We start from the raw sequence: 57671 nt of genomic DNA, 5'->3' as shown, positions 1-57671 counted from the left end.
GAGCGGCGGCGGCGGCCCACACCTCGTCCGGTACGAGCCGCATGCTCTGCAGCAGCAGGACCGGCTCGGCGTCGATCGTGCCGACGGCGGCGACCAGACGGGCCGGGGCATCACCCAGGAGGGCCTCGTGCCGGTGCGCGGAGTCGGCGCTGACCGGCCGGACCCCGTGGATCGCCCCGGTCGCGAAGGCCACCGGACCGTGTTCGGTCCGTACCGCGATGAACCGCTCGACGTCGGCCCCGGCGCCGCCGAGGAGCCGGGCCACGTCGATCACCAGGGTCGGGATGCCCCGCATGATGCAGATACCGGTGACGAACGCGGGCGTACCGGCCAGGGGATGGGTAACCAGCGGCCGCATGGTCTCGACCACCTCACCGAGGCGCAGTGCGCAGAGCAGGGTGCCGGCCCGGAAAACCAGCGAGCTGTCACCGGTGGGTGCTCCCACCGGTGGCGCCATTTGTCCGGGCTGCACCATTCGCTCAGGCTAGCGGGCATTTCGACCCAATTAGCGAGAATGTTTCAGTCCGGCCTGCCGTCCTCCTTGAGTAGTACGCGCGGACGGTACTTGACGACGACGCGGGCGGCCCCCGGCCGCTCCTAGATTGCCTCCGACCACAGAAACAGGAGGCCGAAATGACGACCACCCACGCGGTGCGGGCGGACGACCTTGTCAAGATCTACGGCGAGGGTGACACGGCGGTGACCGCCGTCGACCGGGTGAGCGTGACGTTCCCCGCCGGCGAGTTCACCGCCATCGTCGGACCCTCCGGCTCCGGCAAGTCCACCCTGATGCACCTGCTGGCCGGGCTCGACACGGCCAGTTCGGGCTCGATCCGCATCGGCGGCACCGAGCTGGCCGGCCTGAAGGACCGCGAGCTGACGACGCTCCGCCGTGACCGCATCGGATTCATCTTCCAGGCTTTCAACCTGCTGCCGACCCTGACGGCGGAGCAGAACATCGTGCTGCCCACCGAGCTCGCCGGCCGGCGGCCCGACCGCGAGCGGCTGGCCCAGGTGGTGGCCGATCTCGGCCTGAGCGACCGCCTGGGGCACTACCCGGCCCAGCTCTCGGGCGGTCAGCAGCAACGGGTGGCCTGCGCCCGCGCGCTCATGAGCCGTCCCCATGTCGTCTTCGCCGACGAGCCGACCGGCAGCCTGGACACCCGTACCGGCGCCGGGGTGCTCTCGCTGCTCCGGCGCAGCGTCCGCGAGTGGGGTCAGACCATCGTCATGGTCACCCACGATCCCGTCGCGGCGGGTTATGCCGACCGGGTGGTGGTGCTCGCCGACGGCCGGATCGCGGACGACTTCCGGGCACCCACTCCCGATGGTGTCGCCGACCGGCTCCAGTGGCTGGCGACCCGATGAGGGGGATCGGACTGCGGCCCCGTCGCCTGGTGCCGACCGCGCTGGCCGTCGTGCTGGCGGTCGGTTTTGTCGCCGGGACCATGATCTTCAGCGACAGCGCCGAGGAGGCGCTGGTCGGCCAGTACGCACGCTCAGCCCGGAATGTCGACGTGGCGGTCACAGCGGGCGCCGGGTCGCACCTCGGCGCATCCACATTGGAGGAGGTCCGTCGCGCTGACGGCGTCGCGGCTGCCGCCGGGCGCATGCGCGAGCGGCTGCCGTTGCTCGACCGTCAGGGTCGTCTCGTCACGGCCTTCGGCGAGACCGGCTACGGCGTCGACGCCGGTGACCGGCCGGAGCTCCGCGCGTTCGAGCTGGTCGACGGCGTGGTGCCCACCACCGGCGATGAGATGGCCATCGACTCGGCAACGGCGACGGCGACCGGCTATCGCATCGGCGACACCGCCCTGGTCCTCGACACCCGGGAGCGCCGCCGTCCTCTGCGGGTCGTGGGCGTGGTCGCCGTGAGCGGTGGCGTGTCCACCACGGTGCTGACCAGGGGTGAGCTGACCCGGCTGACGGGTTCCACCGGCTTTCGCGAGATCGTGGCGACACTGCGGCCGGGCGCCGATCCGGCAACCGTGCGCGACGCGCTGCCGGCGCCCGCCGGGGCCAGGGTCCGCACCGGCGATCAGCTGCGACACGACCTGGCAGAGCAAGCCTTCGCCCAGCTCAGTGGGCTGAGCATCGGACTGGCGCTGTTCGCCGCGGTCGCTGTGCTGGTGGCCGGATTTGTCATCGCGAACACGTTCACCATCCTGGTGGCGCAACGGCAGCGCGAGATCGCACTCCTGCGGTGTGTCGGCGCGGGACGCGGGCACATCTTCCGCTCCGTGCTCACCGAGTCGGCCCTCGTCGGCGTGGCCGGCGCCCTCGCCGGCCTCGCGGTGGGCGGCGGGGTCGGCTGGGGGCTGATGAAGGGTTCGGCATCACTCGGCACCGACATCCCGGCCGGCGGCCTGGTCCTGACACCGTGGCCGATCGTGGCGTCCCTGCTGGTGGGCGTTCTCGGGACAGTGGTCTCCGCGGCTGTTCCGGCGTTCCGCGCGACCCGGGTGCCGCCGATCGCCGCCCTGCGCCTGGTGGTGCCCGTGAGTGGACGCCGCAGCCGGCGGGTGCAGGTGCTGGTCGCGGTTCTGATCTGCGTCGCAGGCACCCTGACCACGGTCGCCGGCCTGCGGACGGATCAGCCCGAGCCCGCGATGCTCCTGGTCGTGGCGGGTGGCATCGGCAACTTCCTGGCCCTGCTGCTGATCTCCCCGCTGGTGATCGGGCGTCTCGTGGCCGCCCTGGGCTGGCTGCCCGGCAGGCTCCTCGGGGTGCCCGCACGCCTCGCCGTCGCCAACGCCCGTCGTAACCCGGGACGCACCGCGGCAACCACGGCGGCGCTGCTCGTCGGCGTCGCGCTGATGGCCGGTGGCAGCACCATCGCCGCGACCGTCGACCGGACCGCGGAGGTTCAGCTCGACGAGGCCTATCCGGTCGACTACCTGCTGACCGGGGCCGGTGGACGGAAGGGTGTTCCGGCGGCAGTCGGGGCAGGACTCCGCCGGGACCCGTCCTTCGATCTTGTCGCCGCGGTCAGGCAGACCGAGGGCAAGCTCTCCGGCCGCAAGATCACCGTGGGAAGTCTGGACCCGGGGGCGATCGGGTCGGCGTACCGGCCGGTGGTGACGAGCGGGCGGCTCGCGGACTTCGGTCCGGGCACCGCGCTCGTGGCAGCCGGTCGCGGCACGGTCGGCAAACGGTTGTCGGTGACCGCGGACGGACGCACCGCCACCGTGGAGGTCGCCGCAGTGGTGCAGGCCTCTCCGCTGGTGGGGGACGTGGTGCTCTGGCCGGGCGACTTCACCACACTCGGTCCGGCCGCCCGGGACGACTCACTGGTCATGGTCCGGACGGCACCCGGTGTGAGCCCCTCGGACGGCCGGGCCAGGCTCGACTCCGCCCTGCAGGCCCACCCGCTGGTCCAGGTCGACGACCTGGCGAGCGTCCGCGCCGAGCGTGGCGACGCGATCCGGCAGATCGTCGGGATCATCGCGGTCCTCCTGGGCTTCGCCCTGGTCATCGCCCTGGTCGGCATCACGAACACCCTGTCGCTCTCGGTCCTCGAACGCACCCGTGAATCGGCGCTGGTCCGGGCGCTGGGTCTCACCCGCGCCCAGCTCAGCGCGACGCTGATGCTCGAAGCGCTGCTGATGGCGGCCGCAGGAGCCCTGGCCGGAGTGCTCTTCGGGGTGCTCTACGGCTGGCTGACAGCCGAAGCGGCCTTCGGCGCGACAAGCGCCCTCCTGGCCGTCCCGGCCGGACAGCTCGCGGCATTCGTAGGCATCGCCGCACTCGCCGGCGCGGCAGCAGCCGTGCTGCCGTCCCGACGGGCAGGACGGGCCTCGGTCGTGGGCGCATGAAGCCTTCTATCGTGGTGTTCGTGCGGCGCCTCGGCAAGGACATTCGCCCCTGGCTCTTCGACGGAGCGGTGGCGGCGCTGGTCGCGGTCCTGGTGTCGATCGAGCACGGGCTGCCCTGGCCCATCAAGACCTGCGGCTACCTCATGGCGCTCGTCCTGATCTGGCGCCGGCAATTCCCGCTGGCCGTGCTGACGGCAGTTTTTGTGCTCGCTCCGGCGCACCTGCTGTTCAACAGCTACGTCCGCCTGTTCGACCTGGCGGTCCTGATCGCCATGTACTCGGTCGTCCTCTACCACGCCCAGCTCAGATGGGGCGTGACAGCCGGCGCCGGCGCGGGCGGGGCAGTGCTCGTCGCCGCCTTCGTCGAAAACGCCCGCTCGGGCAACTTCTGGGTAGTCCTCTGGGTCGTCGGCGCGGTGACGGTCGCAACCTGGGTCACGGCCTACGGCGTCCGCACGCGAAAGCTCTACGTGGAAAGCCTCGAGGAACGCACCGCCACCCTGGAAAGAGAACGCGACCACCTGTCACTGCTCGCCGTCGCCGAGGAACGCGCCGCCATCGCCCGCGAGGTGCACGACGTCGTGGCCCACAGCCTCAGCGTGATGATCGTCCAAGCCGACGCGGCGAGCTACACCCTGCAGGGCCCACAACAACCGGCCCGCGACGCGCTGGCGACGATCGCAGCCACCGGCCGCGAAGCCCTGGAGGACATGGGCCGCGTGGTCAAGCTTCTCCGCGGGCCGGCCCCAGTGCAGGCTGCGCCACCCACGCCGAACGGGCCCGAAAGCCTCAGCCGCCGCCGGGTCGGTCTGGCGGAGGTGGACAGCCTCGTCGAACGCTCAGGCCTCCAGGTCACCCGAGAAACCATCGGGTCCGGCGACGGCCTGACCGCCGCCCAGGAGCTGACCACCTACCGGGTCGTACAGGAGTCACTCACCAACGCCCTCCGCCACGCGGGCGCTGACGCCGCCGTGCGGCTGAGACTGCACTTCAGCCCGTGTGCGGTCACGGTCGAGGTCGACGACGACGGCGGTGGCGGGTCGACGCCGGCAGCTTCCCGCTCGTCCGGCCACGGTCTTCTCGGCATGCGCGAACGAGTCGCCATGCACGGCGGCGCTCTGGTCGCCGGGCCGCGCCCCGGCGGTGGCTGGCAGGTGACTGCAACGATTCCCCGCAGCCCGGGCGGCTCCCCATGACCCAGGTCGTTCGGCGCCAAGGGCCTGCGCCCGACCAGCTGAAGGACGGTCGGCCTGCCTCTCGGCGGGCCTGGACCCGCGGCGACCACCGCGACCGTGCGCCGACCGCGCGCCGGCCGGCGGTCCGACCTGCTCGGTCGCGGTGGGGTCAGGTCCGGACGGTTGTTCCGGTGGTCTGGCCCGGTGGGTCGCGGTGGGCTGCGGCCGGTTGTGGTGCAGCCAGGTCCGGGCCGGTGATTCAGTGGTCTGGCGTGGTCGGTTGTGGGGCGCCGACGTTGTTGCGGCTGAGCCGGCGCGGTCGGGCCTTGGCGAGATCTGTTGGCCCGACATCCTTGAAGTTGGGTCTACGCGGACCTGGCAATGCCGGCGGAGCTGCGTCGGACCCTCCCGCGGTGGGCTGGCGCTCGGTTGTGTGGTCAGCGCTGGACGAGTGCTTCGGCGGTCCGGCCGGGTCAGTTGCGGTGGGTGGCGAATTGGTGTGCGGTCACGGCCGGACACCCGCACGACCGGGCCGAGCCACTCCGGCCCGACCTCGGCCGGCGGGGGTGTCGGCTGTGGAGTCGGGCGGGGGGCTGGGGGTCGGCGCGGGCATCGAGGATTCTGCGGCGGGGGTGCGGTGAAAACGGTGCGACGGGGCGGTGGCGGGTGATCCGGGTTGTTGTCGTTGACGATCAGGAGCTGGTCCGGGCGGGCTTCCGGGTCATCATGTCCGCGCAGCCGGACATGACCGTGGTGGGGGAGGCGGCTGACGGGGCCGAGGCGTTGCGGCTTCTGCGAGACACCGTGGCCGACGTGGTGGTCATGGACATCCGGATGCCGGTGATGGACGGTGTTGCCGCCACGCGGCAGCTCACCGCCGACGGGAACAGTGCACGAGTGCTGGCGCTGACCACGTTCGACACCGACCAGGATGCGTTTGCGGCCCTGCAGGCGGGGGCCGGTGGGTTCCTGCTCAAGAACGCGCCGCCGGGGGAGTTGCTGGCGGCGATCCGGGCGATCGCCGGAGGGGACGCCGTGGTGGCGCCGCGGGTGACGCGGAGGCTGCTGGACCGGTTCGCCGGGCAGCTGGTGCCGGTGGTGCCCACCGCGCACAAGGACGCCGAGCGGCTGGGTCAACTGACCGAGCGCGAGCTCGAGGTGTTGTTGCTGGTCGCGGAAGGGTGGTCCAACGCCGAGATCGGGGAGCGGTTGCACGTGGCGGAGACGACGGTGAAGACCCATGTGGGGAGGATCCTGGCGAAACTCGAGTTGCGGGACCGGCTGCAGGCGGCTGTGCTGGCCTACAAGACCGGATTGGTGGCGCCCGACTCATAGATCGGCTTGGATGTAGGTTGGATCTTCATCCCCGAGATCCAGGAGGCGCCCGTGATGCGAATCCGAAGCCGCAGGACGGCTCTGATGGCGGCAGCTGCCGCGGTCACCGTCGTCGTCTACGGGCTGGTGCAGTTGCCGGCTTCCGCCGACACGCGGACCGAGGTGCGGGAGGTGTTCTCGCCCGACGGCTCGATCCGCCAGGAAAGTGTCAAGGTCGCGGACCTGCCGCGCACCAGCGCCGCACCCGCCGTGGCGGCCGACGTCGTCACCATCCAGCAGACAGGGACGCCGGCCACACGGTACGACCTGGTTTTTGTCGGTGACGGGTACACCGCCGGTGAGCAGGAACTGTTCCACCAGCAGGTGCTCGCGCGGTGGGATCAGCTGACCGCGATCGAGCCGTTCCGGACGCTGAAGGACAAGTTCAACGTGTGGCAGGTCAACGCCGTCTCGAACCAGTCCGGGTCGGACAACGATCCGACCCTCGGCGTCGAGAAGGACACCGCGCTCGACGGCGAGTTCTTCTGCGCGGGCCTCGACCGGCTCGTGTGCGTAGACGAGACCGCGGCGACGGGGTACGCGAGCCTCGCCCCCGGTGCCGACCAGGCCCTCATCCTGGTCAACAGCAGCACCTACGGCGGTTCCGGTGGGAGCGTGACCGTCTCCAGCGGCGGCAACGCGCTCTCCGGCGACATCGTCGTGCACGAGCTCGGCCACTCGATCGGCGGCCTCGCCGACGAGTACGGCGGCGAAGGCACCTACGAGGGCGGCGAACTCCCCGAGCCGAACACCTCCGTCGCCGACGAGGCCACGATGCGCGCCGAGCAGCTGAAATGGTTCAGCTACCTCGGGAAGCCGACCCCCGACGGCGGCGTGATCGGCACCTTCGAAGGCGGGTCGTACTTCGACCGGGGCGTCTACCGGCCGAGCGAGGACTCGATGATGCGGTCGCTGGGCAACGAGTTCAACCTCCTCGGCATCGACCAGCTCACCGCAGCGATCCTCGCCGAAACAGCCTGAGGCGCATCTGATCGGGGTCCCGCGGCCCGAACGGCAGGACCCCGATCAGATCAGGCTCACCTACGGTCGCTCCTCGGCCTTCCTGCCGAACCAGGCGGCCGTGGCGGTTGCTTCGTCCTGCTCCTGATCAGGCGTGGGCCCGTCGGTGTGCGCAGGGAGCCCGAACGAGACCTCGGCCTCGGGAAACGGCACGACTTGGCCGTCGGGGCCGTAGCTTTTCCGGTCCGGACCCGCCCACGGTGCGACACGATCGTCGTCGGCAAAACCCTCGATCCGGCGCGATGAGCGACGCACCATCTCGTCGGCGGGCACGGGTTCCGTGACGCCGCCGACCGGTCCGCCGAAGCTGACCGCAGGCGGCCCGGAAGGGCCCCTACCGAGGTCCGGAGCGGGGCTCCCGGGCTCCCCGAAGGCCACTGTCACACGATCCGTCCCGGCCCCACCGAACCCGGCCCCACCAAGACCGGCTGTCGGGCGGCCGGGCGCCGAAGGATCCGGCACTGAGGGATCGAGTGCCGAGGGGCCGGGCGCCGAAGGGCCGGGCGCCGAAGGGCCGGGCGCCGAAGGACCGGGTGGCAACCCGCCATCACCGGGCTTGCCGGAGGTCGGACCCCGGCCCGCCCCGGCCGGCCACAACCTCGGCCGCCGCCGCGCCGCCACGTCCTCGACCCACCCGAAGGCCACCACCGCCAGCAACGTCAGCGCCAGCGACGCGGCGAGATCCACCGGACCGTCCAGAATGTCGAGGTCGTCGAGGGCCAGGAAGGTCAGCACCGGCCAGATGGCTGCGATCGCGATGTTGTGCCACAGGTAGATCGTCACGGCGCGGGCGTTGAGGAAGTTCACCGCGCCGTCGGCGAGACGGTTGCGGGACAGCCAGGACATGTCCGGTTGCCAGCGCAGCGCCAGCAGGACGAACGCCAGGGACCACAGCGCCTGCGATTCCGACACGTCGTTCAGGTCGTAGCCGTCCTCGCCGGGGTGGCCGCGGAGCCAGTACAGCGCCGCGCAGCCGATGACGGTCGCCGCCGCGAGGACGATGCGGGGGTGGAGGCGGGCGAGGCGGCCGTCGTGGTGGGCGAAGCCGGCGATCCAGCAGGCGCCGTAGGTGGCGAAGTCCCACATGGCCGCGTCGGCGCGGCCGAAGGGCAGTGTCAGGTCGGTCTTGTCGAGGACCGCGATCAGGATGATGGGCGCGGCCACCGCCACCCAGCCGATCTTCTTGTACGCGAGGTACAGCAGCGGCGACAGCACCACGAACCACAGGTACGCCCGGATGTACCAGAGGGGTTCCCACACGTCGATGCCGCGTTCGCTGCCGGGCGGGTCGCCGACGGGGAGGATCCACAGGGCGAGTTTCCAGCTCAGGGGTTTGTCGCCGCCGTCCTCGTCCGTCCAGCCGAGGTAGAGCATCGCGGGGACGGCGATCGCGGCGAGCAGCCACAGCGGTGGCAGCAGGCGGCGCAGCCGGGAGGTGATCACGCTGCCGGCGGACCGCTTGTCGAGGGAGGCGGCGGTCAGTGAGCCGGCCAGCGCGAACATGATGCCCATGGCGGGCAGCAGGATCGACAGCCAGGGCCAGCCGAACAGGTGGTAGACGATGACCCGGACGATGGCGGCGGCCCGGAGCAGATCCAGGTAACGGTTACGCACCGACGAACGCTAGCCATGCGGGCACCTGCTCAATAACCTTCGTCCGGTCCTCAAGTGGACCCGGGCGGGTTACCCCGTACGAGTGAAGTGTCCTGTTTGTCTGTGCGGTTGTGCGACGCGTATGAGGCATAACCCCAGCTCAGAGGCGATCTTGGTGTGACGGGCGCCGGAGCCCGCCCGAGCCGTCCAGTCACCCGTGGGCGGTTGTGACGTTGAGCCACCTCGGAGGGCGACGTGCACGGGCGCGACGCCGCGAGCAGAGGAGACAACGGGATGCGCAAGCCTGCTGTCGTAGTGACCGCCGCGGTCTCGGCGGTACTGGCCGGCGGGATCATGGTGGCCACCACCGCGGGTGCGGAGGAGACTCCGGACGCCGTGACGGCCCCCTCGGTCCAGTGGCCCGACCTGCCGGCGATCCCGCAACTTCCCGGTGGTGCGGACCTTCCGGCCGTACCCGCCGTACCGGGGAATCCTGGTCCTGCCGCCGGTCACGCCGCGCCGGCCCACCAGGCCCGGCCGGACGATCAGGCGGGGACGGCCGATCAGGCCGAGCCCGCGGACGACCAGGCGCAGCCGAACGACCAGCGGCCGGCCGTGATCAGGCCGGCGCGCCCGGCGGCGGCGACAACACCGGCGACCGCGGATGCCGGTGAGGACAAGCGGAACAAGGCCACCCAGCCCGACAAGCCGAAGACGCTCGCCGCGCAGCCCGGCAACGCCAAGCGGGACGTGACCGCGAGTCAGGCGCTGTCGACCGATCCGCGCAGCTCCGTGCAGCAGCAGGCGCTGGAACTGGTCAACGAGAACCGCCGGCGTGGTGGCTGCGAGAACCTCAGTGTCGACCGCCGGCTGATCGTGGCCGCGAACAAGCACGCCGCCGACATGGCGCGGCGCGGCTACTTCGCCCACGAGGACTCGCAGGGCGACCGGGCCGGTGAGCGTGTCGAGGACGCGGGTTACCGCTGGAAGCGGTTCGGCGAGAACATCGCCCGCGGTCAGGACAGCGTCTACGAGGTCGTCAACGGCTGGATGAACAGCCCGGAGCACCGCGAGAACATCATGGACTGCGACCTTCACCAGGTCGGCGTGGGTCTGGCCTTCTCCGGTGACCGGACCCCGTACTGGGTGCAGGATTTCGCCACCCCGCAATAAACCTCCCGGATCCGTGCCACGGACGTCCGGGGGACCTTCCCAGGTGCACAGGTGTGCTTCGATGTGCGGACACATCTCCTGGGGAGGACGATTTGGCAGTGCAGCGGGTTTCCGCACGCCTCGCCGCAGCCTTCGTGGCCGTGGCGGTCGGCGGTGGACTCGGGGCTGTCGCTCTGGGCCCGGCCGCGGCAGGCGCCGCGGGCCGGACGGTCAGCGCGACACCGATCACCGCCGTCGTCGTCACGAAGGCCGCCGCGGCTTCGTGTTCGACGGGCAAATATCAGAAGCAGGTCGAGGGTTACCTCAAGAAGATCGGCGGCTACGGCACGGTCACGGTGGACGGCAAGCAGTCCGCCGCCGACTGCAAGGCGATCAAGAAGTTCCAGACCCGGTTCGGCATCAAGCCGGCGGCCGGGCTGGCCGGCCCGACGACCAACGGGGTGGCCAAGCGTCTCGCCGCCACCAAGACGTCGAAGTGCAAGGCCAAGAGCTCGGGTTACACGTTCTGCGTCGACCTGACGCACCAGACGACCTGGGTGATGAAGAACAAGAAGGTCTACCTCAAGCCGACCGTCACGCGGACCGGCATGAAGGGCTACCGGACCCCGTCCGGTACCTACAAGATCAACAAGCGCACCAAGAAGGAATGGTCCGACCCGTACGAGGTCTGGCTGCCGTACTGGCAGCGGTTCATCGGCGGCCGGGGCTTCCACCAGACGACCACGTACATCCACGACGCGTGGCGTGGCTCGCACGGGTGCGTCAACCTGCTCCCTGCCGATGCGAAGGCGTATTACAAGATCGGCAAGATCGGTATGCGGGTCAGTGTGATCGGGCGCCGCTCCGGCACCTGATCCACCAGCGGTTCCTGGTACGGCCCGTCGGCTCCAGCCGGCGGGCCGTCGCCCGTTCGGAGCGGCGCCGGCCTCAGGCGGCGAGGGGCGTGTGGGCGAAATGCGCGTGAGTGGTCAGGATGTCGTGCGCCATGATGATCTTCTCGTCGCCGGTCAGGGTCAGGATGCGCAGGCCGTCGCGGGTCAGCGTGTAGATCACGTCGGTGAAGTGGCTGACCGTGTCGTCGTGGTGCACCACCGTCAGGTCGTCGGCGCGCAGCATGGCGGCCGAGCGGGGCAGGAAATGCAGCGACATGGTCCCGTCCTTCGTCTTCGCGGATGCGGCACGTGACCTGGATTACGGGCGCCGTGGGGCGCTCGGTTCAACCGGCGGCCGATTGTGCCTCGCGGACGGCCCGCTGTCGAGGGCCTGAACTCACCCTCGCACCCGCCCGTGAGCTGCGCAGTCGCCCTCCGGTCGGCCGACGGGCGGATAACCGACACCGGGGCGGTATCTGGGGCCACCCGACCGATATAGATCAGCCGCCCGTTCGGCCCGCATTTTTCGTCGGTGCCCCGGCATAGAGTGGCGCTCGTGTCCCACCCCCCACGCCGTCGCACCGTGACCCTGCTCGTCGCCTGCGCTCTCCTGCCACCGCTGACCGCGGCTTCCTGTGGTGACGAGCCGTCGGGGGTCACCCTCGGCAGCGCCCGGCTGGGCACCGTCGCCGAGGTCGTGGAGGCGTCCGGCTCGGTGACCGCCCGCGCCGCCGCCACCGTCAGCGCGCCGGCCGAGGGCACCCTCGCCGAGCTGCGGTTCGAGGCCGGGGACAAGGTGCGTAAGGGTCAGGTCGTCGCCGTGATCGACTCTCCGGCCGCCGAGCGCCGCCTCGACGACGCCGCGAAGGCCGTCGACGCGGCCTCCTCGGGCGGCGTTCCGTCCGGCGGCGGCACCGCCGGCTACACCGCGGTGCAGCGCCGGACCGACGCCCAGGCCGGCAAGGCGTTCACCGCGGCCCGGGAGGCGGCGGCGAAGGTGACCGATCCCGAGGTCAAGGCGGCCCTGCTGGCCCAGGTCAAAGCGGCCCAGGAGCAGTACGACGCGGTGTCCGAGACGGCTGGTGCCGCCCTGCGCTCGGTGCAGCAGGGTGTCGCCGGCCTGGGTGAGGCCGTCAACGCCCTGACCGCCGCCCAGCGCGTGCAGGCCCAGCAGGCGTACGCCCTGGCCGAGGCCGCCGTCGACGCTCTCACCCTGCGCGCGCCCGTGTCCGGGGTGGTGCAGCTGGGTGGAACCCCGTCCGGTGGCACGGCGTCGCTGACCGATCTGCTGGCCGACCCGGCTGCTGCAAGTGCCGGCGGTGCTCCGGCCCAGGGCCCGCTGAGCGGTGTCGACTCCGCCGTGCCGGTGGGCGCGACCGTCGGCGCGGGCACCCCGATCATGACCATCGTCGACACCGGGCGCCTGGGCCTGGCCGCCGAGGTCGACGAGACCGACGTGCTGCTCGTCGAGCCCGGCGGCAAGGCGACCGCGGAGCTCGACGCCGCCTCGGGTGCCACCTACGACGCCACGGTGCGGGCCGTCGACCTCCTGCCGACCACCTCCGCCCGCGGCGGCGTCTCCTACCGGGTCCGTCTGACGCTGGGCAAGGGCACCCTCGCCGACGGCGGCGCGGCCCCGACACCGCGGCCCGGCATGAGCGCGATCGTCCGGCTCCAGGTGCGCCAGGCGGCCGACGCGGTGACCGTCCCGGCTTCCTCGGTCGTCTCGGCGGACGGCCGCGACACCGTCTGGGCGGTTCGCGGCGGCAAGGCCGAGCGTGTCCCGGTCACCCTCGGCGTCCAGGGTGAGGACGTGGTTCAGGTCGTCTCCGGCCTCACCGCCGGTCAGCAGGTTGTGATCGGCGGTGCCGACCAGGTCAGCGCCGGGCAGACCGTACCGTGAGCGAAGCTCCCGCGATCGTCGCCACCGACGTCAGCCGCACGTACGAGCTGGACGGCGTCTCCGTGCCCGCCCTGCGCGGTGTCTCGTTCACCGTCGAGGCCGACGACTACGTCGCGATCGTCGGCACCTCGGGCTCCGGCAAGTCGACCCTCATGCACCTGCTCGGCGGTCTCGACCGGCCGACCGGCGGCACCCTGGTGATCGGCGGCCGCGACGTCGCCACCCTGTCGCCGCCCGAGATGGCCCGCCTGCGCAACGAGACCATCGGCTTCGTCTTCCAGTCGTTCCACCTGCTGTCACGCACCACCGCCCGTGACAACGTCGCCCTGCCCCTGGTCTATCGCGGCATCGGCCGCCGTGAGCGCCGGGCCCGCGCGGCGGCGATGCTTGAGCGGGTCGGCCTGGCCCACCGCATGGATCACCGGCCCAACCAGATGTCCGGTGGTGAGCAGCAGCGTGTCGCCATCGCCCGCGCCCTGGTCACCGGCCCGTCCGTGCTGCTCGCCGACGAGCCCACCGGCAACCTCGACAGCACCACCGGCCAGTCCGTGCTCGCGCTGCTCGAGTCCCTCAACGACGAGGGTGTCGCGATCGTCCTGGTCACCCACGACCGGGAGGTCGCCGCCCGCGCCCACCGGCAGATCGTCATGCGCGACGGGCTGATCGTGAGCCCCGCGCCCGTCACCGGTGAGGAAGGCGCGGCGTGAGGCTGGCCGAGGCCTGGCGGGTCGCCCTCGATGCGCTGCGCGCCAACAGGCTGCGCAGCGTCCTGACCATGCTCGGTGTGGTCATCGGCGTCGCGGCCGTGGTCGCTCTCGTGGCGATCGGCACCGGCACCAAACAGCAGATCGAGCAGCAGGTCGAGGGTCTGGGCTCCAACCTGCTCATCGTCGTCCCGGGCCGCCTCGAGGCCGGTTCCGCCCCGTCCGTGTCGACGCTCTCGCTCGACGACGTCGACACCGTCAGCCGGGTGGTCGGCGACCGCAGCCGGGTCGCGGTCACGGTCGCTTCCGGCGAGACGGTACGCGCGGGCAGCCGTACGGCGTTCGCCAGCATGCAGGGTGTCCTCGAGACCACACCGAGTGTCTTCGTCCGCCGTCTCGACCGGGGCAGCTATCTGACCCGCTCGGACGTCAGCACCGCCCGCCGCGTCGCTGTCCTCGGCGCCGGTGTCGCCACGCAGCTGTTCGGCGACCGTGATCCGATCGGCCGCCAGGTCACCATCGGCGGGGTCCGGTTCCGGGTGATCGGCACGTTCGAGCCGCTGGGTCAGAGCCTCGGCGTCGACCGCGACAGCGAGGTCCACATCCCGGTCACGGCGGCGCAGCGGCTGCTCGGCACCGACCGCATCGACGCGCTGGCCATCCGCGCCCCGGACCGCGAACGCATCGGCACCCTGGGCGCCGACATCGTGGCCGCGCTGACCCGGAGCCACCCCGACAGCGACTTCAGCGCCGTCACGCAGGAGCAGATCCTCGGTGTCCTCGGCGACATCCTGGGTGTGCTCACCGGGGTGCTGGCCGCCATCGCCGGGATCAGCCTGCTCGTCGGTGGTGTCGGCGTCTCCAACATCATGCTGGTCTCCGTGCGCGAACGCACCCGGGAGATCGGCCTGCGCAAGGCCGTCGGCGCCCGGCCCCGCGACATCGGCCTGCAGTTCCTGCTCGAAGCCGTCCTGCTCACCACGATCGGAGGCGTCATCGGCATGGCGCTCGGCATCACCGCCGCCCTGCTCGTCGACCGGCTCTCACCGGTGCCCGCCGCGGTCACCTGGTGGTCGCTCGCCCTGGCGTTCGGGGTGTCGGCCCTGGTCGGCATCATCTTCGGGGTCGTCCCCGCACAGCGCGCCGGGCGGCTCGATCCCGTCGTCGCGTTGCGCACCGAATGACCACGGTCGTCCAGCGGCGGCGGGCGGTGCCGGCGCCGCTGCTCGTGCTCACCGCGATCGCCTCGGTGCAGGTCGGCAGCGCTGTCGCCCGCGGGTTCTTCGACGAGCTCGGCGCCGCGGGCATCACCCTGCTGCGGCTCCTGATCGCCGCCGTGATCCTCGGGGTCGTCTTCCGCCCGAAGGTCCGCGCCTGGTCGGCCGCGGCGTGGCGGGCCGCTGCCCTGCTCGGTGTCGCGATGGCGGGCATGAACCTGCTGTTCTACCTGTCGCTGCGGACGGTCCCGCTGGGTGTGGCCGTCACCGTCGAGTTCCTCGGGCCGCTGCTGCTCACCCTCGGACAGACCCGACGCGTCGCCGACCTGATGTGGGCGTTGCTGGCCGGCGGGGGAGTGGCGCTGCTCGGCCTGGACCCCACGGTCACGGCGCCGCTCGGCGGACTGCTGCTGGCGTTCGCCGCCGGGCTCTGCTGGGCCGGTTACATCCTGGCCAGCGCTCACCTCGGCACGCTGGTCCCCGGGACGGGTGGGCTCGCCGTCGCGCTGGCGGGAGCGGCGCTGCTCGTGCTGCCGTTCGGCGCGTCCGGGGCGACGGCCGTCCTCGACCACCCTTCTCTGCTGCTCGGCGCGACCGCGGTGGCCCTGCTGTCCTCGGTCTTCTCGTACGGGCTGGAGATCAACGCACTGCGGCGGATCCCGACCCGCGTCTTCGGCATCCTGATGAGCCTCGAGCCGGCCGGTGCGGCCATCGCCGGCCTGCTCGTTCTGCACCAGCGCCTCGGGCTGCGGGAGGTGGCGGCGTTGCTGCTGGTGAGCCTGGCCAGTCTCGGTGCCACTCTGGCCCACCGGGACCCCGTGACACCGCCGGTCGCACCGGGCTGAACGGCCGAAACCCTCAACTGGGCGCGTCCGGGGCCGATCAACGAGTGTGTTGCTCAGGGGAGACGCATTCGCGTACGAGCTTCGCGACGTGCACGGCGCGTCGCGGGCGGTCGCGTACCTCACCCTGGCCGCGTGCCCGTACGTGCTGTTCACTGCGCTGCTGACACCGGGGATCGACCTGCCCGGGGTCATCGCCGTCGTCGCCGTCAGCATGCTCATGGGTGTCGCCGGGCTGATCTGCTGGCGCTGGCCGGGCATCTTCCCGCGCCTGTTCTGGTTCGGCGCCCCGCTCGTCGCCACACTGTCGATCTCCGGACTCAACCTCGCCACCTCGGACGCGTCGACCGGCGCGCAACTCTTCTACCTCTGGCCGATCCTCTTCGCGGCCAACTTCCTCAGCCGCCGGGTCGTCTACGCCAACCTGCTGATCGTCTTCGCGGGCCACGCGGCGACCGTCTTCTCGATCCTCAATTTCCAGCGGGCCGCGGCGGACTGGACCGCCATGGTCCTGGCCATGACGATGTCGGCGTTCGTGGTGCTGAGCCTGCGCCGCCGGGCCGACAAGCTGCGCGACGTGCTCGAACAGCAGGCGCACGCCGATCACCTGACCGGCCTGGCGAACCGGCGCCACTTCGACGAGGCTTTGCTGCGTGAGGGCGAGTCGGCCCGGCGTACCGATGCGACCCTGGCCCTCATCACCGTCGACCTCGACCACTTCAAGGCGATCAACGACACCTTCGGTCACACCGAGGGAGACCGGGTCCTGCAGGCCGTGGCCACCGCCATGCGTACGGTCGTGGGCGACAGTGGTCTGGCCGCGCGTCTGGGCGGCGACGAGTTCGTCATCCTGATGCGCGTCGGCCGGCGCGCCGCGGTCGGTGTGGCCGAAGCACTCCGCGCGGCCGTCGCGGCCCGGACGGATCTGCCCGGCGGACCACCCGGTCTGAGCATCGGCATCGCGGTGCTCCCGGGTGACGTCAGCACCGTCCAGGACCTGGTGGCGGCGTCGGACGCGGCACTCTACGACGCGAAGACCTCCGGCCGCGGCCGCCTGTCGGTCGCGGGCGCGCGGCAGAACGTGGACCAGATGCCTAGTTTCGCACCGGATCCGCTGGTGCCGGATCAGCGCTTCTGACCGGCCCGAGGATCTCCCGCCGCATCCGCGGATAGGGCCCCCACCCGTCCCGCAGCACGTGGATGTAGATCGCCTCGAGCGCAACATCGGTCCGCTGCGCCAGCTCCTGGTCGTCGGGCAGCCCCAGCCGCACCGCCCGCGCGAAGTGATCGAGCGCCTCCATGTGCCGCCCCTGATCGAAGGCGCACCGCCCGGCGTTCTCGTGCACCACACTGCGCAGCAGCTCCGGCGCCTCCGAGCTCGCGGCCTGCTCGAACAACCGGTCCGCCTCGGTGAAGTCACCCCGCAGCCGCAGCACGTGCGCCAGCTCGGCCTGCGCGATCACGATGGCCTGCACATCCCCGGCGGACTCGGCGTGAGCCAGCGCCAGACGGCTCGCCGCGGCCGCCATGCCCAGCTCGTCCAGCAGGCGGTAGACCTCCGCCCGCACGCTGAGCAGCCCCGCCTTCACGACGTTGTCCCGCTCCTCGGACAGCGGGCCGTCGAGGCGTTCCCCGAGCACCCGCAGCGCGTCCCGGTCGTCGACGACCTCGCGCAGCGTGGCACCGTCGAGCCGCCAGCGGATCCCGGCCAGATCCTCCGGACCCAGCGGTCCCAGATCAGCTGCCGGTGCCGCCGGCTTCCTCTCCACCGGCTCCGGCCCGGGTACGAGCAGAGCCCCGTCCACGGGTGGCTGTGCCTTCTGCGCGCCGTTCATGAGGCCGGTGATGTCGAGGTCGAGCACCACACCCTCGGACGCGGTGCTGTCCTGCTCCGCGGTGGCTTCGGTGGTGGTTTCCGGCTCGGCCGGCGTCTCGGACTTCGGCTTCGCGCCGAACCAGGTCGGGCCGAGATCCGCATCCGCGTACTTGGGTGGCGCGGTCGGCCCGGACGTGATCAGGCGACCGATCGGCACCGCAAACGCGGCCGGGTTCGGGCCCGGGCGGGCCGCCGCCGGAACCGCCGACACCGGGCTGGCGCTGCTGCTCTCCTGCTGCCCACCGGTGCTCTCCTGCCGGCCACCGGTGGCCAGACGTGCCGCCTCGGCCTGCCGTGCCGCTTCCGCGAGCCGCACCGCCTCGGCCCGGCGGGCCTGCTCGGCGCTCTGCCGTGCCGCCTCGGCCTGCCGCGCCGCTTCAGCCTGGCGTTCGCTCTCGGCCTGCCGCGCCGCCGCAGCCCGGCGTGCCGCCTCCGCGTGCTGATCGGCCTCGGCCTGCCGCGCGGCGATAGCCGCCTGCCGCTCGGCCTCCGCCTGGCGTGCCTCCTGCTCGAACCGGTGAGCAACCTCGGCGCGGCGCGCCGCCTCGGCCTGACGGGCAGCGAACCGGTCCGCCTCGGCCTGTCGCGCGGCCTCCTCGGCCCGGCGAAGCTCCTCGGCCCGCCGTGCGGCCTCGGTCGCCTGCCGTGCAGCCTCGGCGCGGCGGGCCTCCTCGGCCTCCCGCGCGGCAACCTCCGCACGGTACGCGGCTTCCTCGGCCTGGCGTACGGCCTCCGCATGCCGCGCCGCCTCCTCGGCCAGCCGGTCGGCCTCGGCCTGGCGCGCAGCCGCAGCCCGTCGAGCCGCCTCGGCCTGCCGTGCTTCCTCCGCCTGCCGGACAGCCTCGGCGCGCCGCGCGATCTCCGCCTGACGTGCCGCCTCGGCCTCCCGGGCCTGACGGTCGAGCTCGGCCCGGCGGGCGATCTCGGCCTGGCGCGTGGCCTCGGCCAGCCGCAGAGCCTCCTCCATCTTGCGATCGGCGTCGGCCCGCCGCTGAAGGTCGGCGAGCTGAGCTGCCGCCGCCCGCTGAACAGCCTCGTCGTGCCGCGCTGCCTGCTGCCGTGCCGCCTCGGCACGCCGTGCCGCCTCCGCCCGGCGTTCGGCCTCGGCCTGCCGCGCCGCCTCGGCGTTGCGGGCCGCTTCGGCCTGACGCTCCAGCTCGGCCCGGTGCAGCGCCTCGGCGTGCCGCACGGCCTCGGCGTGCCGGGCAGCCTCTGCCGGCGACTGCGGCGGCATCCGCATCGGCCGCACGGGCGGCAGAATCTCACCCTCGAGCACCTGCGACGACCCACCCGAATGCCGCCCGGGCGCGTGGTACGCCTGCTCTTCCGCGACGTGACCCGACGAGTGCCGTGGCTGCTCGACCGGCACCTGGAACGCGCCCGTGTCCTCGCCGGGACTGCGGTGCTGCCCTCGCACCTCGCTCTGCTTGTCCACCCCCGCAGCCGGCGACACCGGCTGCGCGTCCTGGTAGGCCGGGGCGGGCGACATCGGACGCGTGTCCTTGTAGTTCGGGGCCGCCGAGACCGGGTGCGCGTCCTGGTAGTTCGCCGGGGTCAGGCCGGCGGCCGGGGACACCGGCGGTGCCATGCGGCCGTCCTGGTAGTTCGCGGGAGCCGGGCCGGCCGCCGGGGACACCGGCGGTGCGATGCGGGCGTCCTGGTAGTTCGCGGGGGCCGGGCCGGCCGCCGGGGAGATCGGCGGTGCGATTCCCGCGGCGGGGGAGACCGGGCGGGTCCGGCCGACGACGGGGAATTCGTCGGTGGTCTCACGAAGGTCCGGCCGGCGGGACATGCCCACCGTGGAAGCCTCGCCGTCGGGCCGGGCGGCGAAGTGGCGCTGGTCGGCGGCCGGCGAGACCGGGATCTCGAAGTCGACCGGACGCACCTGAGCAGGCATGCTGCTGACCGGGCGGTCGTAGGCCGTGACCATCGGCTGCGGCGCCCCGACCGTCGGCGCGGTCCGCGACGGCGGCCGCTGCGACGGCGGAACCGCGCTGGGCGCCCCGGTAGAGGAGATCATCGCGGTGCGCGGGCCACCGACGATCGGCGTCTCAGCGGTCGAACCATCGCCGAACGACGAGCGACCGCGCTGTCCGGCATCCGCAACCTCGGACCGCCGGCCACGCTGCGGCGCAACCCGCTGGTCCTGCTCCTCGCCCCAGGCGAACGGCGGCGGAGCCTGCGGCGCCCCACCGGGCGGACGCACCCCGGGCGGGCTGTGCGGCGGCGCCGAAGCGGCAGCCGGCCGGCGAATCGGCGTCGGCGCTGACGGCGGCACCGGCGGCGGTGCCGAGGCTGGCATGACCGGCGGTCGCTGCTGCGGTGCGCCCTGCGGCGGCACCCCACCGGGCCGCCCCGGACGCTGACCGGGGATCAGCCCGACCTGCGGCCGCCCCTGACTCTGTCCGGCCCGGTCGAAAGCAGCCGGGCTGGTCGGCGTCTCGGGCGGCAGTTCACCGGCCTCCCCGGACGACGAGATGAAACCGACCCGCGGCCGCCGCGACCCGCCGTGCCGGCCGTCCTCGGACCAGCCCTGACCGAGGTCCGAGCCGGCGTCCGGCCACTGCCCCGGACCACTCCGGCCCTGATCAAGCTGCGAATTCCCCTGGTCATAGGCGGCCGGTTGCGCCCCGCGCTGGTCACCCTGCCCGAACGGTGGCTGCCCCGGCACCCCAGGCCCGGCGAGCTGACTACCGGTATCCCAAGCGGCAGCCTGACCGCCCCCGTCCCAGGCCGCCACCTGACTGCCCGTGTCACGAGGATCGAGCCGGCTGCCCGTGTCGTAGGGGTTGAGCTGGCTGCCCGTGTCGTGGGGGTTGAGCTGGCTGCCCGTGTCGTAGGGGTTGAGCTGGATCCCGGTGTCGTGGGCGTTGAGCTGGCTGGCCGTGTCGTAGGGGCTGAGCCGGCTACCGGTGTCGTAAGGGTTGAGCTGGCTCCCGGTGCCGTGCGGGGCCGGCTGGCTACCTGCGTCGTAAGCGGTGGGGGGCCGCTGGCCATAGGTGGCCGCAGCACCGTTCACTTCTGCGCCCGGAACGCCACCAACATGGCCGCCCTGATCGAACGCCGCCGGGCTGACCGGTGTCGCGTCCGGACGATGCTGAACGGCCTGGTCCCACGCGACCGGGCTCGTCGGCGCCCCTTCAGGGCGTTGCGATGCGCCTTGGTCCCACGCGGCCGGCTGCGGTGCGCCCTGGCTCCACACGGCCGGGCTGGTGGGTGCGCCTTCGGGCCGTTGCTGGGCATCCTGGCCCCACGCAGCGGGGCTGGTGGGAACGCTTTCGGGCCGTTGCTGGCCACCCTGGTTCCATGACGCGGGGCTTGTCGGCGCGCCTTCCGGCCGTTGCTGGGTGCTCTGGTCCCAGGACGCTGGGCCGGTGGGTGCGCCTTGGTCCCATGCGGCAGGGCTGGTGGGTGTGCCCTCGGGGCGCTGCCGGGTGCTCGGATCCCACGCGGTCGGGCTGGTGGGTGCGCCTTCCGGGCGTTGCTGTGCGCCTTGGTCCCATGCGGCAGGGCTGGTGGGTGTGCCCTCGGGGCGCTGCCGGGTGCTCGGATCCCACGCGGTCGGGCTGGTGGGTGCGCCTTCCGGGCGTTGCTGTGCGCCTTGGTCCCATGCGGCGGGGCTTGTCGGCGCGCCTTCGGGGCGCTGCTGGGCACCTTGGTCCCACGACGCCGGGCTGGTCGGTGCCCCTTCGGGGCGTTGACGAGTGCCTTGGTCCCATGCGGCTGGGCTGGTGGGTGTGCCTTCCGGGCGTTGCTGGTCGTAGGCCGGGGGCTGCTGCGACGGGGCCGGGACGACAACGCCGGCCGACGCGGCCGGGGTCTTGGGCACGTTCGGCAGCGCCGGGGTCACCACGCGCGGTACCGCGGTCGGTGGCGTCGCGCTGATGACGCGCGGCTGGGCCGGGGGTTCGGCCTTCTTGATCACGCGGGGGGTCGTGGGTGGTTTGGCCTTGCTGATCACCCGCGGCGCGACCGGGGCCGGCGCCTTGTTCTTGACGCGCGGGCCCTGCCCGTCGTCGGTGTTTTCCGGCTGGTTGGTGTCCGGCGCGGCGGGCTGCTCGGCCCACGGCTCGGGACGGGCACCCGGCAGCGAAGGCCGTGACGTCCGCGGATCGACGTCAGTTCGCGCCGCAGCAGGCCTGGCCACCCGCGGATCGGCACCCGGCCGCGACGCGGCGGGCTGATCAGGCTGACCGACGCGCGGATCCACCCCGGGCCGGAACGCGGCAGGCTGGTCGGGCCGGGCGATCCCGGGTGCGAACGCGGCAGGCTGGTCCGGCCGGGCGATCCCAGGTCGGGACGCGGCAGGTTGATCGGGCCGGGCGATGCCGGGCCGGGATGCAGCTGGCTGGTCGGGCCGGGCGATGCCGGGCCGCGCTGCAGCGGGCTGGTCGGGGCGGGCGACGCCGGGACGGGACGCCGCGGGCTGGTCCGGTCGGGCCACTCGCGGGTCGGTGCCGGGACGGTCCGGGCGGGAGTCGCGCGGGTCGGGCTGGTTGACGCGCGGCCCGCGTCGTACCGGCTCGGGGTTGTAGGCGGCCGGCTCGTAGGGCAGCAGCTCTTCCTCGCGCAGGTCGTCGACCAGCGGGTCGAAGTCGCGTCCGCGCGGCGGCAGGTCGACGACAACTTCCTCGGGGGCCGGCGGCGTGACCCGGGCCCGGCCGGTGACCGGCTGCGGCGGCTCTTCCCGGCGCGGGGGGCGGGAGCGGCGGGATGCGGTGTAGCGGCGCTGTTCTTCCCAGTCCTGGACGTCGAAGTCGCGGTCGTCGTACTCGAGTTCGTCGAAGTCGAGGCTGCGGCGCTGCCAGCCTTCGGCGGCCGGTGCGGAGACGGGGGCGGCGTCGAGGTCGGCGGGGGCGAAGGCGGGGTCGTCGAGCCAGCCGGGGCGGTCGCCGTCGAAGGCGGAGCTGATGTGCTTGTCGCGGTTCGGTGACCTTTGGTAACCGGCTTCGCGGCGCTGACGGCGACGTTCGGCGAGTTCGTCGACTCCGGGATCAAAAGTCTCGATCGGTACGGACGGTGGCTCCGGCGCCTCGTCGAAATCGTCTTCTTCGATGTATTGGGCGCGTTGAACAGGACGGCGGGTATCAGCGCCCCAGCGGGCGGCGACGGCGTCGGCATACGGATCCCGGGCGGTTGCGGTGGTGTCCGTGTACCGATTTTTCGGGTTGTCGTCGTATTCGGATTCCCAGTATTCGTCGTCCTCGAAACTCATGAGGCCACCCCGGGAAGAGCGGCCGAGGGCATGCGGGTACGCGGGTGCGTGAAGCTCCCCCGCTGCCGCATACGTGCCCCCCGTCCTTGCCCCCGCGTACGCGCACCACGCGCCCGGTAGCACCTTCCGCGTCGTACGAGTTGGAAGGTTAACCATGGTTTTGCGTAGAGCGCTAGCGCCCGCGGAGGCGCATCACCCGACTCGCGGACGGCCGACGCGTCCGGAACGGGCCCGGCGCCGCGGCCCGCCGGGAGTGGTCCGTCGACGGACAGTACGGACGCGGACGCCCTGCGGTTCAATCGCCGGGGTACGAGGTACGGAAGGTCCGGGACAATTGACGGAAAGTGACAACGGCGCCTGCGGTTGCCGTCCATTCCATCAACCGTTCCGATTGTTTCGGGGACGTGGCTGCTCGTCGAATTTAAGCCATTCTTAATGAGCCGCTGAGGTGAGCGACAGCAAGGTCGGTCACCGAGCGTCATCGTGGTGAGGGACACGTCGCCGAGCCACGGATCATGGGGTGACGGGGTGTCACCGTTGGAGTCACGGGCCGGTCCGGCGCAGTGCCGGCCCGCGGTGAGCCACCGGACGCGGTGGCCCGCCCAGGAAGTGACCGATACACGACACCGGCCGCGAAGGAGCGGATCATGCCGCGCTTCGACCTCGGCGCCGTGCGCGCCACCTTCCGGACGGCCCTGCGCCGTCTGGACTCCTGGACGCTGTCCACGATGAACTCCCCGGCAGGCGGCCACCGCCCCCCGTTGTAGGCCGCCGCCAGGGGGCACAGGAACGGCGGCGGGTGCACCCGCCGCCGTTTCGACACCAACTCCGCCGCAGTGCAGAGGCACCAGGGCGGAGGCACTAGATCCGCCCGTCCTTGGTGAACGGTCCGACCGTGGCCGGGAGCACCAGACCGGAGTCTGCGAGGGCGTGGAGCAGCCGCCCGAGCTCGGTCCGGCTCAGCATGCCGTCCGGCGCCGGCTCGAGGTGTGGCACGTCGAGGGCCTGCGCGGCCTCGACCGCCCGGACGCTGATCGCCGCTTCGACCGCCCACAGCCGGTGGGCGCGCATCGCGATGTGGGCGGAGCCGGTCAGTTCGTCGTGCAGGCGCAGCAGGCGGCGCAGGTCGGCCGCCAGTTGTTCGATGGGCGGGCCGGCCGGGACGGGCTCGTCGGCGGTTGTGCGGGGCCAAGCCCGCGCCACGGCCGAGCACCATTTCGGCGCGTAGACGACCAGGGCGCCGATGAGGGTCGGGGTGACGGTGATGAGGGCGAGTTTTCCCACGTCGAGCAGGCTCACGGTGGACTCCTTCAGCCCGCGTGCAGGGTTACCTCTCTGACGATCCGCCCGCCCGGGACCAGCGTCAAGCCGCTTTTGTGCGACCCGGCCGAAACCGTCAGCGCGTACGGCCGCGGGCCACGAGACGGGTGATCGGCATCGGCGGCGCGGGGATGTCCGGGCCGGCGTAGCCGCGTACCTGTCCGAAGCGTCCGCCGTCCGCCCTGGACTCCCACGCCTCGCGGGCGGCGACGATCTCCTCGTGATCGCGGCCGACGAAGTTCCACCACATGACGATCTCCTCGCCGAACGGTTCGCCGCCGATCAGCATCAGCCGGGTCGTCGCTGCGGCGCTGAGGCGGAGCTGCGAACGCCCGTCGCCCAGGTAGAGCAGTGGGCCGGGCTCGAGGGTGGTGCCCTCGACACCGGCGGCACCGTCGAGCGTCAGTACCGCGTACTCGAAATCGGGTCTCAGGGGCAGGGTCTCGTCGGTGCCGGCGGCGAGGGTGATCTCCGCGCCCACCAGCGGGGAGTAGCAGGTCGCGGGGGAGACCGCGCCGGCCAGCTCACCCATGAGGACGGTCGCGGTCAGACCGCCGGTCGTGACGACAGGGAGATCCGCGTGGTGGGCGAAGGACGGTCCCACCTCCCGGTCACTGCTCGGCAGGGCCACCCACAGCTGTACGCCCTGCAGCAGCGCACTGTGCTTGTCCGGTGTCTCCTCGGAGTGCGAGATGCCGCGCCCCGCGGTCATGAGGTTGAGCTGTCCGGGGCGGACCTCCCGCAGGCTGCCGAGGCTGTCGCGGTGCAGGATCTCGCCGGAGACCAGCCAGCTGACCGTCTGCAGTCCGATGTGCGGGTGCGGACCGACGCGCATGCCCGCCGATCCGCCCAGGTCGTGCGGCCCGTACGCGTCCAGGAAGCACCACGCGCCGACCATCCGCCGGTGCTTGTTCGGCAGCGTCCGGGTGACTTCGAGCCCGCGGGGCCCGCCGAGCGCCACCGGCGCACCTTCGAGCACCTCGGTGCCCGCGGGTGCGGAGGAAGCCGGTGCCGGGACCTCGGGGTCCGCTTCGAGACTGCTCACCGCCCCAAGCTATCGCGATTTCCGCGCGCCGATCCGCAGCATCCCGGCACCGGCCGCGACCAGGGCGATCGTGACGGGCGCCGTGACCGGTACGACCAGCAGCAGCGCCGTGCGCCCGTCGAGCAGCCCGCCGAAGCCGACCGCCGAGACGCCGAGCACGCCGAGGGTGCACAGCGCCGCCCCGATCGCCGCGGGCCAGGACGCGGCCGAGGTGATCACTGTGGGCCGGGCCGCGTCGAAGCGCCGGAAGACGAGCACCAGCAGGGCCGTGACCAGCGCCGCCGCGCCGAGCCACAGGGGCCGGGTCGCCCACCACGCCGCGGTGCCCGGCTCGCCGAGGGACAGGCCGCCGATCGCCACCAGCACCACGAACGCCGCGCTCAGGTGCCACAGGAACGCGGTCATGGCCAGGCCGTTCGCCGCGACGACGGCCTTCCAGACCCGGGCCCGGGCCAGCCATCGCGTCGCCGGGCCACGCAGCAGCAGGACGAGCCCGATCAGCCACACCGCGTGCGCCGCGAGAGCCACCGTCGGCGGGGACATGTTGGACACCTTCTCGCCGGGCACACCCACCATCGACACCGGGTACGGCCCGACCGTGGTGAGCAGGACAACCGCCGCCAGCCCCGCACCGGTCAGCAGGAGGGCGAGCTTGTGCCCGCCGCGCTGGAGCGTGCCGTCCGCGTACAGGAATCCGAGCTGGTGGACGGCGCCCCAGACGAGCAGCAGGTTGAGGATCGCCACCTGCGGGTGCCCGTGGAAGCGCAGCACGTCGACGACGATCGCGGACGCGAGCAGGGCCACCGGCACCCCCGCGCCGAAGCGGCGGTGCAGACGCCACATCACCGGGGCCAGGGCCACCAGTCCCAGGTAGACGCCGAGGAACCACAGTGGTTGCACCACCGTACGCAGGGCGACCCGGACCAGGCCGTGGTCCTGGCCGGCCAGCGCGGCAGCGAGCGCGAGGACCAGCCAGACGCCGGCGAAGACCGCCGTGGGCCGCAGCAGCCGGCTCGTGCGGGAGCGCGCGAAGTCCGCGTACCCGCCGCCGCGCCGGGTGATCGATGCCAGCGCGGTCGCGTGGGCGAAACCGCCGACCAGGAAGAACACCGGCATCACCTGCAGCAGCCAGGTCATCGGCTGCAGGACCGGGACCAGGGCCAGGACGTTGGTCACCCGGGTGGTCCCGCCGGCGTCCCGCACCGGTACGGCCATGAGCCAGTGTCCGGCGATCACAACACCGAGGGAGACGACCCGCAGGAGGTCGACGTAGCGGTCACGGCCGGCCGGGGTCGCGGCGGCGAGGGCGGCCGCGGAGCCGGGCATGGTGGCGGAGGTCATGCCCGTAGACCTTTCCGTGGGCGCGGCCTGCGCGGATGGGCTCGCGTACTCAATCCCGGCTGGGTGCGAGCGCTGAAAGTGTCGGCGCCCGGCAGTACGGTGGCCCGAGCTCACAGACAGGGAGGTCGATGTGCGCGCGTTTGTCCTGGCGATTCTGGTCATCGCCGCCCTCACCGGCTGCAGCAACCAATCCGACGACAAGAAGGTCGTGGCCTCACCGGCGCCGTCGGCCGTCCCGTCGCAGCCGCCCACCGAGGCCGCGCCGGCCAAACCTCAGGAGCTCCCGCTCGGGGGGACCAAGATCTTCCCGGCGTACCGCGTGGTCGCCTACTACGGCACACCGGGCTCCGGCACGCTGGGAGTGCTCGGCGAGGGCAGTCCCGACAAGATGCTGCCGAAACTGCGGAAGGCCGCGAAGCCGTTCGCCGGTGACCGCAAGGTGCAGGTGGCCTACGAGCTGATCGCGAGCGTCGCCCAGGCCGCACCCGGCAAGGACGGCGACTACAGCCAGATGATCAGCCTCGACAAGATCGAGCAGTACGTCGACCAGGCCCGCCGCAACAAGGTCCTGGTCATCCTCGACCTGCAGCCGGGACGCGGCGACTTCCTGCCGCAGGCCCGGCAGCTCGAACGCTTCCTCGTGCAGCCGCACGTCGGTCTTGCACTCGACCCGGAGTGGCGGATGCCGAAGGGCAAGGTCCCGGGCAAGACCATCGGCAAGGTCGACGCGGCCGAGGTCAACCGCGTCTCCGGGTACGTGTCCGGCCTCGTCCAGCGGCACCGGCTGCCGGAGAAGCTCTTCGTGCTGCACCAGTTCCGCTCGTCGATGCTGCCCGACGTCGCGAAGATCCAGAAGCGACCGGGCCTGGCCCTGGTCCAGCACGTCGACGGTTTCGGCACCCGCTCGGAGAAGGACGCGACCTGGGACCGCCTGCGCCGCCCGCAGCAGTTCCACCTCGGCTACAAGCTCTTCTACGACGAGGACGTCAAACGGTACGGGCCCCGCGACCTGCTCGAGTTCAAGAACGTCCCGGAGCTGATCTCCTACCAGTGACCCGGCGGCGTCAGCGCGGAGCACCCAGGCTGGCTGAGCCGAGCACCTTGGTGATCGTCACCTCGATGACCACACGTTCGGGGTTGGGGCGGGGCTGGCGGTAACGCTCGGCGTACCGCCGCTCGGCGTCGGCCACCGACTCGGGGTCGTCCCGGACCACGGCGTGGCCCTCGATCGTGCTCCAGCGCGGCCCTTCGACCTGGCAGATCGCCACGCGTCCGCCGCCCGCCCGGACATGGCGGACCTTGGCCGAGCCGCCCGACGCGATCACCCGCAGCAGGCCGGCCTCGGGGTCCACGGTGGCGCCGACCGGTACGACGTGCGGCGACCCGTCGGCCCGCAGCGTGGTCAGCGTGCACAGGTGGCGTTCCGTCCAGAACTGCAGGACGGTCTCGGAGGACAGGGACAGCTGGCCGCTCATGCGTACTCCGCCGGAAGAAGGCCCTGGCGCACCGCGGTGACCAGGCGTTGGTGGTCGCTCTCGACCTGGTCCGCGTAGGCGCGGGCGAACTTCGCGAGCATGTCGTCGAGCTTGTCGCTCCCGCCGATGTACCCCGCGATCATGGACGCGCCGCTGGTGCGGGCGTGACTCTTGGCCAGCAGATATCCACAGATGCCCGCGTAATCGGCGAGCGCGGCGGCGTTGATGTCCTCGACGACGATCGCGCCCTTCATGTCGCGGAACTGCCGCACGTAGAACTGCTGGTCGCCGACCGTGGCCCAGCCCAGCAGCGGGTCGCTGACCGTCTGCAGCGCCTGCTGATATTCCACGACGCGCTGGCCCTGGTGCCGGTGCCAGGCCGCCTCGCCGTGCTGGTGTTTGGCGATGACCGAGCGGCGGGCCTGCTTGAGCTGCAGGAACACCACGTCGTCCGGGCTGCTGCCCTCGCACAATGCGACGTACGCCCGCAGTCCCACCGAACCGACCCCGACCACCTTGTGCGCGATGTCCACGATCCGATATCCGGCCAGGATCCGCGCCCAGTGCGGCGGCAGGGTGTTGAGGTACCCGTCGAGTGCCGCCGACAGGTACGCGATCTCGGTGTCGCTCGGCCGGGTGATCAGCGGCGGCTCCTGCACCAGCCGGGCGGTGCCGTCGCGCTGCTCGGTGAAGCGCGGCAGGGCGCGGTCGCTCGTGCGGCGGCGGGCCCGGCGGGCGGCACGTTCGATCTCCTCGCGGAAGCTGGCCCTGGTGGCCGCCTTGCGCAGGTCGTCGATGTCGAGGGCGTCGAAGGAGCGGGCCAGCAGGGGCTGCGCGGCGAGGTGGCCGATCTGCTCGCGGTACTCCTCGACGCAGTGCTTCACGGCGTCGGAGCAGGCGTGCTCGCGGAAGCCGTTCTGCCGCCCGGCGACCCACACGCTGGTGACGAGCCGGCGCAGGTCCCACTCCCAGGCGCCCGGGTGGGCCTCGTCGAAGTCGTTGAGGTCGAAGACCAGCTCACGCTCGGGCGAGGCGTAGAAGCCGAAGTTGCCCAGGTGGGCGTCGCCGCAGATCACCGGGGTGATCCCGGTGTGCGGCAGCGAGGCGAAGTCGTCGGCCATGATGTTGGCCGAGCCGCGCAGGAACGCGTACGGCGAGGCGATCATGCGACCGACGCGGACCGGGATCAGCCAGGAGAGCCGGCCCTCGTGGGCCTCGATGATCTGCTGCACCGGGTCGGCGCGGTCGGGCGCGGGCGTCCAGTGCGCAAGGTTCGTCCGCGGCGACCGCTCACGCAGGGAACGGCCCAGCCCGTACCGTTCGGCGCGCGGCCGGCCCGGTGCGCGCAGCGACGCGAAGCCGTCGTCGCGGCCGGTGTCGAGCACGAAGGGGCCCTTCGGCGGCGGAGAAACCGGTACAGCGTCCATCACTGCCGAGCGTACGGGTCGGTGCAAGATCGGGTGAACGCGCAGTTGACGCCGATCTTGTTATCGCTAACAATGACGACCGGGCCCATAGAGCGAGACACCATCGAGGAGCCGCTGTGGACGTTCGGTCAGCGCGCAGCCCCGCCATGACCGATGTCGCCCGTCTCGCCGGTGTCTCGCACCAGACCGTGTCGCGGGTCCTCAACGACCACCCCAACGTGCGCGAGCAGACCCGGCTGCGGGTGCGTGCCGCCATCGCCGAGCTGGGGTACCGCCCCAACCGCGCCGCCCGTGCCCTGGTCACCGGGCGCTCGCAGCTGATCGGCATCGTCGCGCAGAACAGCACGCTCTACGGTCCGGCGTCGCTGCTGGCCGCGTTCGAGCAGGCCGCGGCCGAGGCCGGTTTTGCCGTCAGCGTCGGCAGTGTCGGCCGCCTCGACCGCGAGTCGATCGCCGGTGCCGTCGAGCGCCACCTCGATCAGCGGGTCGCCGGTCTGGTGGTGATCGCGCCGGTGAAGTCCGCCGACGACGCCCTCGAGGACATGCCGGTCGGTGTCCCGCTCGTGACCATCGACGGCGACCCCGAGCGTTCGCACACGCTCGTGACCGTCGACCAGGCCGCCGGGGCGCGCGCCGCCACCGAGCATCTGCTGGCCGCCGGTCACCGCACGGTCTGGCACATCTCCGGACCGGCCGAGTGGTACGACGCGGCCTGGCGCATCGAGGGCTGGCGCGGCGCCCTCGCCGACGCCGGCGCCGAGGTGCCGCCGCTGGTGACGGGTGACTGGTCGGCCTCGTCGGGTTACGACGCCGGCCGCATGCTGGCCCGCATGCCCGAGGTGACCGCCGTTTTTGCCGCCAACGACCATCAGGCGCTGGGTCTGCTGCGGGCGTTCAGCGAGCACGGCCGGCGTGTGCCGCAGGACGTGAGTGTCGTCGGCTTCGACGACGTGCCCGAGGCGGCGTTCTTCATCCCGCCGCTGACCACCGTGCGACCGGACTTCGCCGCGGTCGCGCACGCGGGCCTGGACCTGCTCCTGGCTCAGCTCACCGACGAGGCCGCACCGCCGAACCGGATCGTGATCGCCCCGTCCCTGGTCGAGCGCGCGTCCGTCGGCCCGCCTGCGTAAACGGTTTCGGCAAGGTTGCCTCGTTGTAACCGGCAACCCGTTGACATCGGAAATGTTAGCGCTCACACTCGATCCCACGCCGCCCGGCGTGTGGCTTGCGACACGCCGGATCCCCCCTTCGCGGAGGTATTTCACCCATGCCCGACGTTCCGTCCGAGTCCTACGTGATCGGCGTCGACTTCGGCACGCTTTCCGGGCGGGCCGTCGTCGTCCGCGTCGCCGACGGCGCCGAGCTCGGTTCGGCCGTCCACGAGTACCCGCACGCGGTCCTCACCGACGCGCTGCCCGACGGCACCCCGCTCGGTCACGACTGGGCGCTGCAGGTGCCCGGCGACTACGTCGAGGTGCTGCGTGAGGCCGTGCCCGCCGCGGTGCGCGCCGCCGGCGTCGACCCGTCGCTCGTGGTCGGCATCGGCACCGACTTCACCGCCTGCACGATGGTCCCGGCGCTCGCCGACGGCACCCCGCTGAGCGAGGTCGAGGGTCTGGCGAACCGCCCCCACGCGTACGTGAAGCTCTGGCGTCACCACGCCGCCCAGCCGCACGCCGACCGGATCAACCAGCTCGCCGCCGAGCGCGGGGAAGCGTGGCTGCCCCGGTACGGCGGACTGATCTCCTCGGAGTGGGAGTTCGCCAAGGCGCTGCAGCTGCTGGAGGAGGACCCGGAGCTCTACGAGCGGATGGACCGCTGGGTCGAGGCCGCCGACTGGATCATCTGGCAGCTCACCGGCACCTACGTCCGCAACGCCTGCACCGCCGGGTACAAGGGGATCCGCCAGGACGGCCACTACCCGTCACCGGAGTTCCTGGCCGCGCTCAACCCGGCGTTCGCGACCTTCGTGGCCGACAAGCTGGACCAGCCCATCGGGGAGCTCGGCTCGGCCGCGGGCACGCTGAGCGCCGAGGCCGCGGCCTGGACGGGCCTGCCCGAGGGCATCGCGGTCGCGGTGGGCAACGTCGACGCGCACGTCACCTCCGCCGCCGCCCAGGCACTCGAGCCGGGTCAGATGGTCGCCATCATGGGCACCTCGACCTGCCACGTGATGAACGGCGCCGAGGTCGTCGAGGTCCCCGGCATGTGCGGGGTCGTCAACGGCGGCATCGTCGCCGGACTGTTCGGTTACGAGGCCGGGCAGAGCGGGGTCGGCGACATCTTCGCCCACTACCTGCGTTACCTCGCGCCGGAGTTCACCCACGAGCACCTCACCGAGCTGGCGTCCCGGCAGCGGCCGGGCGAGCACGGGCTGATCGCGCTCGACTGGCACAGCGGCAACCGCTCGGTGCTGGTCGACCACGAGCTGTCCGGCCTGCTGATCGGCGAGACCCTGGCGACGCGGCCCGAGGACGTCTACCGGGCGCTGATCGAGGCGACCGCGTTCGGCACCCGCACCATCGTCGAGACCTTCACCGCCGCCGGCGTGCCGGTCAGCGAGTTCGTCGCCGCCGGTGGACTGGTCAAGAACAGCCTGCTCATGCAGATCTACGCGGACGTGCTGCGGATGCCGCTGTCGGTGATCGGCTCCGACCAGGGGCCCGCGCTCGGCTCGGCCATCCACGCGGCGGCCGCTGCCGGGGCGTACCCGGATGTCCGGACGGCCGCGGCAGCCATGGGCCGCAAGGAGACCGCGGTCTACAAGCCCGATCCCGAGGCCGCGGCGGTCTACGACGAGCTCTTCGCGGAGTACACGAAGCTGCACGACTACTTCGGCCGCGGCGGTAACAAGGTCATGCGCACGCTCCGCAGCATCCAGCGCCGGGTGGTGGCCGCGTGATCATCACCGACGCGATCAAGCAGATCCGGCAGCAGGTCGCCGACCTGCACGCCGAACTGCCCCGCAACGAGCTCGTGGTGTGGACCGCGGGCAACGTCTCCGCCCGGGTGCCCGGCGCCGACCTGCTGGTCATCAAGCCGTCCGGTGTCCGCTACGACGAGATCACCGCCGACAACATGGTCGTCACCGACCTGGAGGGCACCCTCGTCGACGGCGAGCTCAGCCCGTCCTCGGACACCGCGGCCCACGCGTACGTGTACAAGCACATGCCGCACGTCGGGGGAGTGGTGCACACGCACTCGACGTACGCGACCGCCTGGTCCGCCCGCGGTGAGGCGATCCCGTGCGTGCTGACGATGATCGCCGACGAGTTCGGCGGTGAGATCCCGGTCGGGCCGTTCGCGCTGATCGGCGACGACTCGATCGGCCGGGGCATCGTCGAGACCCTGCAGGGGCACCGCTCGCCGGCCGTGCTGATGCGCAACCACGGCGTCTTCACCATCGGGGCCAGCGCGAAGGCCGCCGTGAAGGCCGCCGTCCTGTGCGAGGACGTGGCCCGCACCGTGCACATCTCCCGGCAGCTCGGCGAGCCCGTCCGCATCGCGCAGGCCGACGTCGACGCCCTCTACGACCGCTACCAGCACGCCTACGGACAGGAGTCCACCCGATGAAGCCGCAGATCTGGTTCCTCACCGGCAGCCAGCACCTCTACGGGCCCGAGACCCTGGACCAGGTCGCGTCGCAGTCGCAGCAGATCCAGCAGCTCCTCACCTCCTCGGGCGGGATCTCGGCCGAGATCGTCAGCAAGCCGGTGCTCACCGACAGCTCCGCCATCCGTACGGTCATGCTCGAGGCCAACGCCGACCCGTCCTGCCTGGGTGTGATCGCGTGGATGCACACGTTCTCGCCGGCCAAGATGTGGATCACCGGGCTGGACGCTCTGCGCAAGCCGCTGCTGCACCTGCACACCCAGCTCAACCAGACCCTGCCGTGGGCGTCCATCGACATGGACTTCATGAACCTCAACCAGGCCGCGCACGGCGACCGGGAGTTCGGCTACATCCAGACCCGCATCGGGGTGGCCCGCAAGACCATCGCCGGGCACGCCTCGGATCCGAGCGTGGTCACGCGCATCGACGGCTGGGCGCGAGCCGCGGCCGGTGTGCAGCACCTGCGGGGCCTGCGGCTCGCGCGGTTCGGCGACAACATGCGCGACGTCGCCGTCACCGAGGGTGACAAGGTCGAGGCCGAGCTCAAGTTCGGCGTCTCGGTCAACACGTACGGCGTGAACGACCTGGTCGCCGTGGTCGACGCGACGCCGGACAGCGAGGTCGACGCACTGGTCGCGGAGTACGCCGACGTCTACCGGCTGGACCCGCAACTGGCCCGCGGCGGTGACCGCCACGAGTCGCTGCGGTACGCGGCACGGATCGAGGCCGGTCTGCGGACGTTCCTGACCGACGGCGGTTTCGGCGCGTTCACCACGAACTTCGAGGACCTCGGCGGCCTGCGCCAGCTGCCCGGGCTGGCCGTGCAGCGGCTCATGGCCGACGGCTACGGCTTCGGCGGCGAGGGCGACTGGAAGACGTCCGCGCTGCTCGCGGCGGTCAAGGCCATGGGTACGGGCACCGGCCGCGGCACCTCGTTCATGGAGGACTACACGTACCACTTCGGTCCGGGCGAGCAGAAGATCCTGGGCGCGCACATGCTCGAGGTCTGTCCCAGCATCGCCGCGGACAAGCCGTCCTGCGAGATCCACCCGCTCGGCATCGGCGGGCGCGAGGACCCCGTACGCCTGGTCTTCGACGCCGCACCCGGGGCGGGCGTGACGATCGGGATGGCCGACCTCGGCGACCGGTTCCGCCTGGTCGCCAACGTCATCGAGGTGACGCCGCCGGACGAGCCGCTGCCGAAGCTGCCCGTCGCCCGCGCGGTGTGGAAACCGGCGCCGTCGCTGGCCACGTCGGCCGAGTCCTGGCTGACCGCCGGCGGCCCGCACCACACGGTGCTGACCCAGGCCGTCGGGGTGGAGCCGCTGCGCGACTTCGCCACGATGCTGCACACGGAACTGCTGCTCATCGACGAGAACACGACCACGCACGACTTCGCGGACCGCGTCCGCTGGAACCAGGCTTATTACCGTCAGTTCGCAAGGTAGGTCACCAGAGCGGCGTTATGTAACGCACCGCTAACAACAGTGTTCAGGAATGTTTACTTCTGAGCGGACGTGCGAGAAAGTTTCCTCGTCGTGCGCGTCAACGACGACCCACATCGCAAGGAGAGAACGATGAAGTTGATCCGGCTCGCGTCCGTGGCCACGGCCATGACGCTGACGGTGGCCATGGCCGCCTGCGGTTCCACCGAGAAGACCGTCGACCAGCAGGCCTCGGGTGCTGCGGACGCCGCCGGCGCGCTGATCGGCGTCACCATGCCGACCCGTTCCTCCGAGCGGTGGATCGGTGACGGTGACAACCTCAAGAAGCAGCTCGAGGCCAAGGGTTACAAGGTCGACCTCCAGTACGCCGAGGACGACATCCCGACCCAGGTGAACCAGCTCGACAACCAGATCACCCGGGGCGCCAAGCTGCTGATCATCGCGTCGATCGACGGCACGGCGATCACCACGCAGCTGCAGAGCGCCAAGGAGAACAACATCCCGGTCATCGCGTATGACCGCCTGATCCGCAACAGCCCGAACGTGGACTACTACGCCACCTTCGACAACTTCAAGGTCGGCGTGCAGCAGGCCACCTCGCTGCTGGTCGGCCTGAAGCTGCTCAAGGAGGACGGCTCCAAGGGTGACGGCAAGGGCCCGTTCAACATCGAGCTCTTCGCCGGTTCGCCCGACGACAACAACGCCACGTTCTTCTTCAACGGCGCGATGTCGGTCCTGAAGCCGTACATCGACGACAAGAGCCTGGTCGTCAAGAGCAACCAGACCGACTTCAAGACCGTCGCGATCCTGCGGTGGAAGCCGGCCGTCGCGCAGGACCGCATGGAGAACCTGCTGACCTCCACCTACAAGGGTGGCGCCAAGGTCGACGGCGTGCTGTCGCCCTACGACGGTCTCTCGATCGGCATCCTCTCGGCCCTGAAGAGCAACGGCTACGGCACCGCCGGCCAGCCGTACCCGGTCGTCACCGGCCAGGACGCCGAGGTCGCCTCGGTCAAGTCGATCATCGCCGGTGAGCAGTTCGCCACCATCTACAAGGACACCCGCAAGCTCGCGGACACCACCGTGCAGATGGCCGACTCGGTCCTCAAGGGCCAGAAGCCGACGACGAACAACGACAAGGACTACGACAACGGCGTCAAGGTCGTCCCGGCGCAGCTGCTCGACTCGGTCATCGTCTACAAGAGCAACTACCAGAAGGAGCTCGTCGACTCGGGCTACTACAAGGAGTCGGACCTGAAGTGATCTTCCCCGGTGCCCGTCGCTGAGTTCTCGGCGGCGGGCACCGGTCCTTCTCCGTGCCGACCCTGGGGGATGAGCATGAGCGACACGATCCTGCAGATGCAGGACATCACCAAGACGTTTCCCGGGGTCAAAGCGCTCCAGGACGTCAATCTTTCGGTACGCCGCGGCGAGATCCACGCGATCTGCGGCGAGAACGGCGCCGGCAAGTCGACGCTGATGAAGGTCCTGTCCGGGGTCTACCCGCACGGCTCCTACGACGGCGAGATCACCTTCGAGGGCGAGGCGTGCCGGTTCTCCGGCATCCGCGACAGCGAAGAACGCGGCATCGTCATCATCCACCAGGAACTGGCCCTGGCCCAGCAGCTCTCCATCGCCGAGAACATCTTCCTCGGCAACGAGCAGGCGACCCGTGGCCTGATCGACTGGAACCGCACCAACCACGCCGCCGCCCAGTTGCTGCAGCGGGTCGGCCTGCACGAGAACCCCGTCACCCCGATCCTCGACCTGGGTGTCGGCAAGCAGCAGCTGGTCGAGATCGCCAAGGCGTTGTCGAAGGAGGTACGGCTGCTCATCCTCGACGAGCCCACCGCGGCGCTCAACGACGAGGACTCGGCGCACCTGCTCGGTCTGCTGCGCGGCCTGCGTGACGAGGGCATCACCTGCGTGATCATCTCGCACAAGCTCAACGAGGTCATGGCGATCGCCGACCGCGTGACGATCCTGCGCGACGGCCGCACGATCTCCACCATGGACCTGGCGACCGACCAGGTCACCGAGGACAAGATCATCTCGGGCATGGTGGGCCGCGACCTCGACCACCGCTTCCCGCCCCACGAGTCGAACGTGGGCGAGGAGGTGCTCCGGATCGAGGACTGGACCGTGCACAGCCCCACCCAGCACGGCCGTGTTGTCGTCCGCAACGCCAACCTCAACCTGCGCCGCGGCGAGATCGTGGGTCTGGCCGGCCTGATGGGCGCGGGCCGCACCGAGCTGGCGATGAGCGTCTTCGGCCGCTCCTACGGCACCGGCATCTCCGGCCGCATCATCAAGGACGGCAAGGAGATCCAGCTCCGTTCCGTCCGCGACGCGATCAAGCACGGCATCGCGTACGCGACGGAGGACCGCAAGCGCTACGGCCTGAACCTCATCGAGGACATCAAGCGCAACATCTCCGCGGCTGCCCTGGGCAAGCTCGCGAAGCGTGGCTGGGTGGACGAGAACGAGGAGTTCAAGGTCGCCGGCGGTTTCCGCCAGAGCATGAACATCAAGGCGCCGAGCGTCCTGAGCATCACGGGCAAGCTCTCCGGCGGCAACCAGCAGAAGGTCGTCCTGTCCAAGTGGATCTTCACGAACCCGGACGTGCTGATCCTGGACGAGCCCACCCGTGGCATCGACGTCGGCGCCAAGTACGAGATCTACACGATCATCAACCGGCTCGCGGAAGAGGGTAAGGCCATCCTGGTCATCTCCTCCGAGCTGCCGGAACTGCTCGGGATCTGCGACCGCATCTACACGCTGTCGGCGGGCCGGATCACCGGCGAGGTGCCGCGGCACGAAGCCACCCAGGAAAGCCTGATGACGCTCATGACCAAGGGAACGGAGTAACCGCGATGTCTGTCGCACCCACCAACGCCGACTTCGCGGTGGCCGAGTCGCCGGCTGCGCCGGCCGGGCCGACGGGGGACTCCCGCAGGTTCAACCTGAACCTGCGCCAGAGCGGTATCTACATCGCGTTCGCGCTGATCGTGGTGCTGTTCACCATCCTCACGGGCGGTGACCTGCTGGCCCCCCAGAACATCAGCAACATCATCGTGCAGAACTCGTACATCCTGATCCTCGCGATCGGGATGATCCTGATCATCATCGCCGGCCACATCGACCTGTCCGCGGGTTCGGTGGTCGCGGTCTGCGGCGCGGTCGCCGCGGTCCTGATGGTCAACTACGACGTGCCGTGGCCGCTCGCGCTGGTGATCACCCTGATCGTCGGTGGCATCATCGGCGCCTGGCAGGGCTACTGGATCGCCTACTTCGGCATCCCGGCCTTCATCGTCACCCTGGCCGGCATGCTGCTGTTCCGCGCCCTGACGCTGACCATCCTCGGCAACCGCGGCATCGGCCCGTTCCCGGAGCCGGTCCGCACCCTGTCGAACGGCTTCACCGAGAGCTACCTGGGCAACGTCGGCCTCGGCGCCCTCGGCGGCGCGGACCTGTTCAGCATCCTGGTCGGCGTGGTCGCGGTCGCGGGCATCGTCTTCACCCAGTGGCGCACCCGCCTGGCCCGCCTCCAGTACGGCCAGGCCGTCGACCCGATGCCGCTCTTCATCGGCCGCATCGCCGTGGCGTCGCTGCTCGTCATCGCCGTCACCGTGCAGCTGGCCCGGTTCAAGAACCTCCCCTGGGTGCTGGTGCTGCTCGCGTTCCTCGTGCTCGCGTACTCGCTGCTCACCAACCGGGCGGTCTTCGGCCGCCAGATCTACGCGGTCGGCGGCAACCTCCAGGCCGCGACGCTCTCCGGCGTCAAGGTCAAGTCGGTCATCTTCTGGATCTTCGTGAACATGGGTGTCCTGGCCGCCCTGGCCGGCGTCATCTTCGCCGGCCGCCTCAACCAGGCCAACCCGACCGCCGGCAACCAGTTCGAGCTCGACGCCATCGCCGCGGCCTTCATCGGCGGCGCCGCCGTCCAGGGCGGCGTCGGCAAGGTCGTCGGCGCCATCACCGGCGGCCTGATCATGGGCGTGATCAACAACGGCATGTCCCTGATCGGCGCCCAGAGCGAAACAGTCCTCCTCGTCAAGGGCATCGTGCTGCTCGCCGCAGTCGCCTTCGACGTGTGGAGCAAGCGCCGCGCCGGCGCCTCCCGCTAAAGGGAGTCGCCCGAGCGACGGGTGATAGGGGAGAAGCGGCGGCGGCCCTTGGGGGGACCGCCGCCGCTTCGTATCTGTGCACCCTGCAGCGGAATGCCGCCGGCCGGCCCGGCGGCCTGCTCCGGCTGGTAGACAGGAAGGTGCCGATGGGGAGGCGCCGATGATTCCGACGTTGATGGTTCTGGGGCTGGTGCTCGGGCGGTGGTGGCGGACGACGCTCGTCGTGGCGACCGTGGGATGGCCGTTGCTGCTGCTCGCCGACGGGATCAGCGGGGACTACCGGTTCTACGCCGGGTCGGCTGCGCTCGGGCTGGCCAACACCGCGATCGGCGTGATCGTGCATCAGGCGATCCTCTGGTGCGTGCGGCATCTCCGGCATTCCGACCACGGCCGATCGGTGGATCTCACGCACTGATTTCGCCAGTATCTTCGCCAAATGCACAAGACGGCGGCCGGGCGAGGTAAAGCGATTCTCTGCACGCTTGCTGTCGCGGCCGTGGTCGGCGGCGGTCTCTGGTCCCGCGCGGACCGGTTGTTCCCTGATGCCGACCGGGACGAGGAGATCTACACCGCGTGCGTCTACGCCGTTCCCGCGGGCGAGCACCGGGCCCTGGAGGGCTGCGGAGCAGCTGAGGAACGCCTCGCTCCCGGGCGTACCGATGATCCTGCCTTGATCCAGGTGGCCGGCCGGGTGGTGAACGTCGTGGTCTCGAGCGGTGAGGGCCTGGGCGGGACGCCCACCGAGATGGTCGCCGGCCGGGCCCGCGACGGACTCGTCCGGCTGGGGTACGCGGGGTCGGTGGTGCGGGTGGCCCGCGACGGCGATCCGGCTGCTCGAGGCACGCTGGTCTTCGGTGTGCCCCTGACCGCCGCCACCTGCCTGGTCGGTCACCTCGACACGTTGTCCGGCCCGGCGTCCTGGCAGATGGTCGGGCTGCTTCCGGGCGGCACCTGCCTGCCGGCCTGAATCCGTTACCGGGCTGCGGCCAGGCCGAAGGCGGCCGGGGTCACGCCCGGGAAGACGTCGGTCAGCGAACCGAACCCGCAGCGCTTCTGCAGGATCTCGCCGATCACCGCGCGGTAGTCCGTCGTAGCGGCCAGGTCGCCCGCGACGAGCGCGCCCGGGGCGAGGGTCGGCCAGGTGCCGTAGACCGTGCCGCCCTTGATGCCGCCGCCCATCAGGAGCATCGCGTTGCCGTGGCCGTGGTCGACGCCGCGGGAAGCGTTCTCGGTGACGCGGCGGCCGAACTCGCTCACCGTCACCAGCGTCACGTTGGCCATGCCGGCCGGGCCGAGGTCGGCCGCGAAGGCCGCCAGCGCGTTGGCCGTCTCCAGCAGGTTGTCGTACATGCGCTGGCCCTTGACCGCGGTGCCGAGGCCCTCGTGCATGTCCCAGTCGCCGCAGTCGACGGCGGCGGTGGCCAGGCCGACCTTGGCCTTGATCATGCGGGCCACGTCGCGCAGGGCGGCCCCCAGCGGTGTTGCCGGGTACGCGGCACCGTTCGCCGGGGTGTACGCCGTCGCGCGCAGGCTGGTGGTCGCCTTCAGGGCGGCGTCGGCGGCCAGGGCGGGCGCGGCGAGCAGGCCGGGCGCCGAGGCGTACATCTTGCGCAGGGACTCGGCGATCGGGCGTTTGGCGCTGTCGCCGGCCAGGGTCAGACCGTCGACCGTCGCCATGGAGATGTCGGTGGAGGGTCCGCTCATGAGGCGCGAGGGCATGGAGTTGCCCAGCGAGACACCCGCGAGCGGGCCCGTCGCGCCGGTCTGGCCCAGCATCCGGTCGAGCCAGCCGCTGCGCACCGACGTGCCGGCGGCGGCGCGTTCCATCTCTTCCATCGCCGCGAAGTGGGAGCGGGTGGGGTTCGGCTGGCCGACGGCGTGCACCGCGGCGAGGTTGCCGTTCTTCCACATCGGCAGCAGCGGCGCCAGGGCCGGGTGCAGGCCGAACATGGTGTTGCCGCCGATCGCCGAGCTCTTCGGCAGGGCGATCGTCGGGCGGGCCTTGTAGTAGTCCGGGTCGCCGATCGGTGCGATCGCCGACAGCCCGTCGAATCCGCCGCGCAGGGACAGCACCACGAGGGTGTCACCCGCGTACGCGTCGGCGGCGAACGCCAGGCGTGTCGACAACCCTTCGCCGACGAGGCCGGTCAGGGCGCCGGCCGCACCGGCGGCGAGGCCCCGGCCCAGCACACCCCGGCGGGTCAGCAGCTTCTTGTTCTCGTCACAGCAGGCCTGTGCAGTCATGGTGGTCACCTCAGCTGGAAGGACGGCGAGTCGAGGACAAGGGCGATCAGGTACGGAAGGCTTCCGGCGATCGACTTGTCACTGCTGGTCAGAGAACTGGTCGGCAGCTTGCCCGCGACGCTTAGCACGGCGGCGACGTGGTCGGCGGGAAGTGTGGTCCCGATCAGGCGCGTGGCCAGGGCGTTCACCAGTCCGCCGTAAGTTGCCGGCAGAACCGGGACGAGTGCCTTGAGCATGTCCGTGGGGCGGGTGAGCTGCTTGGGGTACCAGCCGGTGGCGAGGTTCAGGTGGTTGTTGCAGCGCATGACAAACGCCGACGGCGACGCCCAGGCGGCGGCGAAGTCGGGGAAGCCGTTCGGCGGGCTCCAGCGGAAAGGGGCGTTCCCGGCGTTGACCAGGTTGTTGTAGAGCGCGTCGAGGGCCTTGACCCCCGAGGCCTCCGGACCCAGACCGAGGGTACGCACGGACGCGACCAGGTCCTCGAACGGCGTCCGCACCTTCTGACCGATCGACGCGGCGAACTCGGGTGAGGTGAACAGCGCACGCAGCACCGGCACGATCGCGGTGTCGTTGTCGAGGTAGACCTGGGCGAGCTTCGCGACCAGCGTGGCCGGGGCGTCGTCGGCGACGAAGCGGTGGCACAGCTTGGTGGCGAGGCGCTCGGCGGTCGCCGGGTGCTTGGACAGGTGGTCGAGGAACGCCAGCGCGGCCGCCTCGCCACCCTCCGCGGTGCTGTTGGCGTGGCTGAAGCCGAGGATCCGCACGGCACCGGTGGCGTGCTTGGCGGCCGTGTACGCGTACGTGCCGGTGCTGTTGACGGTCAGGCCCGTGAGCAGTTTGGCCGCCGCCTGTACGTCCGCCTCGCTGTAGATCATGCCGACGGTGTGCAGCTCCATCAGCTCGCGGGCGTAGTTCTCGTTCGGCAGCGTCTTGGTCGACGACCGGTTGTCGAGGTACGTGAGCATCGCCGGGTGCCGGGCCGCCGCCTTGAGCATGTCGGCGAACCGCCCGAACGTGTGCTTCCGGGTCACGGTCCTGTCGTAGTCGGGGCGGCTGTCCCAGACACCGCTCGAGGGCGCGGCGATGTGCAGGTGGTTGGCCCAGAACGCGGCCGTGCTCTCGAAGAGCTGCCGGTTGCTCCAGATCGCCCGGGCGACCGCGGCCCGGCCCAGCTGGCCGAACGCGTCGTAGGAGTGCACGGGCAGCTTGGCGCGTACCGTCGCGATGTCCGCGCCGGCCAGCGGCAGGCGGGTCAGCAGCGAGTCCAGCGCCGAGTCGTCGATCTTCGCGGGGTCTAGCTGGCGGTCCAGCCAGCTGGCGGCACCGAGCTTGGTGATCTCGGCGAGCGCCGCCGGGGTCGGGCCGAACGTGGCGCGGCGCAGCAGGTGCGCCAGCGGGTCGGCGGAGACGAGGTCGGTCGGCACGGAGGTCGCGGCGGCGGCGGGCACGGCCAGCGCCGCGTCGAGGGTCAGGCCCCCGGCAACGGTCGCGGCTGCGGCCACGGCACCACCGAGAACGGCGCGGCGGGTCGGCTCAGGCTTCGTCTTCATGCCAGGCCCTTCGGCCCGTCGCCCGGCGGCCATCGGGCATTCGATCGCACGCAACTGAGCCGCAATCCCCGCGCACCCGTCGCTTCCCGGCGCCCGCGGACGTACGCTCAGGCCTGTGGATCAGATCGATGTGGTGCGGACCCCGGCGTCGTGGGTCGTGGTGGGTCTCGACAACGGCGGCACCTGCAACAACGCGACCGTGCTGGACGCGACCGGTCAATATCTGGTCGATCACCTGGTGGAGAATCCGAGCCTGGTGACCGACGGCCCCGAATCGGCGGTCGAGCAGCTCGCCGAGGCGTTCACCGGCATCCTGGCGCTGACCAGCACACCGCTGACGCTGGTCCGTGCGGTCGGTCTCGACACCCCGGGCCCGGCCAGCGCCGACGGTGTCATCTCGTCGAAGGGCTCGACCAACTTCTCCCAGGTCTCCTGGCACGGCTTCGACATCCGCGGCGCCCTCGAGGCCCGCATCGGCCTCCCGGTCATCTACAACAACGACGCCAACGCGGCCGCCCTCTACGCCCACCACCGCCACTTCGGCGCATCGGCGTCGGAGAAGTCGTCGGTCGCGGCGATCGTCGGCACCGGCCTCGGCGGCGGTGTCGTCGAGGGCGGCAAGGTCGTCGGCGGCGCGGCCGGCATGGCGGGCGAGCTCGGCCACGTCCAGATCCCGCTGCACGGCGTGCTGGAGAAGGACCAGGGTGTACCCCTGTGCAACTGCGGCTTCGAGGGTGACGTCGAGAGCATCGCGTCCCTGACCGGCATCAAGAACAACCTGCTGCCGTACTGGCTGGGGAAGTTCCCCGACCACCCCCTCGCGCAGGAGCCGATCAACAAGGCCGCCAAGCTCCTCCGCGGGTACGGGGAGAAGGAGGACCCCCTCGCGCTGGCCGTCTTCGGTCAGCAGGCGAAGGCGATCGGCAAGCTCTTCACCATCGCCGCGAACTTCACCGACCCGTCCGCCTACTTCCTCGGCGGCGGTGTCGTCGAGGCGGCCCCGCACTTCCGCCAGTGGTTCCTCAACACGGTCCGCGAGCACACCCAGCTCCGCGCCGAGCAGCAGGCCGCCGCCACCTTCGCCCTGGTCCCCGACCTCGACATGGCCGGCGCCCGCGGCGCCGCCGTCGCCGCCCTCGACCGGGTTCTCACCGCGGCCTGAGGCGCGGCCTGAGACGTGGTCAGGCGTCGGGGTCGAGGCGGTAGCCGGCGCCGCGCACGGTCCGGATCGTGTCGCGGTCGTACGGGCGGTCGACCTTGTCGCGCAGGTAGCGGACGTAGACGTCGACCACGTTCGAGCCGCCGTCGTACGCAAAATCCCACACGTGCTCGATCAGGTGGCTGCGGCTGAGGGTTTCGCCCGGGCGCCGCATCAGTTCGTGGAGCAGGGCGAATTCCTTGGGGGACAGGGCGATACGGCTGTCGCCGCGGCGTACCGTGCGGGTCGCCGGGTCGAGGACCAGGTCGCCGACGGTGAGGGCGGCCGGGCGGTGCAGGGGTTCGCGGCGGGTCAGTGCGCGGGCCCGGGCGAGCAGCTCGTCGAGGGCGAACGGTTTGGTCAGGTAGTCGTCGGCGCCCGCGTCGAGGCCGCGGACCTTGTCCGGCATGCCGCTGCGGGCGGTCAGCATCAGCACCGGCACCCAGCGGTTCTGTTCGCGGATCTGGCGGCACACCTCGAAGCCGTCCGGGGCGGGGATCATCGCGTCCAGGATGACCAGGTCGTACTCGGTCTCGACGATGGCCCAGACCGCGTCGGTGCCGGTGCCGGCCGGGTCGACCGCGTACCCCTGGCGGCGCAGGCTGCGGGTCAGCATCGTGGACATGGCCGGGTCGTCCTCGACCACCAGGATCCTCATGAGTCCTCCTTGCGGGCCCGGCCCAGGCGTTCGGTCTGGGTGGTGATGCGGGCCAGATCGTCGTGCAGGCGCCGGACCTCGGCCCGCAGGTCCTCGGCGACGGCGGTGGAGCGGCGTGACTGGTCGAGGTCGTAGAGCGCGACCTCGGACGTGACCCGGTCGTGGCGACGCACCGCGAGCAGCAGCACGAGCACCCCCACCAGGGCGAGAGTGGCCAGACCGAGCGCGACCACCGCCACGGGCACGATGATCAGCGCCGCACCGAGCCCGATCACCAGCAGCGCCGAGATCCCGGCCGCGGCGGCGCGGTTCCCCGGCCGCACACCGGGGTGGGCGTCCCAGCCGGTCCCGCCGCGAACAGTCATGCCCCCAGCGTCCTCCCCGAGAATGAGAGCATGGTGAAAGAGTGATGTCTCTGCGCTCGCGCCTGGTGATCCTCTTCGCCGCCGGCACGTCGGTCGTTCTCGCACTCGGCCTGTCCCTGCTCTACCTCGCCCTGGACAGGCAGCTCACCGCCGCCGTCGACGCCGACCTGCGGGGCCGGGCCGCGGACCTGATCAGCGGGATCGCCGCCGGTGACCGCACGGCCGTCGCCGCCGATCCGATGGCGCAGCTCTTCGCCACCGACGGCGCGCTGCTGACCGGCACCTCCTCCCTGCCGGGCCCGCTCCTCGATCCCGCCCGGGTCCGTGCAACCACAACCCCTTCCCTGGTACGCACGCAGCTGCCGATCGGCTACCGGTCCGGTCCCGTACGCGTGCGCCTGCTCGCCGAGCCGGTCGGCGCCACGGGTGAGGTCCTGGCCGTGGCGGTGGCGTCCGGCGGCGTGGAGCGGGGCAGCGACCGCCAGCTCACCGTGCTGCTGGTGGCGGCACCCGTGCTGGTCGCCGTACTCGCCGCTCTCGGCTGGTTGCTGGTGCGGGCCGCACTGCGTCCGGTCGACGCGCTGACCCGCGAGGCGGCGGCCATCTCGACCCTGGACAGTGCCCGCCGCCTGCCGGCGGTGTCCGGCTCCGACGAGATCGCCCGGCTCGCGGCCACCCTGGACGACATGCTCGGCCGCCTCGCGGTGTCCTTCGCGCGGGAGCGGGCCTTCGTCGACGACGCCAGCCACGAGCTGCGTACACCGGTCGCGGTGCTACGCGGCGAGATCGACCTGGCACTGTCCGCCCTCGACGACTCGGCCGAGGTCGAGCAGTCGCTGCGGGCCGCCCAGGATCAGGTCGCCCGGCTGGCCCGGCTCACCGAGGACCTGCTGGTGCTGGCCCGCGAACGCGGCGGTTCCCTGGTGGTGCACCGCGAACCCGTCGATCTCGCCGACCTGGTCCGGGCCGAGGCGAGGATGCCTGTGTCCGTACGCGGGGAGCCGGTGGTGGTGGAGGCCGACGCCGACCGCCTGCGCCAGGTGATCGCCAACCTCGCGGCGAACAGCACCGCAGCCGGCGCGACCAGGGCGGACGTCCGCATCGGCACCGAAACCGGCGCGGCCGTCCTGGAGTGGTCGGACGACGGCCCCGGGTTCGCGCCGGAGGTGCTCGCCTCAGCCTTCGAACGTTTTGTCCGTGGCGACCCGGCCCGCTCGGCCGCCCCGGGCTCCGGCCTGGGCCTCTCCATCGTCCGCGCGATCGCCATCGCCCACGGCGGCACCGCCACCGCCCGCAACGCCCCGACCGACGGCGCGGTGGTCACGGTGCGACTCCCGGGACCGTTCAGGAACGGTGCCTAGGGACAGCCAGAATCCTTCTGGCGTCGCGCTTGAGATCCCAGTTGAAAACCAGAAGAACAAAACAGGCGCTGCCGCCGAGACCCGCGCACCACCGAGGAAAGGTGTCGTCCCACAGCACGGCAATGGCCAGCAGCGTCAAGGTGAGCAGAACCCCGAAGGCAGTCGTGTGAAAAAAGGACGACGACGGTTCTTCGAGCGCCATCCGCGAGACTCTCACCGCAACGGCGTCGACACCGTCGTCCGGGTGCCGCTCACCCTGCTTGGCCAGCCGCGCCACTTCGAGCCGGGTCCGGAACGGAACCTGGCGCCATTCGGCGGCAATGGCACGCCTCTCCCGACGTGTGATCCGCGTTTCGGGCATGCCGAACAATAGGCCGAACCGACTCCCCGTCCCCCGTCCCGCCCCACATCCCACCCGATCGAGCACGGGACAGCGCATCGACGATCGTCGACATATGGTGTCGACCATCGGTGGCGGCCCTCGACCGCCGCTCGGAGAAACGGGGAGATCGACAGTGCTTCCAATCGTCCTCAGACGTGTCCTCATCACCCTGGTGACCACCACCGTCACCGCGGCTGGACTGGCGGTCGGGGTCTCGCCCGCCGCGGCCGCGCCGCCGACACCCTCGTTCGGCGCGGACATCGAGAACTGGGCGCCCGACGATCAGGCCGACACCTGCGACCCGGTCAACAAGCCCGGCACCACCGCGTTCATGAATCTGCTCAACGACACGTACGGCCGGCACGCATCGGCGGAGAACATCAGCCGGGCGTGCGGTGGGTCGAGGAGCGAGCACCACGAGGGTCGCGCGCTCGACTACATCCTCAACTACAACGACTCCGGGCAGCGCGCCGACGCCGAGGAGATCATCGCGTGGCTGCTGGCGACCGACCGCTACGGCAACCAGGCGGCCAACGCCCGGCGCCTCGGTGTCATGTACATCATCTGGAACCGGCGCATCTGGAGCCAGGCCCGGCACACCGAGGGCTGGCGCAATTACCCGTGCAACGGCGAGCCTGGTGACTGCCACACCAACCATGTCCACTTCAGCTTCACCTGGGCCGGGGCTCGCCAGCAGACGTCGTGGTGGAGCGGTGTCACGCACCGCCCGACGGGCACGGTGGTCGACGTCAGTGGTGACGGGTTCGGCGACCTGCTCACCGTCCGCGCCGACAAGACACTCTGGTACTACCCGAACAACATCGGGCGTGACGGCGTCCCGTTCCAGGGCGACGGTGTCGAGGTCGGCCGCGGTTTTGCCAAGCCCGGCCTGATCAGCTCGGCCGACATCAGTGGTGACGGCTACGCCGATCTGCTCGCGGTCACCGCCGACAACAAGCTCGCGTATTACCCCAACAACATCAAGCGCGACGGCAAGCCGTACGGCACTCCCACCGTGTTCGGTCAGGGTTTTGCCGACACGACCCGCATTCTGCTCGCGGACGTCAGCGGTGACGGTTTTGCCGATCTGCTCACGACCACGTCCAACGGCCGGCTGCACCTTTTCCCCAACAACATCGGGCGTGACAACGGTATCCCGTTCGCCAATTCCACACCGGTCGGCCAGGGCTTTGCAGCGACGGCCAAGCTCACCGCCGGTGACATCACGGGTGATGGGTACGCCGAGCTTCTTGCCGCCACCGCAGACGGGAAACTCGCGTATTACCCCAACAACATCAAGCGGGACGGGACGCCGTACAACACGGCCGTTCCCATCGGAGAGGGCTGGAACGCCGTCTCGAATCTGCGGTTGAGCGACGTGACCGGCGACGGTTACTCCGACGTGCTGGGCGTCCGCACCGACGGGGCTCTCAGCCTCTATCCCAACAACATTGAGCGCGACGGGATCCCCTTCGCCAATTCCACGCCTGTCGGCAACCGCTTCACCGTGGTTCACCTGCCGTGAACGGTGCTGGGCAGGCCCGGCGGGCCTGCCCAGCAACACCGTACGGTCACGTGGTCCGGTTGCGGCGGCGGACGACCGCGTCGAAACCCGCTGCCAGCAGCAGGACCGCGCCCGTCACGACCCATTCGTAGCCGGCGGAGTTCGCGCCCTGGATCAGGTCGCTCATGCCGTTGGTGATCACGGCGACGACCAGGCCGCCCAGCACCGCGTCGATCATGCGGCCGTGACCGCCGAAGAGCGACGTGCCGCCGATAACTGCTGCGCCGACTGCCAGCAGCAGGGTGTTTCCCGCGCCCGCATTCGACTGGACCGATTGGAGCAATGACGCGGCGGTGATGCCCGAGATCGCGGCCATTGCCGAACCGATCACAAAGACCGAGATGCGGATCCGGGACACCGCCACTCCGGCCCGTCGCGCGGCTTCCTCATTGCCGCCGACCGCGTAGACGTGCCGGCCGTAGCGGGTCCGGCTGAGCACAAAATGCCAGACCGTGAACAGCACCAGAATCAGCACGACAACCCAGGGCATCCCGCGCGCCTCGTTGGCAAAAAAGGCGTTGACGGTCAAATTCCGGTTCCGACCCATTTCGTACGTGAACACGGCCCCCAAAATCGCGAGGGTGCCCACTTTGACACCGAGGACAGCGAGGGGAGTGGGCACGAGTCCGGCCCGCCGCCGGCCGGCGGCGTCGTTGAGCTTCACCCCGGCGTACCCGGCGACGACGACCGCGAGCAGCACCCAGCCGGCCCAGATCGGCACGAAGCCGTTCTCGATGCTGATCAGCGGTGACCCGTCCGGCAGGATCACCGAACCCTGACCGCCGATGAGGATCAGCGTGACGCCCTGGAAGGCCAGGAACGTCGCCAGCGTGATGACGAACGACGGGATGCCGACCCGCGCCCGCAGCCAGCCGATGCCCAGCCCCACGGCCAGGCCGCCGATCAGCGCCACCAGCACGGCGAGTTCCCAGGGTGCGCCCTGCCGCAGGATGAGCACCGCCATGATCGCGGAGCACAGCCCGCCGGTCGTGCCCGCCGACAGGTCGATCTCGCCGAGGAGCAGGACGAAGACCAGACCCATCGCCATGATGATCACCGGCGCGGCCTGGATCACCAGGGCCTCGATGTTGTACGCGCTCAGGAACCCCTGGTGCACCACCGAGAAGACCGCGGTGATCACGATCAGCCCGGCCAGTGCCGGCAACGAGCCCAGCTCACCCCCGCGGACCCGGCCCAGGTACGCCCGTCCGTACGCGCCGAGGCTCGTGTCCCGGACAACCGGTTCGCCGGTGTCCTGCGAGACCACCTCGTCGGTCTGGGCGCTCATACTGCGGCCCCGCTCGACTCGGCGGGGGAGAGCCCGAGGTCCCCCGACCGCCCGGCGGTGATCAGCTCGACGACCTGCGTCTGTGTCACGTCCTTCCGGCGTACCTGGGCTGCCATCCGGCCGAGGTAGAGCACGGCGATGGAGTCGGCGACGCGCAGCACGTCGTTCATGTTGTGCGACACCAGGATCACCGCGACACCGTGCTCGGCGAGGCGGCGGACCAGGTCCAGCACCTGTTCGGTCTGCGCGACACCGAGGGCCGCGGTCGGCTCGTCCAGGATGACCACTTTGGACTCCGAGAGCACCGACTTGGCGATCGCGACGGTCTGCCGCTGGCCACCCGAGAGGCTGGAGACCAGCTGCCGCACCGAGCGGACCGTCCGCACCGACAACCCCGCGAGGGTCTGCTCGGCCAGGCGTTCCATGGTGTTCTCGTCCAGTGTGCGCAGCCGTGACAGGCGTTCGCGGCCCAGGAACATGTTCTGGACGATGTCGAGGTTGTCGCAGAGGGCCAGGTCCTGATAGACGATCTCGATGCCGAGCTGCGCGGCGTCCCGGGGCCCGTGGACCTCCCGGGGCACCCCCTCGAACTCGAAGGTGCCCGCGTCCACCCGGTAACTTCCGCCCACACACTTGACGAGCGTGGTCTTGCCGGCGCCGTTGTCGCCGACCAGGGCGGTGACCTCACCCGCGTACGCGGTCAGGTCCACCGCGCTCAGCACGTGCACCGGCCCGAACGACTTTTCCACGCCGCTGAGCCGCAGTGTCGGCGTGGTCATTTGATGCCGTTCGCGGTGCACAGCTTGGACAGCGCCGACGTGGTGCAGACGGCGGCCTTGGTCAGGTAGCCGTCGGTGACCGGCAGCGCCACGTTCGCCTTGGTGATCACGGTCGGCGTGGCCAGGTACGAGGGAACCTCACGCCCGGTGACCGGGTCCTTGGTCGTCGCCGGTGCGGTGGGCCGCTGCCCGCCCAGGATCTGGCTCGCCAGCTTGACCGCGACGTCGGCCTCACCCGCGACGGGCTTGTAGATCGAGAAGCACTGCGTACCGGCCATGATGTTGTCGAGGCCACCGGCCGAGGCGTCCTGACCGGAGACCGCGACCTTGCCGGCCAGCCCCTGCGACTTCAGCACGTTGATCACGGACTGCGCCATGGTGTCGTTGGCGACCATCACGGCGTTCAGCGACGGGTGCTGCCCGAGCATCGTGGTGAAGACCGTCTGCGCGGTGGCGGCGTCCCAGTTGCCCGTCTGGTCGGCGAGCTTCTTCCAGCCGGCCTGCTTCGCCAGCACCGAGTTGTACCCCTGCGCGAACAACGTCGCGTTGTTGTCCGTCGGCGCCCCGTCGATCTCCACGTACCCGACGCTGCTCTTGCCCTTGACCTGCGGGCACGCGGCCAGCGCCGTCCCCTGGTCCGCCCCGACCTTCACGTTGTCGTAGGACACGTAGTAGGACGCACTGCCCCCGGAGGTCAGCCGGTCGTAGTCGATCGTGACGACGTTGTGCTGCTGCGCCAGCGACTGGATGGCCTTGCCCGACCCGGGGTCCAGATCGGTGAGCAGCAGAACGCCGACCCCCGCATTGATCAGCGCCTGCGCCTGCGACTGCTGCGTACTCGCGGTCCCGTTGGCATTGTCGACGTAACAGGTCAGCTGGTACGCGATGCACTGCTTGTTGATCTCGTTCGGATCGGCCGACACCCAGCGCGGCGACGACGCCGTGTCCGGCAGCAGAATCCCGACCTTGGTGTTCTTCGGCGCCGCCGCGGCCCCGGACGAATCACTCTTCCCACCGCACCCGGCCAGCCCGGCCAGCAGCACCGAAGCGGTGGCCAGCGCGAGCACCGGCGTGTTTCGTTTCATGACGTCTTCCCTCCCGAGTGGGTACGGGGAAGACCATCCCTCCGCCCTCATGAGAGCGACATGAGAGCGGATTTGAGAGTCCGAGAGATCGACAATCCTTCGGGCTGTTTGATCGATTCGCGCCATCTGCGAGAGCCCAGCCGGCGTGGCACTGCTTCCGGCAGGCCAGGTGCCGTTCGTGCCAATGCTGCCAGGAATGGTGCCCGAAGCTGACAGGCTCGGCCCCTTCTTGTCATATTGACAAAAAGCTACGGTCAATCCATGAACGACGATCGATGGGAAGCTCCCCGGGTTCTGCTGGCAGTAGATCTGGTGATCTTGACTCTGCGAGATTCGCGCCTGCACGTGCTGCTCGTCCAACGAGGGATCGAGCCCTTTCTGGGCGCGTGGGCCCTTCCCGGCGGTTTCCTCGGACATGAGCAGGAGGACATCCTCGCCGCTGCCCGCCGGGAGTTACGAGAAGAGGCGTCGCTGTCCGCGGTGCCGCACCTGGAGCAGTTGGGCGTTTACGGCGAGCCCGGGCGTGACCCCCGCGGGCGAGTGATCACGGTCGCTCATCTGGCGATAGCGCCTCGCCTTCCCGAGCCGACCGCCGGGACCGACGCAGCCGCTGCGGGCTGGACGCCGGTCGACCAGATTCTGTCCGGGAACGTGACACTGGCTTTCGATCACCTGAGGATCGTCCGCGACGGTGTCGAGCGCGCCCGGTCCAAGCTGGAGTCTTCGGCGCTCGGCACGGCTTTCTGCACCGAGGTCTTCACCATCTCGGAACTCCAGCAGGTCTACGAGGCCGTCTGGGGCACCCCGCTCGATCCGCGGAACTTCTACCGCAAGGTCCAGAGCATCCCGGGATTCCTCCTCGAAGACGGTCCTCCCCGGCGTACCGGGAACGGGCGACCCGCCAAGACGTACCGGTCCGGGCCACGGCACGACCTCTATCCGCCCATGGTGCGATCCGCCGATGGTCCGGCCGACCGGGGAGCCGAATGATGAAGAGCCGCCCGATCGTCGTCCTGACCGCCCTCAACCTCGAATATCAAGCTGTCCGCGAGCATCTGACCGAGATCGAGGTCCACCGCCACCAGGCAGGCACGCGCTTCGAGGTCGGCCGTCTCGGCGTCGGCGGCTGCCGAGTAGCACTGGGGCTGACCGGCAAGGGCAATCACCATTCAGCTGTCCTGGCCGAGCGGGCGATGGCCGAGTTCGATCCACCCGCGGTGCTCTTTGTCGGCATAGCCGGCGCCCTGTGGCCGGAAATGAGCCTGGGCGACGTCGTGGTCGCGACGCAGGTCTACGCCTATCACGGCGGCACCAGCGAGGACGACGGTTTGAAAGCCCGCCCTCGCGCCTGGGAGATCCCCCATGAGTGCGACCAGATCGCCCACCACATTGCCCGCACAGACACGTGGGCACGCGGGCTTCCGGAAGGAGAACGCACGCCGAAGGTGCTGTTCGGTGCGATCGCCGCCGGCGAGGTGGTCTTGGACTCTGCAGTGTCCGCCCATGCGCGCTGGATCAAGCAGACCTACAACGACGCCTTGGCAGTCGAGATGGAGGCAGCCGGTCTGGCCCAGGCCGCCCACCTCAATCGCTCACTCCCGGCCGTCGTGGTGCGCGGCATCAGCGACCGGGCTGACGGTACGAAAAATGACACCGACGCCGAGGACTGGCAACCCGCAGCGGCCGCCAACGCAGCACTGTTCGCAATAGCCCTCGCCGAGGAACTTGCTCAGACCGAACGACACCGCGAACGGACACGGAAGGACGGAAATAGAACCATGAGCGAGACCGTCAGGAACATCGCCAAGGGAAGCGCTCAGGTCGGTGTACAGGCCGGAACTGTCCACGGCGGCATCTCCATGGTGCAACAACCTCGGTCCGTCGCACCTGAGATCCCCGTACAGCTCGCGGAGCTTCGCGAACAGATCAGTAAAGCCCAGGCCGCAGGCGAGGTGGACCGTGAGACGTTCGTCGCCGCGGAGCAGGAACTCGACACCATCACCGAGCTGCTTCCCGCTCCCGGCGAAGGGGCCGGGAGTCGCCTGATGCTCGCGCTCCGGAAGCTCAGGGGCCTGCTGCTGGACTGGACCGATCTGGCTTCGAAGGTCACTGCCATCATCGCGGCGCTACGAGGCGCTTCGTGACCGCCCCAAAGGCCGGCACCGTGAACAGCGCGGACGGTTCGGCCACCGTTGGCGTTCAAGCCGACACCGTTCATGGTGGGGTCACGATCTATCAAGTGGCCGAGACGGATCCACCGGAACGAAAGTTCCTGGTCGGCGTGCGGTACCTCCGGGCAGGCGTACCGTCCGAGGCCAGAAAGCTGATCAGCAGGGCAGTGATGGAAGGGCACGCCAACACCAAATCCTATTTCTATCTGATGCTGGCGCTGCTCAGCGGACGGACGTTGCAGCATTTGTCGCCCGAGGACTTGAGCGTCCTGCGGTCGGCTCGGGTCTGGGTCCAAGACAGGCCGCAGGACCGGTGGACCGACGCCATTCATGTGATCAACCGGTTGCTGGAGGCCGCGCCGTCCACCGCCCGGACCGATCTGAACGTCATCATCAAGGAATTCGATGATCTTGGTTCCCAGCAGCGGGAGGAGGTACTGCGCAACCTGAAGGTCTTCCTGGCCGGCCCGCACCAGGACTGGACCTGGAAGCGTGCTTTCGAGACAGCCCGGCGAGACAGGCGGGCCGAATACCGGGTCGACCGGGTCTGGAAGTTCTTCCAGCCGCATCCGGCCGGTCCCCGAGTCCTCTGGCCGCGTCCGGTTCGCTTTCGAAAACGCGACTGGGCCCTCTTGTCGGTGGCCACCCTTCTGACCGCGACCTCCGGCTACTTTCTCTCGGTAGCTGCCTGGGACGCCTCCTGGCCGGCAGCCCTCGGAACCTTATTGATTGCTTTCGGGACAGGCACTCTGGTTGCGTTCGCCGGCCTGCATCGCCAGCACCTCATGCGGCGACGGCGCGTCAAGGAGGGGCAGATCTCAGAGCACAACGCGCGCGAACCAGCGCCAGATCGCTACGAATTCGCATCCGGCGTCGACCGTCAGTTCCGTACTTACTTTCGACGCTATGTCCCGGACGGCGCGGAGCGGGCGGTCTGGCTGGCCGAGACACGCGGCATCCGGCAGACCCTCCGCAACGAGGTCGTCGAGATCTACCGCGAGCGGGATATCGATGCCAAGCAGGTCGGATGGCTGATCAGGTTTCTCGTCAGCGATGTGAAACGACAATGGCAGACCGGTGGGCTGTACAGCTTTCGGAATCAACTCCGCATTCCGATGGCGACCCGGTTGGCCTTTTACCTCGGCGTCGGTGTTCTCGGTGCCGCAGTGTCCCGGCTGGTCTGGGACGCCCTGCAGACGCGCCCGCTGCCTGCTGTCCTGGCGACGATCCTTCTCGTGACCGGCGGAGTGCCGACGGTCCGAGGGTGGTCGACCCTTGTATTGGAGCGACGTCGTGTCGCGGTGGAGAAAGCAGAGGCGAATCAAGCCCTAACTGCCCGCACCGAGGCCCACCAACGCTGGGCGGCGAAGCTCGCGACACGGCCCAAGGACCAGGAGATGGCGCACTGGCTGGACTGCGACCACAAGGCGCTCGTCGAACTCGGGATGCAGCACTACAAATTGGCGCCGCACGATGTCATCGCGCATGCCTTCATCGAGGCGCCGCCGGCCGGACCCTACAAGCGCGCCCGGGTGCCCAAGGGTCCGCTGCGTTATTCGCGGTACAACCTGCTGGTCTTCATCCTCACGATCGACGGCGTGCGGCAGATGGCGGTCGATCTCAACTTCGAGACAGCTGAGTTCCACGATCGACGGCGGATCAATTACCGCTACGACGCGGTTGCCGCCGTACATGTGACCGAGGCGGACGACGGCCAGAAGACTCTCGAACTGACGCTTGTCAACAGCCACTCGATCAAGCTGGTTGTGACCGGACCGCCGCCGCGCACCAAGGAACTCGGCGAGGACGACCGCACCATCACTGCGGTGACCCTCGACGCCGCAGGTTTGGACAACACTCTGCACGTGCTCGAGGGGATAGCCGCTGAAGGAAAGCAGTGGATCACCTACGAGCGTAAGCGGGAACAGGATGGCCTGGCCAGACTCATCGACGCGGTTGATCCATAAGCGGACTGACCGGTCCGGGCGCTGGGGCACCCGGATCGGGTCACTCCTTGAGCGCGGTCTCGACGTCGGTGTGCAGCGAGAGGTAGTCGACCAGGCCGAGGGTTTCCAGCAGGCGGCGCAGGAAGCCCGAGGGGGCGGCGAGGCGGACCCAGCCGCCGCGTTCCATGGCGCGGCCGTGGGCCGTGACCAGGACGCCGACGCCCATCGAGTCGCAGAAGTCGAGGCCGGAGAGGTCGACGACGACGCGGGGGGCGGGGCGTTCCACGAGACGGCCGAGGTTGGCCTTCAGGGACGGCGCGGTGTCGATGTCGAGGGAGCCGCGCAGTGTCAGTACGGCCGTGTTGGGTGGGTGGTGCGCGACCGAGACCTGCATGGCGGTGTCGCTTTCGTCGGGGGCGGGCAGGGGTCAGCCGGGTTGGTCGGGACACGTATCGGTGGGTGTCTCCACCCTAGGCGAGGACTCGCCCGCCGGCAGAATCAGGTCGCGGTAGCGTTGATCAGGTGAGCATCGACAAGGGTGACCAGGCCCCTGATTTTGAGCTTCCCGACCAGACCGGCACCCCGCGGCGGCTGAGCACCCTGCTGGCGGACGGGCCCGTGGTCCTGTTCTTCTATCCCGCGGCCATGACCAGCGGCTGCACGGCCGAGGCCTGCAACTTCCGGGACCTCGCCGCCGAGTACGCCCAGGCCGGCGCGCAGCGGGTCGGCATCAGCCGTGACCCGGTGGAGAAGCAGAAGAAGTTCGCCGATCTGAACGGCTTCGACTACCCGCTGCTGTCGGACCCGGCCAGTTCCGCGGCCGAGGCGTTCGGCATCAAGCGGAAGCTGCCGCTGGGCCCGCTGAGCGTCAAGCGCGTGACCTTCGTGATCGACACCGACCGTACGGTGCTCGAGGTCATCCACAGCGAGCGGGACATGAACGAGCACGCCGACCGGGCCCTCGACGTGCTGAAGGCCCGATCGGCGTCGTAGCTCAGATCTCGTTCCGCCACTTGCGGCCGCTGCGGCCGATCAGGCGGTCGGCATCCGTCGGTCCCCACGAGGCAGCCTCGTACGTGGGGATCGGCGACATGTCGTTCTTCCAGTGCTCGATGATCGGGTCGACGATGCGCCAGCACTGCTCGACCTCGTCGGTGCGGATGAACAGCGTGGGGTCGCCCAGCAGCGCGTCGAGCAGCAGCCGCTCGTAGGCCTCGGGGGACTCCTCGCGGAACGTCTGCTCGTACGAGAAGTCCATGCTGGCCGTGCGCACCCGGAACGAGTGTCCGGGGACCTTGGCGCCGAAGCGCAGCGAGATGCCCTCGTTGGGCTGGATCCGGAGGATCAGCGCGTCGGCGTCGAGCTCGGTGAGCTGGTTGGTCGGGATCGGCAGGTGCGGCGGCCGCTGGAACTGCAACGCCACCTCGGTCACCCGGGCGGGCAGCCGCTTCCCGGTACGCACGTAGAACGGCACCCCGGCCCACCGCCAGTTGTCGACGTTGAGCCGCATCGCGGCGTACGTCTCCGTGCGCGACAGCGGGTCCACGCCGACCTCGTCGCGGTAACCCGCCATCAGGTCCTCGCGGGTGCCGCCACGGGTGTACTGGCCGCGGACCGCCAGGTCGGCGATGTCGCGGTCGGTGGGCAGCCGGATCGCCTGGAGGAGCTTGACCTTCTCGTTGCGCAGCCCTTCGGCGTCGAACGAGGCCGGCGGTTCCATCAGCGAGAGCGCCAGGACCTGGAGCACGTGGTTCTGCACGATGTCGCGCATCGCGCCCGCGTGCTCGTAGAAGCCGCCGCGGCTGCCGACGCCGAGGGTCTCCGCGACGGTGATCTGCACGTGGTCGACCCAGGACCGGTTCCAGATGGGCTGGAAGATCGCGTTGGCGAAGCGCAGCGCGAGGACGTTCTGGACCGTGTCCTTGCCCAGGTAGTGGTCGATGCGGAAGACGTTCGGCTCGTCGAACGCGGCGTGCACGACGGCGTCGAGCTCGTGCGCCGTGCGCAGGTCGTTGCCGTACGGCTTCTCGATCACCAGCCGCGAGAAGGAGCCCTCGCGGGGGTGGTTGAGCCCGGCACCGGCCAGACCGTTGATGACCGGCTCGAACGCCTCGGCCGGCGTCGAGAGGTAGAAGATGCGGTTGCCGGAGGTGCCACGGGTGGCGTCCAGCTCGTCGAGCACCTCGGCGAGGCGCTTGTAGGTCTCGGGGTTGTCGTAGCCGCCCGATACGTACCTGATTCCGCCCTGGAGTTGAGCCTTGTCCGCCAGGCTGCGGCCGCCGAGAGCGCTCTCGGCGAACTGGTGGTCCTCCATCGGCGTCCGCGCGACGCCGACCAGGGCGAACTCGCCGGGCAGGCGGTTGTGCCGGGCCAGGCTCTCCACGGCCGGCAGCAGCTTGCGGCGGGTGAGGTCGCCGGACGCGCCGAAGATCACCAGCGTGGCGGGCGGGGCGTTGCGGTCCTGTGCGAGCTGGGGAACGTTGTCCATCGTCAGGTCTTCCTCCGACCG

General features: G+C 70.6%; 48 protein-coding genes (1 of these 48 only partly in view). 29 read left to right on the top strand and 19 right to left on the bottom strand.

Going from position 1 to position 57671, the window contains the following annotated elements; translation table 11 throughout:
- Window positions 1–475, bottom strand: partial view of a chemotaxis protein CheW gene (locus tag AFR_RS25815; RefSeq protein ID WP_041841136.1) — the 5' portion only. The gene continues 17 nt to the left of window position 1, outside the view; 475 of the gene's 492 nt are visible here — the first part of the coding sequence; the start codon lies at window positions 473–475; its stop codon lies beyond the left edge, outside the window.
- Between the two features lie 158 nt (window positions 476–633).
- Here AFR_RS25815 and AFR_RS25810 point away from each other — a divergent pair, with 158 nt between their 5' ends.
- From AFR_RS25810 to AFR_RS25790, 5 genes are all read left to right on the top strand, one after another.
- Window positions 634–1368: an ABC transporter ATP-binding protein gene (locus tag AFR_RS25810; RefSeq protein WP_023364057.1), complete on the top strand. Its 735-nt coding sequence runs from the start codon at window positions 634–636 to the stop codon at window positions 1366–1368.
- Window positions 1365–3815, top strand: coding sequence for an ABC transporter permease (locus AFR_RS25805; RefSeq protein WP_041842714.1), 2451 nt, complete (start codon window positions 1365–1367; stop codon window positions 3813–3815). Before AFR_RS25810 ends, AFR_RS25805 begins: the two co-directional genes overlap by 4 nt.
- Window positions 3812–5011: a sensor histidine kinase gene (locus tag AFR_RS25800; protein ID WP_084298133.1), complete on the top strand. Its 1200-nt coding sequence runs from the start codon at window positions 3812–3814 to the stop codon at window positions 5009–5011. Before AFR_RS25805 ends, AFR_RS25800 begins: the two co-directional genes overlap by 4 nt.
- Window positions 5012–5716: 705 nt before the next feature.
- Window positions 5717–6325, top strand: a complete 609-nt coding sequence (locus AFR_RS48005; protein WP_238547387.1) for a response regulator — start codon at window positions 5717–5719, stop codon at window positions 6323–6325.
- 84 nt (window positions 6326–6409) lie between these two features.
- On the top strand, window positions 6410–7345 hold the full coding sequence (locus AFR_RS25790; protein WP_023364049.1) for a M64 family metallopeptidase: 936 nt from the start codon (window positions 6410–6412) through the stop codon (window positions 7343–7345).
- Between the two features lie 60 nt (window positions 7346–7405).
- Here the strand turns inward: AFR_RS25790 and AFR_RS25785 are convergent, their stop codons facing one another.
- Window positions 7406–8998: an acyltransferase family protein gene (locus tag AFR_RS25785; protein WP_023364047.1), complete on the bottom strand. Its 1593-nt coding sequence runs from the start codon at window positions 8996–8998 to the stop codon at window positions 7406–7408.
- Between the two features lie 273 nt (window positions 8999–9271).
- Between AFR_RS25785 and AFR_RS43930 the strand changes: the two genes are divergently transcribed.
- Together AFR_RS43930 and AFR_RS25775 are read left to right on the top strand one after the other, a co-directional pair.
- Complete coding sequence (locus AFR_RS43930; RefSeq protein WP_023364045.1) at window positions 9272–10150, top strand: CAP domain-containing protein; 879 nt, start codon at window positions 9272–9274, stop codon at window positions 10148–10150.
- A 98-nt stretch (window positions 10151–10248) separates the two neighbouring features.
- Window positions 10249–11004 (top strand): L,D-transpeptidase family protein, encoded by a 756-nt coding sequence (locus tag AFR_RS25775; RefSeq protein WP_023364043.1) that lies wholly within the window; start codon window positions 10249–10251, stop codon window positions 11002–11004.
- A 73-nt stretch (window positions 11005–11077) separates the two neighbouring features.
- Here the strand turns inward: AFR_RS25775 and AFR_RS25770 are convergent, their stop codons facing one another.
- A complete protein-coding gene (locus AFR_RS25770) occupies window positions 11078–11299 on the bottom strand; it encodes a hypothetical protein (RefSeq protein ID WP_023364041.1) in 222 nt (73 codons plus the stop codon).
- 279 nt (window positions 11300–11578) lie between these two features.
- On the opposite strand from AFR_RS25770, the gene AFR_RS25765 reads away from it, so the two are divergent.
- From AFR_RS25765 to AFR_RS25745, 5 genes are read left to right on the top strand one after another with little or no spacing between them, the layout of a single operon-like run.
- Window positions 11579–12925: an efflux RND transporter periplasmic adaptor subunit gene (locus tag AFR_RS25765; RefSeq protein ID WP_238547135.1), complete on the top strand. Its 1347-nt coding sequence runs from the start codon at window positions 11579–11581 to the stop codon at window positions 12923–12925.
- Window positions 12922–13632, top strand: a complete 711-nt coding sequence (locus AFR_RS25760) for an ABC transporter ATP-binding protein (RefSeq protein WP_023364037.1) — start codon at window positions 12922–12924, stop codon at window positions 13630–13632. The genes AFR_RS25765 and AFR_RS25760 overlap by 4 nt, the downstream gene beginning before the upstream one ends.
- The gene (locus AFR_RS25755; protein WP_023364035.1) at window positions 13629–14813 is read left to right on the top strand and encodes an ABC transporter permease; all 1185 of its coding nucleotides are present in this window, start codon (window positions 13629–13631) and stop codon (window positions 14811–14813) included. The genes AFR_RS25760 and AFR_RS25755 overlap by 4 nt, the downstream gene beginning before the upstream one ends.
- Window positions 14810–15691 (top strand): EamA family transporter, encoded by an 882-nt coding sequence (locus AFR_RS25750; RefSeq protein WP_023364034.1) that lies wholly within the window; start codon window positions 14810–14812, stop codon window positions 15689–15691. Before AFR_RS25755 ends, AFR_RS25750 begins: the two co-directional genes overlap by 4 nt.
- A 49-nt stretch (window positions 15692–15740) precedes the next feature.
- Complete coding sequence (locus AFR_RS25745; protein WP_052359817.1) at window positions 15741–16826, top strand: GGDEF domain-containing protein; 1086 nt, start codon at window positions 15741–15743, stop codon at window positions 16824–16826.
- Here AFR_RS25745 and AFR_RS46230 read toward each other — a convergent pair.
- The 4 genes from AFR_RS46230 to AFR_RS25720 all read right to left on the bottom strand — a co-directional run bounded on the left by AFR_RS46230 (window position 16783) and on the right by AFR_RS25720 (window position 26485).
- Entirely contained in the window at window positions 16783–22779 is a 5997-nt protein-coding gene (locus tag AFR_RS46230) for a hypothetical protein (protein WP_023364030.1), read from the bottom strand. The genes AFR_RS25745 and AFR_RS46230 overlap by 44 nt on opposite strands.
- 861 nt (window positions 22780–23640) lie before the next feature.
- Window positions 23641–24078, bottom strand: a complete 438-nt coding sequence (locus AFR_RS25730; protein ID WP_023364028.1) for a hypothetical protein — start codon at window positions 24076–24078, stop codon at window positions 23641–23643.
- Window positions 24079–24175: 97 nt separating this feature from the next.
- Window positions 24176–25144, bottom strand: a complete 969-nt coding sequence (locus AFR_RS25725; protein WP_023364026.1) for a pirin family protein — start codon at window positions 25142–25144, stop codon at window positions 24176–24178.
- Between the two features lie 9 nt (window positions 25145–25153).
- On the bottom strand, window positions 25154–26485 hold the full coding sequence (locus AFR_RS25720) for an acyltransferase family protein (protein ID WP_023364024.1): 1332 nt from the start codon (window positions 26483–26485) through the stop codon (window positions 25154–25156).
- A 130-nt stretch (window positions 26486–26615) separates the two neighbouring features.
- On the opposite strand from AFR_RS25720, the gene AFR_RS25715 reads away from it, so the two are divergent.
- A complete protein-coding gene (locus AFR_RS25715) occupies window positions 26616–27539 on the top strand; it encodes a hypothetical protein (RefSeq protein ID WP_023364022.1) in 924 nt (307 codons plus the stop codon).
- Between the two features lie 10 nt (window positions 27540–27549).
- Here AFR_RS25715 and AFR_RS25710 read toward each other — a convergent pair whose 3' ends face one another.
- Both AFR_RS25710 and AFR_RS25705 read right to left on the bottom strand, forming a co-directional pair.
- Entirely contained in the window at window positions 27550–27960 is a 411-nt protein-coding gene (locus AFR_RS25710) for a pyridoxamine 5'-phosphate oxidase family protein (protein ID WP_023364020.1), read from the bottom strand.
- The gene (locus AFR_RS25705; protein WP_084298131.1) at window positions 27957–29387 is read right to left on the bottom strand and encodes a DUF2252 domain-containing protein; all 1431 of its coding nucleotides are present in this window, start codon (window positions 29385–29387) and stop codon (window positions 27957–27959) included. The genes AFR_RS25710 and AFR_RS25705 overlap by 4 nt, the downstream gene beginning before the upstream one ends.
- A gap of 146 nt (window positions 29388–29533) precedes the next feature.
- Between AFR_RS25705 and AFR_RS25700 the strand changes: the two genes are divergently transcribed.
- From AFR_RS25700 to AFR_RS25660, 9 genes are all read left to right on the top strand, one after another.
- Window positions 29534–30517: a LacI family DNA-binding transcriptional regulator gene (locus AFR_RS25700; protein ID WP_023364016.1), complete on the top strand. Its 984-nt coding sequence runs from the start codon at window positions 29534–29536 to the stop codon at window positions 30515–30517.
- A 137-nt stretch (window positions 30518–30654) separates the two neighbouring features.
- Window positions 30655–32289: a ribulokinase gene (araB, locus tag AFR_RS25695; protein ID WP_023364014.1), complete on the top strand. Its 1635-nt coding sequence runs from the start codon at window positions 30655–30657 to the stop codon at window positions 32287–32289.
- A gap of 2 nt (window positions 32290–32291) precedes the next feature.
- Window positions 32292–32960 (top strand): L-ribulose-5-phosphate 4-epimerase, encoded by a 669-nt coding sequence (locus AFR_RS25690; protein WP_041842706.1) that lies wholly within the window; start codon window positions 32292–32294, stop codon window positions 32958–32960.
- Window positions 32957–34447, top strand: coding sequence for an L-arabinose isomerase (gene araA, locus AFR_RS25685; RefSeq protein ID WP_023364010.1), 1491 nt, complete (start codon window positions 32957–32959; stop codon window positions 34445–34447). Before AFR_RS25690 ends, araA begins: the two co-directional genes overlap by 4 nt.
- 129 nt (window positions 34448–34576) lie before the next feature.
- On the top strand, window positions 34577–35707 hold the full coding sequence (chvE, locus tag AFR_RS25680; RefSeq protein WP_023364008.1) for a multiple monosaccharide ABC transporter substrate-binding protein: 1131 nt from the start codon (window positions 34577–34579) through the stop codon (window positions 35705–35707).
- Between the two features lie 75 nt (window positions 35708–35782).
- A complete protein-coding gene (gene mmsA, locus AFR_RS25675) occupies window positions 35783–37312 on the top strand; it encodes a multiple monosaccharide ABC transporter ATP-binding protein (RefSeq protein ID WP_023364006.1) in 1530 nt (509 codons plus the stop codon).
- 5 nt (window positions 37313–37317) lie between these two features.
- Window positions 37318–38571 (top strand): multiple monosaccharide ABC transporter permease, encoded by a 1254-nt coding sequence (mmsB, locus tag AFR_RS25670; RefSeq protein ID WP_023364004.1) that lies wholly within the window; start codon window positions 37318–37320, stop codon window positions 38569–38571.
- Window positions 38572–38731: 160 nt separating this feature from the next.
- Complete coding sequence (locus tag AFR_RS25665; RefSeq protein WP_041841132.1) at window positions 38732–38986, top strand: hypothetical protein; 255 nt, start codon at window positions 38732–38734, stop codon at window positions 38984–38986.
- A 21-nt stretch (window positions 38987–39007) separates the two neighbouring features.
- Window positions 39008–39538, top strand: a complete 531-nt coding sequence (locus tag AFR_RS25660) for a hypothetical protein (RefSeq protein ID WP_023364000.1) — start codon at window positions 39008–39010, stop codon at window positions 39536–39538.
- 5 nt (window positions 39539–39543) lie between these two features.
- On the opposite strand, the gene AFR_RS25655 is transcribed toward AFR_RS25660, so the two are convergent.
- Both AFR_RS25655 and AFR_RS25650 read right to left on the bottom strand, forming a co-directional pair.
- Complete coding sequence (locus AFR_RS25655; RefSeq protein WP_023363998.1) at window positions 39544–40815, bottom strand: DUF1501 domain-containing protein; 1272 nt, start codon at window positions 40813–40815, stop codon at window positions 39544–39546.
- A 5-nt stretch (window positions 40816–40820) separates the two neighbouring features.
- Entirely contained in the window at window positions 40821–42365 is a 1545-nt protein-coding gene (locus AFR_RS25650; protein WP_023363996.1) for a DUF1800 domain-containing protein, read from the bottom strand.
- 115 nt (window positions 42366–42480) lie between these two features.
- Here AFR_RS25650 and AFR_RS25645 point away from each other — a divergent pair, with 115 nt between their 5' ends.
- Window positions 42481–43527: an ROK family protein gene (locus AFR_RS25645; RefSeq protein ID WP_023363994.1), complete on the top strand. Its 1047-nt coding sequence runs from the start codon at window positions 42481–42483 to the stop codon at window positions 43525–43527.
- A 19-nt stretch (window positions 43528–43546) separates the two neighbouring features.
- Here the strand turns inward: AFR_RS25645 and AFR_RS25640 are convergent, their stop codons facing one another.
- Both AFR_RS25640 and AFR_RS25635 read right to left on the bottom strand, forming a co-directional pair.
- Complete coding sequence (locus tag AFR_RS25640) at window positions 43547–44221, bottom strand: response regulator transcription factor (protein WP_023363992.1); 675 nt, start codon at window positions 44219–44221, stop codon at window positions 43547–43549.
- Complete coding sequence (locus tag AFR_RS25635) at window positions 44218–44586, bottom strand: hypothetical protein (RefSeq protein WP_023363990.1); 369 nt, start codon at window positions 44584–44586, stop codon at window positions 44218–44220. The genes AFR_RS25640 and AFR_RS25635 overlap by 4 nt, the downstream gene beginning before the upstream one ends.
- A gap of 44 nt (window positions 44587–44630) precedes the next feature.
- Here AFR_RS25635 and AFR_RS25630 point away from each other — a divergent pair, with 44 nt between their 5' ends.
- Window positions 44631–45947, top strand: coding sequence for a sensor histidine kinase (locus AFR_RS25630; RefSeq protein WP_023363988.1), 1317 nt, complete (start codon window positions 44631–44633; stop codon window positions 45945–45947).
- Here the strand turns inward: AFR_RS25630 and AFR_RS25625 are convergent.
- Window positions 45931–46308, bottom strand: coding sequence for a hypothetical protein (locus AFR_RS25625; RefSeq protein ID WP_041841130.1), 378 nt, complete (start codon window positions 46306–46308; stop codon window positions 45931–45933). The genes AFR_RS25630 and AFR_RS25625 overlap by 17 nt on opposite strands.
- 154 nt (window positions 46309–46462) lie before the next feature.
- Between AFR_RS25625 and AFR_RS43910 the strand changes: the two genes are divergently transcribed.
- On the top strand, window positions 46463–47854 hold the full coding sequence (locus tag AFR_RS43910) for an FG-GAP repeat domain-containing protein (RefSeq protein WP_023363984.1): 1392 nt from the start codon (window positions 46463–46465) through the stop codon (window positions 47852–47854).
- Window positions 47855–47900: 46 nt separating this feature from the next.
- On the opposite strand, the gene AFR_RS25615 is transcribed toward AFR_RS43910, so the two are convergent.
- From AFR_RS25615 to AFR_RS25605, 3 genes are read right to left on the bottom strand one after another with little or no spacing between them, the layout of a single operon-like run.
- Entirely contained in the window at window positions 47901–49181 is a 1281-nt protein-coding gene (locus AFR_RS25615; RefSeq protein WP_023363982.1) for a sugar ABC transporter permease, read from the bottom strand.
- A complete protein-coding gene (locus tag AFR_RS25610) occupies window positions 49178–49960 on the bottom strand; it encodes an ATP-binding cassette domain-containing protein (RefSeq protein ID WP_023363980.1) in 783 nt (260 codons plus the stop codon). Before AFR_RS25610 ends, AFR_RS25615 begins: the two co-directional genes overlap by 4 nt.
- Window positions 49957–51045, bottom strand: a complete 1089-nt coding sequence (locus AFR_RS25605) for a sugar ABC transporter substrate-binding protein (protein WP_023363978.1) — start codon at window positions 51043–51045, stop codon at window positions 49957–49959. Before AFR_RS25605 ends, AFR_RS25610 begins: the two co-directional genes overlap by 4 nt.
- A 261-nt stretch (window positions 51046–51306) precedes the next feature.
- On the opposite strand from AFR_RS25605, the gene AFR_RS25600 reads away from it, so the two are divergent.
- Genes AFR_RS25600 through AFR_RS25590 form a run of 3 tightly spaced genes read left to right on the top strand, consistent with a single transcriptional unit; the run spans window position 51307 to window position 55183 of the window.
- Entirely contained in the window at window positions 51307–52035 is a 729-nt protein-coding gene (locus AFR_RS25600) for an NUDIX hydrolase (protein WP_041841129.1), read from the top strand.
- A complete protein-coding gene (locus tag AFR_RS25595; RefSeq protein WP_023363973.1) occupies window positions 52035–53189 on the top strand; it encodes a 5'-methylthioadenosine/S-adenosylhomocysteine nucleosidase family protein in 1155 nt (384 codons plus the stop codon). Before AFR_RS25600 ends, AFR_RS25595 begins: the two co-directional genes overlap by 1 nt.
- Window positions 53186–55183: a hypothetical protein gene (locus AFR_RS25590; RefSeq protein WP_023363971.1), complete on the top strand. Its 1998-nt coding sequence runs from the start codon at window positions 53186–53188 to the stop codon at window positions 55181–55183. Before AFR_RS25595 ends, AFR_RS25590 begins: the two co-directional genes overlap by 4 nt.
- 40 nt (window positions 55184–55223) lie before the next feature.
- Here the strand turns inward: AFR_RS25590 and AFR_RS25585 are convergent, their stop codons facing one another.
- Entirely contained in the window at window positions 55224–55556 is a 333-nt protein-coding gene (locus AFR_RS25585; RefSeq protein ID WP_023363969.1) for an STAS domain-containing protein, read from the bottom strand.
- Window positions 55557–55684: 128 nt separating this feature from the next.
- On the opposite strand from AFR_RS25585, the gene AFR_RS25580 reads away from it, so the two are divergent.
- Window positions 55685–56155, top strand: a complete 471-nt coding sequence (locus AFR_RS25580) for a peroxiredoxin (RefSeq protein ID WP_023363967.1) — start codon at window positions 55685–55687, stop codon at window positions 56153–56155.
- A 1-nt stretch (window position 56156) separates the two neighbouring features.
- Here AFR_RS25580 and zwf read toward each other — a convergent pair whose 3' ends face one another.
- The gene (zwf, locus tag AFR_RS25575) at window positions 56157–57650 is read right to left on the bottom strand and encodes a glucose-6-phosphate dehydrogenase (protein ID WP_023363965.1); all 1494 of its coding nucleotides are present in this window, start codon (window positions 57648–57650) and stop codon (window positions 56157–56159) included.
- Window positions 57651–57671 lie beyond the last annotated feature (21 nt).

This window comes from Amorphoplanes friuliensis DSM 7358 (assembly GCF_000494755.1).
In the GTDB taxonomy this organism is placed as follows: domain Bacteria; phylum Actinomycetota; class Actinomycetes; order Mycobacteriales; family Micromonosporaceae; genus Actinoplanes; species Actinoplanes friuliensis.
Note: the sequence above shows the minus strand (reverse complement) of the source record. Positions and strands in the feature narration are given on the sequence as shown.

What these genes read in the sequence shown, in the direction of transcription:
- araA (WP_023364010.1), top strand. Translation starts at nt 32,957, where the DNA reads ATGAAGCCGCAGATCTGGTTCCTCACCGGCAGCCAGCACCTCTACGGG.
- AFR_RS25770 (WP_023364041.1), bottom strand. Translation starts at nt 11,299, where the DNA reads ATGTCGCTGCATTTCCTGCCCCGCTCGGCCGCCATGCTGCGCGCCGAC.
- zwf (WP_023363965.1), bottom strand. Translation starts at nt 57,650, where the DNA reads ATGGACAACGTTCCCCAGCTCGCACAGGACCGCAACGCCCCGCCCGCC.
- AFR_RS25605 (WP_023363978.1), bottom strand. Translation starts at nt 51,045, where the DNA reads ATGAAACGAAACACGCCGGTGCTCGCGCTGGCCACCGCTTCGGTGCTG.
- AFR_RS25805 (WP_041842714.1), top strand. Translation starts at nt 1,365, where the DNA reads ATGAGGGGGATCGGACTGCGGCCCCGTCGCCTGGTGCCGACCGCGCTG.
- chvE (WP_023364008.1), top strand. Translation starts at nt 34,577, where the DNA reads ATGAAGTTGATCCGGCTCGCGTCCGTGGCCACGGCCATGACGCTGACG.
- AFR_RS25625 (WP_041841130.1), bottom strand. Translation starts at nt 46,308, where the DNA reads ATGCCCGAAACGCGGATCACACGTCGGGAGAGGCGTGCCATTGCCGCC.
- araB (WP_023364014.1), top strand. Translation starts at nt 30,655, where the DNA reads ATGCCCGACGTTCCGTCCGAGTCCTACGTGATCGGCGTCGACTTCGGC.
- AFR_RS25600 (WP_041841129.1), top strand. Translation starts at nt 51,307, where the DNA reads ATGAACGACGATCGATGGGAAGCTCCCCGGGTTCTGCTGGCAGTAGAT.
- AFR_RS25720 (WP_023364024.1), bottom strand. Translation starts at nt 26,485, where the DNA reads ATGACCTCCGCCACCATGCCCGGCTCCGCGGCCGCCCTCGCCGCCGCG.
- AFR_RS48005 (WP_238547387.1), top strand. Translation starts at nt 5,717, where the DNA reads ATGTCCGCGCAGCCGGACATGACCGTGGTGGGGGAGGCGGCTGACGGG.
- AFR_RS25705 (WP_084298131.1), bottom strand. Translation starts at nt 29,387, where the DNA reads ATGGACGCTGTACCGGTTTCTCCGCCGCCGAAGGGCCCCTTCGTGCTC.
- AFR_RS25810 (WP_023364057.1), top strand. Translation starts at nt 634, where the DNA reads ATGACGACCACCCACGCGGTGCGGGCGGACGACCTTGTCAAGATCTAC.
- AFR_RS25750 (WP_023364034.1), top strand. Translation starts at nt 14,810, where the DNA reads ATGACCACGGTCGTCCAGCGGCGGCGGGCGGTGCCGGCGCCGCTGCTC.
- AFR_RS25800 (WP_084298133.1), top strand. Translation starts at nt 3,812, where the DNA reads ATGAAGCCTTCTATCGTGGTGTTCGTGCGGCGCCTCGGCAAGGACATT.
- AFR_RS25635 (WP_023363990.1), bottom strand. Translation starts at nt 44,586, where the DNA reads ATGACTGTTCGCGGCGGGACCGGCTGGGACGCCCACCCCGGTGTGCGG.
- AFR_RS25640 (WP_023363992.1), bottom strand. Translation starts at nt 44,221, where the DNA reads ATGAGGATCCTGGTGGTCGAGGACGACCCGGCCATGTCCACGATGCTG.
- AFR_RS25710 (WP_023364020.1), bottom strand. Translation starts at nt 27,960, where the DNA reads ATGAGCGGCCAGCTGTCCCTGTCCTCCGAGACCGTCCTGCAGTTCTGG.
- mmsB (WP_023364004.1), top strand. Translation starts at nt 37,318, where the DNA reads ATGTCTGTCGCACCCACCAACGCCGACTTCGCGGTGGCCGAGTCGCCG.
- AFR_RS25585 (WP_023363969.1), bottom strand. Translation starts at nt 55,556, where the DNA reads ATGCAGGTCTCGGTCGCGCACCACCCACCCAACACGGCCGTACTGACA.
- AFR_RS25650 (WP_023363996.1), bottom strand. Translation starts at nt 42,365, where the DNA reads ATGAAGACGAAGCCTGAGCCGACCCGCCGCGCCGTTCTCGGTGGTGCC.
- AFR_RS25660 (WP_023364000.1), top strand. Translation starts at nt 39,008, where the DNA reads ATGCACAAGACGGCGGCCGGGCGAGGTAAAGCGATTCTCTGCACGCTT.
- AFR_RS46230 (WP_023364030.1), bottom strand. Translation starts at nt 22,779, where the DNA reads ATGAGTTTCGAGGACGACGAATACTGGGAATCCGAATACGACGACAAC.
- AFR_RS25615 (WP_023363982.1), bottom strand. Translation starts at nt 49,181, where the DNA reads ATGAGCGCCCAGACCGACGAGGTGGTCTCGCAGGACACCGGCGAACCG.
- mmsA (WP_023364006.1), top strand. Translation starts at nt 35,783, where the DNA reads ATGAGCGACACGATCCTGCAGATGCAGGACATCACCAAGACGTTTCCC.
- AFR_RS43930 (WP_023364045.1), top strand. Translation starts at nt 9,272, where the DNA reads ATGCGCAAGCCTGCTGTCGTAGTGACCGCCGCGGTCTCGGCGGTACTG.
- AFR_RS25610 (WP_023363980.1), bottom strand. Translation starts at nt 49,960, where the DNA reads ATGACCACGCCGACACTGCGGCTCAGCGGCGTGGAAAAGTCGTTCGGG.
- AFR_RS25630 (WP_023363988.1), top strand. Translation starts at nt 44,631, where the DNA reads ATGTCTCTGCGCTCGCGCCTGGTGATCCTCTTCGCCGCCGGCACGTCG.
- AFR_RS25655 (WP_023363998.1), bottom strand. Translation starts at nt 40,815, where the DNA reads ATGACTGCACAGGCCTGCTGTGACGAGAACAAGAAGCTGCTGACCCGC.
- AFR_RS25665 (WP_041841132.1), top strand. Translation starts at nt 38,732, where the DNA reads ATGATTCCGACGTTGATGGTTCTGGGGCTGGTGCTCGGGCGGTGGTGG.
- AFR_RS25700 (WP_023364016.1), top strand. Translation starts at nt 29,534, where the DNA reads ATGACCGATGTCGCCCGTCTCGCCGGTGTCTCGCACCAGACCGTGTCG.
- AFR_RS25595 (WP_023363973.1), top strand. Translation starts at nt 52,035, where the DNA reads ATGAAGAGCCGCCCGATCGTCGTCCTGACCGCCCTCAACCTCGAATAT.
- AFR_RS25790 (WP_023364049.1), top strand. Translation starts at nt 6,410, where the DNA reads ATGGCGGCAGCTGCCGCGGTCACCGTCGTCGTCTACGGGCTGGTGCAG.